This is a genomic window from Bartonella melophagi K-2C (genome assembly GCF_000278255.1).
Classification (GTDB): Bacteria; Pseudomonadota; Alphaproteobacteria; order Rhizobiales; family Rhizobiaceae; genus Bartonella; species Bartonella melophagi.
The window spans coordinates 96,155-153,825 of the sequence record NZ_JH725081.1; the positions used below are offsets into that span (position 1 = coordinate 96,155).

48 protein-coding genes, 1 tRNA gene and 2 pseudogenes (2 of these 51 running past the window's edge) are annotated in these 57,671 nt (G+C 37.7%); 30 read left to right on the plus strand and 21 right to left on the minus strand.

Going from position 1 to position 57,671, the window contains the following annotated elements; translation table 11 throughout:
• From ME3_RS00395 to truB, 7 genes are all read left to right on the plus strand, one after another.
• A protein-coding gene (locus tag ME3_RS00395; RefSeq protein WP_007476070.1) for a tRNA (guanine(46)-N(7))-methyltransferase TrmB crosses the window boundary here: on the plus strand, window positions 1-150 show its 3' end. The gene continues 552 nt to the left of window position 1, outside the view; only the last 150 of its 702 coding nucleotides appear in the window; its start codon lies off the left edge, out of view; its stop codon occupies window positions 148-150.
• A 143-nt stretch (window positions 151-293) separates the two neighbouring features.
• Window positions 294-920 carry a ribosome maturation factor RimP gene (gene rimP / locus ME3_RS00400; RefSeq protein ID WP_039952416.1) on the plus strand — a complete coding sequence of 209 codons (627 nt, stop codon included), beginning with the start codon at window positions 294-296 and terminating at the stop codon, window positions 918-920.
• Between the two features lie 48 nt (window positions 921-968).
• Window positions 969-2,582 carry a transcription termination factor NusA gene (gene nusA / locus ME3_RS00405; RefSeq protein WP_007476073.1) on the plus strand — a complete coding sequence of 538 codons (1,614 nt, stop codon included), beginning with the start codon at window positions 969-971 and terminating at the stop codon, window positions 2,580-2,582.
• A gap of 18 nt (window positions 2,583-2,600) precedes the next feature.
• Window positions 2,601-3,236, plus strand: a complete 636-nt coding sequence (locus tag ME3_RS00410; RefSeq protein ID WP_007476074.1) for an RNA-binding protein — start codon at window positions 2,601-2,603, stop codon at window positions 3,234-3,236.
• The gene (gene infB / locus ME3_RS00415; protein WP_007476075.1) at window positions 3,233-5,782 is read left to right on the plus strand and encodes a translation initiation factor IF-2; all 2,550 of its coding nucleotides are present in this window, start codon (window positions 3,233-3,235) and stop codon (window positions 5,780-5,782) included. Before ME3_RS00410 ends, infB begins: the two co-directional genes overlap by 4 nt.
• 127 nt (window positions 5,783-5,909) lie before the next feature.
• A complete protein-coding gene (gene rbfA, locus ME3_RS00420) occupies window positions 5,910-6,317 on the plus strand; it encodes a 30S ribosome-binding factor RbfA (protein WP_007476076.1) in 408 nt (135 codons plus the stop codon).
• Window positions 6,318-6,323: 6 nt separating this feature from the next.
• Window positions 6,324-7,286: a tRNA pseudouridine(55) synthase TruB gene (gene truB, locus ME3_RS00425; RefSeq protein ID WP_007476077.1), complete on the plus strand. Its 963-nt coding sequence runs from the start codon at window positions 6,324-6,326 to the stop codon at window positions 7,284-7,286.
• Between the two features lie 108 nt (window positions 7,287-7,394).
• Here the strand turns inward: truB and ME3_RS00430 are convergent, their stop codons facing one another.
• A complete protein-coding gene (locus ME3_RS00430) occupies window positions 7,395-9,023 on the minus strand; it encodes an MFS transporter (protein WP_007476078.1) in 1,629 nt (542 codons plus the stop codon).
• A 299-nt stretch (window positions 9,024-9,322) separates the two neighbouring features.
• On the opposite strand from ME3_RS00430, the gene rpsO reads away from it, so the two are divergent.
• Entirely contained in the window at window positions 9,323-9,592 is a 270-nt protein-coding gene (rpsO, locus tag ME3_RS00435; protein WP_007476079.1) for a 30S ribosomal protein S15, read from the plus strand.
• 231 nt (window positions 9,593-9,823) lie between these two features.
• Window positions 9,824-12,025 carry a polyribonucleotide nucleotidyltransferase gene (gene pnp, locus ME3_RS00440; RefSeq protein ID WP_007476081.1) on the plus strand — a complete coding sequence of 734 codons (2,202 nt, stop codon included), beginning with the start codon at window positions 9,824-9,826 and terminating at the stop codon, window positions 12,023-12,025.
• Between the two features lie 886 nt (window positions 12,026-12,911).
• Here the strand turns inward: pnp and hslU are convergent.
• Window positions 12,912-14,222 (minus strand): ATP-dependent protease ATPase subunit HslU, encoded by a 1,311-nt coding sequence (hslU, locus tag ME3_RS00445; protein ID WP_007476083.1) that lies wholly within the window; start codon window positions 14,220-14,222, stop codon window positions 12,912-12,914.
• Window positions 14,223-14,805: pseudogene (gene hslV / locus ME3_RS00450) on the minus strand (ATP-dependent protease subunit HslV). It lies immediately after the preceding gene.
• Window positions 14,806-15,005: 200 nt separating this feature from the next.
• On the opposite strand from hslV, the gene ME3_RS00455 reads away from it, so the two are divergent.
• From ME3_RS00455 to ME3_RS00475, 5 genes are all read left to right on the plus strand, one after another.
• Window positions 15,006-15,995, plus strand: coding sequence for an asparaginase (locus ME3_RS00455; protein ID WP_007476088.1), 990 nt, complete (start codon window positions 15,006-15,008; stop codon window positions 15,993-15,995).
• A 137-nt stretch (window positions 15,996-16,132) separates the two neighbouring features.
• On the plus strand, window positions 16,133-17,131 hold the full coding sequence (gene coaA / locus ME3_RS00460; RefSeq protein ID WP_007476090.1) for a type I pantothenate kinase: 999 nt from the start codon (window positions 16,133-16,135) through the stop codon (window positions 17,129-17,131).
• A gap of 13 nt (window positions 17,132-17,144) precedes the next feature.
• Window positions 17,145-18,518 carry a leucyl aminopeptidase family protein gene (locus tag ME3_RS00465; protein WP_007476092.1) on the plus strand — a complete coding sequence of 458 codons (1,374 nt, stop codon included), beginning with the start codon at window positions 17,145-17,147 and terminating at the stop codon, window positions 18,516-18,518.
• 5 nt (window positions 18,519-18,523) lie between these two features.
• Window positions 18,524-19,405, plus strand: a complete 882-nt coding sequence (locus ME3_RS00470) for a C40 family peptidase (protein ID WP_007476094.1) — start codon at window positions 18,524-18,526, stop codon at window positions 19,403-19,405.
• A gap of 538 nt (window positions 19,406-19,943) precedes the next feature.
• Complete coding sequence (locus ME3_RS00475) at window positions 19,944-20,501, plus strand: SH3 domain-containing protein (protein WP_007476095.1); 558 nt, start codon at window positions 19,944-19,946, stop codon at window positions 20,499-20,501.
• Window positions 20,502-20,561: 60 nt separating this feature from the next.
• Here ME3_RS00475 and irrA read toward each other — a convergent pair whose 3' ends face one another.
• Complete coding sequence (gene irrA, locus ME3_RS00480) at window positions 20,562-21,005, minus strand: iron response transcriptional regulator IrrA (protein ID WP_198002712.1); 444 nt, start codon at window positions 21,003-21,005, stop codon at window positions 20,562-20,564.
• Window positions 21,006-21,264: 259 nt separating this feature from the next.
• On the opposite strand from irrA, the gene fabA reads away from it, so the two are divergent.
• The 3 genes from fabA to fabI are packed head-to-tail and all read left to right on the plus strand — an operon-like array spanning window position 21,265 to window position 23,921.
• Window positions 21,265-21,774 (plus strand): 3-hydroxyacyl-[acyl-carrier-protein] dehydratase FabA, encoded by a 510-nt coding sequence (fabA, locus tag ME3_RS00485; RefSeq protein WP_007476100.1) that lies wholly within the window; start codon window positions 21,265-21,267, stop codon window positions 21,772-21,774.
• Between the two features lie 57 nt (window positions 21,775-21,831).
• Window positions 21,832-23,052: a beta-ketoacyl-ACP synthase I gene (gene fabB, locus ME3_RS00490; RefSeq protein ID WP_007476102.1), complete on the plus strand. Its 1,221-nt coding sequence runs from the start codon at window positions 21,832-21,834 to the stop codon at window positions 23,050-23,052.
• Window positions 23,053-23,102: 50 nt separating this feature from the next.
• A complete protein-coding gene (gene fabI / locus ME3_RS00495) occupies window positions 23,103-23,921 on the plus strand; it encodes an enoyl-ACP reductase FabI (RefSeq protein ID WP_007476105.1) in 819 nt (272 codons plus the stop codon).
• Window positions 23,922-24,061: 140 nt separating this feature from the next.
• On the opposite strand, the gene cyoD is transcribed toward fabI, so the two are convergent.
• From cyoD to acnA, 10 genes are all read right to left on the minus strand, one after another.
• Window positions 24,062-24,583 (minus strand): cytochrome o ubiquinol oxidase subunit IV, encoded by a 522-nt coding sequence (cyoD, locus tag ME3_RS00500; RefSeq protein WP_007476107.1) that lies wholly within the window; start codon window positions 24,581-24,583, stop codon window positions 24,062-24,064.
• Window positions 24,583-25,248: a cytochrome (ubi)quinol oxidase subunit III gene (locus ME3_RS00505; RefSeq protein WP_007476109.1), complete on the minus strand. Its 666-nt coding sequence runs from the start codon at window positions 25,246-25,248 to the stop codon at window positions 24,583-24,585. Before ME3_RS00505 ends, cyoD begins: the two co-directional genes overlap by 1 nt.
• Window positions 25,245-27,263, minus strand: a complete 2,019-nt coding sequence (gene cyoB / locus ME3_RS00510) for a cytochrome o ubiquinol oxidase subunit I (RefSeq protein WP_007476111.1) — start codon at window positions 27,261-27,263, stop codon at window positions 25,245-25,247. Before cyoB ends, ME3_RS00505 begins: the two co-directional genes overlap by 4 nt.
• Window positions 27,264-27,339: 76 nt before the next feature.
• Window positions 27,340-28,311, minus strand: a complete 972-nt coding sequence (gene cyoA, locus ME3_RS00515) for a ubiquinol oxidase subunit II (protein WP_007476113.1) — start codon at window positions 28,309-28,311, stop codon at window positions 27,340-27,342.
• A 129-nt stretch (window positions 28,312-28,440) separates the two neighbouring features.
• Window positions 28,441-28,896: a type II 3-dehydroquinate dehydratase gene (gene aroQ, locus ME3_RS00520; protein WP_007476115.1), complete on the minus strand. Its 456-nt coding sequence runs from the start codon at window positions 28,894-28,896 to the stop codon at window positions 28,441-28,443.
• A 23-nt stretch (window positions 28,897-28,919) separates the two neighbouring features.
• Window positions 28,920-30,092, minus strand: a complete 1,173-nt coding sequence (gene recF, locus ME3_RS00525; RefSeq protein WP_007476117.1) for a DNA replication/repair protein RecF — start codon at window positions 30,090-30,092, stop codon at window positions 28,920-28,922.
• A gap of 12 nt (window positions 30,093-30,104) precedes the next feature.
• Entirely contained in the window at window positions 30,105-31,226 is a 1,122-nt protein-coding gene (gene dnaN / locus ME3_RS00530) for a DNA polymerase III subunit beta (protein ID WP_007476119.1), read from the minus strand.
• A 194-nt stretch (window positions 31,227-31,420) separates the two neighbouring features.
• Window positions 31,421-32,995, minus strand: coding sequence for a chromosomal replication initiator protein DnaA (gene dnaA / locus ME3_RS00535; RefSeq protein ID WP_007476120.1), 1,575 nt, complete (start codon window positions 32,993-32,995; stop codon window positions 31,421-31,423).
• Window positions 32,996-33,682: 687 nt separating this feature from the next.
• Window positions 33,683-33,949, minus strand: a complete 267-nt coding sequence (gene rpsT / locus ME3_RS00540) for a 30S ribosomal protein S20 (RefSeq protein WP_007476123.1) — start codon at window positions 33,947-33,949, stop codon at window positions 33,683-33,685.
• Window positions 33,950-34,164: 215 nt separating this feature from the next.
• Window positions 34,165-36,852, minus strand: coding sequence for an aconitate hydratase AcnA (acnA, locus tag ME3_RS00545; RefSeq protein WP_007476126.1), 2,688 nt, complete (start codon window positions 36,850-36,852; stop codon window positions 34,165-34,167).
• 292 nt (window positions 36,853-37,144) lie between these two features.
• Between acnA and ccmA the strand changes: the two genes are divergently transcribed.
• Genes ccmA through ME3_RS00570 form a run of 5 tightly spaced genes read left to right on the plus strand, consistent with a single transcriptional unit; the run spans window position 37,145 to window position 40,098 of the window.
• Complete coding sequence (gene ccmA, locus ME3_RS00550) at window positions 37,145-37,756, plus strand: heme ABC exporter ATP-binding protein CcmA (RefSeq protein WP_007476128.1); 612 nt, start codon at window positions 37,145-37,147, stop codon at window positions 37,754-37,756.
• Between the two features lie 13 nt (window positions 37,757-37,769).
• Entirely contained in the window at window positions 37,770-38,432 is a 663-nt protein-coding gene (ccmB, locus tag ME3_RS00555; protein WP_007476130.1) for a heme exporter protein CcmB, read from the plus strand.
• 45 nt (window positions 38,433-38,477) lie between these two features.
• Window positions 38,478-39,227 (plus strand): heme ABC transporter permease, encoded by a 750-nt coding sequence (locus ME3_RS00560; protein WP_007476132.1) that lies wholly within the window; start codon window positions 38,478-38,480, stop codon window positions 39,225-39,227.
• An 18-nt stretch (window positions 39,228-39,245) separates the two neighbouring features.
• Complete coding sequence (gene ccmD / locus ME3_RS00565; RefSeq protein ID WP_007476134.1) at window positions 39,246-39,497, plus strand: heme exporter protein CcmD; 252 nt, start codon at window positions 39,246-39,248, stop codon at window positions 39,495-39,497.
• Entirely contained in the window at window positions 39,472-40,098 is a 627-nt protein-coding gene (locus ME3_RS00570) for a DsbE family thiol:disulfide interchange protein (protein WP_007476136.1), read from the plus strand. Before ccmD ends, ME3_RS00570 begins: the two co-directional genes overlap by 26 nt.
• 232 nt (window positions 40,099-40,330) lie before the next feature.
• On the opposite strand, the gene ME3_RS00575 is transcribed toward ME3_RS00570, so the two are convergent.
• The gene (locus ME3_RS00575; RefSeq protein WP_007476138.1) at window positions 40,331-40,864 is read right to left on the minus strand and encodes a GcrA family cell cycle regulator; all 534 of its coding nucleotides are present in this window, start codon (window positions 40,862-40,864) and stop codon (window positions 40,331-40,333) included.
• Between the two features lie 438 nt (window positions 40,865-41,302).
• On the opposite strand from ME3_RS00575, the gene ME3_RS00580 reads away from it, so the two are divergent.
• From ME3_RS00580 to ME3_RS00590, 3 genes and pseudogenes are all read left to right on the plus strand, one after another.
• A complete protein-coding gene (locus tag ME3_RS00580) occupies window positions 41,303-42,490 on the plus strand; it encodes an aspartate aminotransferase family protein (RefSeq protein ID WP_007476139.1) in 1,188 nt (395 codons plus the stop codon).
• Window positions 42,491-42,507: 17 nt separating this feature from the next.
• Window positions 42,508-43,156: pseudogene (locus tag ME3_RS00585) on the plus strand (Rossmann-fold NAD(P)-binding domain-containing protein).
• A gap of 62 nt (window positions 43,157-43,218) precedes the next feature.
• The gene (locus ME3_RS00590; protein ID WP_007476143.1) at window positions 43,219-44,232 is read left to right on the plus strand and encodes an Hsp33 family molecular chaperone; all 1,014 of its coding nucleotides are present in this window, start codon (window positions 43,219-43,221) and stop codon (window positions 44,230-44,232) included.
• A gap of 86 nt (window positions 44,233-44,318) precedes the next feature.
• Here ME3_RS00590 and ME3_RS00595 read toward each other — a convergent pair whose 3' ends face one another.
• Window positions 44,319-44,903 (minus strand): Smr/MutS family protein, encoded by a 585-nt coding sequence (locus tag ME3_RS00595; protein WP_007476144.1) that lies wholly within the window; start codon window positions 44,901-44,903, stop codon window positions 44,319-44,321.
• A 60-nt stretch (window positions 44,904-44,963) separates the two neighbouring features.
• Window positions 44,964-45,656 carry a Tim44/TimA family putative adaptor protein gene (locus ME3_RS00600; RefSeq protein ID WP_007476145.1) on the minus strand — a complete coding sequence of 231 codons (693 nt, stop codon included), beginning with the start codon at window positions 45,654-45,656 and terminating at the stop codon, window positions 44,964-44,966.
• Window positions 45,657-45,837: 181 nt separating this feature from the next.
• Between ME3_RS00600 and ME3_RS00605 the strand changes: the two genes are divergently transcribed.
• Together ME3_RS00605 and secB are read left to right on the plus strand one after the other, a co-directional pair.
• Window positions 45,838-46,335, plus strand: coding sequence for an FxsA family protein (locus ME3_RS00605; RefSeq protein WP_007476146.1), 498 nt, complete (start codon window positions 45,838-45,840; stop codon window positions 46,333-46,335).
• Between the two features lie 134 nt (window positions 46,336-46,469).
• Window positions 46,470-46,946, plus strand: coding sequence for a protein-export chaperone SecB (gene secB, locus ME3_RS00610; RefSeq protein ID WP_007476148.1), 477 nt, complete (start codon window positions 46,470-46,472; stop codon window positions 46,944-46,946).
• Window positions 46,947-47,023: 77 nt separating this feature from the next.
• On the opposite strand, the gene ME3_RS00615 is transcribed toward secB, so the two are convergent.
• Entirely contained in the window at window positions 47,024-49,324 is a 2,301-nt protein-coding gene (locus ME3_RS00615) for an NADP-dependent malic enzyme (protein ID WP_007476150.1), read from the minus strand.
• A 212-nt stretch (window positions 49,325-49,536) separates the two neighbouring features.
• Here ME3_RS00615 and mutS point away from each other — a divergent pair, with 212 nt between their 5' ends.
• Window positions 49,537-52,263 carry a DNA mismatch repair protein MutS gene (gene mutS / locus ME3_RS00620; RefSeq protein WP_007476152.1) on the plus strand — a complete coding sequence of 909 codons (2,727 nt, stop codon included), beginning with the start codon at window positions 49,537-49,539 and terminating at the stop codon, window positions 52,261-52,263.
• A 620-nt stretch (window positions 52,264-52,883) separates the two neighbouring features.
• On the opposite strand, the gene ilvD is transcribed toward mutS, so the two are convergent.
• The 3 genes from ilvD to ME3_RS00635 all read right to left on the minus strand — a co-directional run bounded on the left by ilvD (window position 52,884) and on the right by ME3_RS00635 (window position 56,057).
• Window positions 52,884-54,722, minus strand: a complete 1,839-nt coding sequence (gene ilvD / locus ME3_RS00625; RefSeq protein WP_007476154.1) for a dihydroxy-acid dehydratase — start codon at window positions 54,720-54,722, stop codon at window positions 52,884-52,886.
• A 753-nt stretch (window positions 54,723-55,475) separates the two neighbouring features.
• Window positions 55,476-55,551, minus strand: a tRNA-Ala gene (locus ME3_RS00630).
• A gap of 125 nt (window positions 55,552-55,676) precedes the next feature.
• Entirely contained in the window at window positions 55,677-56,057 is a 381-nt protein-coding gene (locus tag ME3_RS00635) for a TIGR02300 family protein (RefSeq protein ID WP_007476156.1), read from the minus strand.
• A gap of 187 nt (window positions 56,058-56,244) precedes the next feature.
• On the opposite strand from ME3_RS00635, the gene aroA reads away from it, so the two are divergent.
• Window positions 56,245-57,576, plus strand: coding sequence for a 3-phosphoshikimate 1-carboxyvinyltransferase (gene aroA / locus ME3_RS00640; protein ID WP_007476158.1), 1,332 nt, complete (start codon window positions 56,245-56,247; stop codon window positions 57,574-57,576).
• Window positions 57,573-57,671: the beginning of a (d)CMP kinase gene (gene cmk / locus ME3_RS00645; RefSeq protein ID WP_007476160.1), read on the plus strand. 549 nt of this gene lie beyond the right edge of the window; the window shows 99 of its 648 coding nt (coding positions 1-99); the start codon lies at window positions 57,573-57,575; the stop codon falls past the right edge of the window. Before aroA ends, cmk begins: the two co-directional genes overlap by 4 nt.

Below are 57,671 nucleotides of genomic sequence, written 5' to 3' on the forward strand. Positions count from 1 at the left end.
CACTGTACACAACACAACAGTTTTGAATGGCAAGCAGAAAATCCTCAAGACTGGAAAACCCCCTACCCGTCATGGCAGAGCACCCGTTATGAAGCAAAAGCTTTGCGCGAAAGCAGAACACCTGCTTATCTTACTTTTATTAGGAAATAGGTGATAAAACACTTTACCATGGACGACTTGAAAAACTTTAAATTTAAGAATATAATGAAACGAATTCTTAATCTTTTGATAAGGAGTGGGTTATTTGGACCCGCTCTTTTTTAATATCAGTGGGTCAAAACAACTTGAATGATATAAACGAAACTGAAACAATAAATAACATTGATGAGCCGCGTCTGTTTGAAGAAGATGGCATAGAAGGGCGTGTGGCTGCTCTTGTCTCACCATTGCTCAAACCTTTAAGTTATCGTTTAATTCGCGTAAAATTCTCTGGTTTAAATGGCTTAACTCTTCAGATTATGGCTGAACACACTGATGGCACCATGACAATAGAAGATTGCGAAATCATTAGCCGCACTGTTTCGCCTTTTCTTGATGTGCAAAATGTCATTGAACGAAAATATCATTTGGAAATCTCATCTCCTGGTATTGATCGTCCCTTGGTAAGAAAATCTGATTTTTTCAAGTGGCAAGGACATATTGCAAAAATTGAAACTGGTGTTGTTATTAATGGGCGCCAGAAATTTCGTGGCACACTAACAAATATTACACAAAATAGCTTTACCTTAAATACCGATAAAGCTTTTCATGGAGAAATAACGGATGTTTTGATTCCTTTCGCTGATGTTACGAATGCGCGTCTAGTGCTCACTGATGAACTTATTCGCGACGCACTGAAAAAAGGTAAAGAGTTACGTCAACAGCTAATCCCTGAAGATAATCTCAACACTTTAACCGAGAAAACAAACTGTCAAAATTAATATTAATTAGGATCATTCCGCTTGGATGGTATAAAAAGGAGAAAATCTATGGCTATAAGCGCTAACAGGCTTGAACTTCTGCAAATCGCAGATGCTGTTGCACGCGAAAAGTCAATTGACCGTGAAATTGTCATTTCTGCAATGGCCGATGCTATACAGAAAGCAGCACGTTCACGTTATGGTCAAGAAACCAATATCCGTGCTGAAATTAATTCTAAAACCGGTGAAATCAAATTGCAGCGTTTACTTCAAGTTGTTGATATCGTTGAAGATTATACAAATGAAATCGCTTTATCTGACGCCTTAAAACATCAAGTCGATATAAAAATTGGTGATTTTTTCTGTGACCCTTTACCTCCTATGGATTTTGGGCGCATTGCAGCACAATCTGCCAAACAGGTTATTGTCCAAAAAGTGCGTGATGCGGAACGTGACCAGCAATTTGAAGAATTTAAAAATAAAGTTGGTGAAATAATTTCTGGTACAGTCAAGCGTGTAGAATATGGTAATGTTATTGTCGATCTAGGGCGCGGAGAAGCTATAATACGACGTGATGAGCTAATTCCGCGTGAGTCCTTTCATTATGGAGATCGGATTCGTGCCTTTGTTAATGATGTACATCGTGAACAGCGGGGGCCGCAAATTTTCCTTTCGCGTACGCACCCTCAATTTATGGCAAAACTTTTTACCATGGAAGTGCCAGAAATTTATGATGGTATTATAGAAATTAAATCCGTTGCACGTGATCCAGGTTCGCGTGCTAAAATTGCTGTCGTTTCACGTGATGGCTCAATTGATCCTGTTGGAGCGTGCGTTGGAATGCGAGGAAGTCGAGTTCAAGCTGTTGTTGCGGAATTGCAAGGAGAAAAAATTGATATTATTCCTTGGTCACCTGATGCTGCAACATTTATTGTTAATGCACTACAACCTGCTGAAGTTTCAAAAGTCGTTCTTGATGAAGATGCGGAACGTATTGAGGTTGTTGTTCCTGATGACCAACTCAGTCTCGCTATTGGGCGACGTGGGCAAAATGTTCGTTTAGCCTCGCAATTAACAGGGTGGAGCATTGATATCTTAACAGAACAAGAAGAATCCGAAAATCGTCAAAAAGAATTTAATGAACGCAGTAAGCTTTTCATGGAATCCTTAGATGTTGACGAAATGGTCGGACAAGTTATGGCATCAGAAGGTTTTGCTTCAATTGAAGAAATTGCCTATGTTGATCTTGAAGAAATCGCTTCTATTGATGGTTTTGATAATGAAACTGCTTCAGAAATTCAAAGCCGTGCACACGAATATCTAGAACGCAAAGAAAAAGAATTAGATGAAAAACGTAAAAAACTCGGTGTTGCTGATGAATTGCGATCACTTCCTGGCATGACAAACGCGATGTTGGTTGCTATTGGCGAAGATGGTATTAAAACAATAGACGATTTTGCAGGTTATGCAGTGGACGACTTAATTGGCTGGCGAGAACGTAAAGGAGGTCAAGTTCAGAACTTCTCTGGTATCTTAACCCCATTTGATATTACACGTACTGATGCAGAAGCTATGATTTTAGCTGCACGAGTGCAAGCAGGTTGGATATGCCAAACTGATTGTGTCGCAGAAAATTCTACAGAAAATGAGAAAACAGATAACGTGGATGAAGATACACTTTAAATAGGAGACACACTTTAAATGAATGAGCGGACCTGTATTGTGACAAAGAAGAGCGCTTCAACAACAGCGTTGATCCGCTTTGTCGTTGGTCCAAACAATCAAATTATCCCCGATCTTAAAGCTAATTTGCCTGGGCGTGGTATTTGGGTCTCTGCTCATTATAATACCATTGAAGAAGCAATTAAACGTAAAGCTTTTAGCAAAAATCTTAAAACAGATGTGGAGGTTGCTTCAAATCTTGCTAATATTGTGGATAAACTCCTCCTAAAATCTGCCCTTGGGAGCCTTTCTATGGCGCGAAAAGCAGGTGCTGTTGTTACAGGTTTAACCAAAGTTGATTCTGCTATTCGCTCTGGTCAGGTTGCTCTCGTGCTTCATGCAAAAGAAGCTACGGAAGGTGGTAAACGGAAAATTCTACAAGCAATCTATGCAATACAACAGAAAACGAATCAGGATATAAACGTCTTATCTTTATTTACAAGCGATGAAATGAGTGTGGCTTTTGGAGCTAATCTTGTGATACATGCAGCCTTATTGAATACAAAATCTGCAGAGGGTTTTAGCAAAACGATAAACAAATTAATCGCCTATCGTAACGAGAAACACAATAAGCCTTGTGAGATGACGGCAAAAGCCGTGAAGGAAATACAATGAGTGAAAATAATAATGACAAGATAACAGCTAAAAAGACGCTGACCCTCAAACGAACAGGGCTGGAAACTAGTATGGTCAAACAAAATTTTAGTCATGGCCGTACAAAAGCTGTAGTTGTCGAAACTAAACGACGTAAAATTACACGTCCTGATGAAAAAGTTGAAACATCATTGTCAATTACTAAACCGCATGTGGCTCAACCGCGTTCCAAACCGCGGTTTGAAGAAAAAGCAACTCGTAAACCTATAGCCCAAAAAACTGTGGCTCAAAGTAATCTTTCATCAGCTGAAATAGAAGCAAGATTTCGTGCTTTAGAAGAAGCAAAAATCCAAGAACAGATAACGCGTCAACAAGCTGAAGAAAAAGAAAGACGTGTCAAAGAACGTGAAGAAAGCTTGCGTCTACAAGCTGCTCAAGAAAAAACAAAACAGCAAGACAATCAACACACTGTAGCACAAACTCAAATTTTCTCTCCTGCAGTCTCTCTAACAGAACCAATAGAATCAGTAAAGGTAGCTGCCCCGTTTAAAAATACAGCTTCAATCGAAAAACGTGCCATAGATGACAATGAAGACGAAGAAAAGCGTAATCGTCGCGCTAATCTTTCCAAATCAGAAATACGTGCACCTAAAGCTGTAAAAGGAGCTGATGAACGCCGCCGCGGAAAACTTACCCTTAATAGTGCCTTAGATGAAGAAGGCAGTGCACGTGGCCGTTCAATGGCTGCAATGCGCCGCAGACAAGAAAAATTTAAACGCGCTCAAAGCCAAGAACCACGGGAAAAAATTTCTCGTGAAGTTATTCTGCCTGAAACTATTACCATCCAAGAACTTGCACAACGTATGGCTGAACGCTCCGTTGACGTTATTAAATTTTTGATGAAACAAGGCCAAATGATGAAGCCTGGCGATGTTATTGATGTAGATACTGCTGAGCTTATTGCTATTGAATTCGGTCATACAGTTAAATGTGTCTCAGAATCGGATGTAGAAGAAGGTATCTTTAATATAGCTGATGACCCTCAAAAAATGCGGCAACGTCCACCAGTGGTAACAATTATGGGCCATGTCGATCACGGAAAAACGTCTTTGCTCGATGCTATTCGCAAAGCCAATGTTGCATCTAATGAAGCAGGTAGTATTACGCAACATATTGGTGCTTATCAAATTGAACAAAATGGTCAGAAGATTACCTTTATCGATACACCCGGACACTCTGCCTTTACAGCCATGCGTGCTCGAGGTGCTCAAATCACTGACATTGCTATTCTAGTAATCGCTGCAGATGATAGTGTTATGCCGCAAACAATTGAATCAATCAATCATGCAAAAGCTGCTGGTGTACCTATTATTGTTGCCATTAACAAAACTGATAAACCAACTGCTGATGCACAAAAAGTGCGCACAGAACTTATGCAACACGAAGTTTTCGTAGAATCCATGGGTGGGGAAACTTTAGAGGTTGAGATTTCTGCTAAAACTGGTCAAAATCTTGATAAACTTCTAGAAGCTATTCTTCTTCAAGCTGAAATTCTTGACCTGAAAGCAGATCCAGAACGAACTGCAGAAGGTATTGTTATTGAAGCAAAACTTGATCGAGGACGTGGGTCTATTGCAACTGTTCTTGTCCAAAAAGGTGCATTGCATCTTTCCAATATTATCGTAGCAGGTAATGAATGGGGCCGTGTTCGTGCCTTGATTGATGATCATGGTAACCATATTAAAGAAGCAGGTCCTTCTACACCGGTTGAAATTTTAGGTATGCAAGGTACACCGCAAGCTGGTGACCGTTTTGCTGTTGTAGTGAATGAAGAAAAAGCGCGTGAAATTTCTGAATATCGTCAACGATTAGCACGTGACAAAGCTGTAGCACGAAAAGCTGGTTCTCGTGGTTCTCTTGAACAAATGATGACAAAACTGCAAACCACTGGTATAAAAGAATTTCCGCTTATTATTAAAGGAGATGTTCGGGGATCTATTGAAGCGATTGCATCAGTATTAGAAAAGCTAGGAAATGAGGAAGTATGTGCACGTATTGTTCACTCTGGTACTGGAGGAATCACTGAAAGTGATATTTCTCTTGCTGCAGCATCTAATTCTGCTGTTATTGGTTTTAATGTCCGAGCTAATAAACAAGTGCGTGATCTAGCGGCGGTTCAAGGAATTGAAATTCGCTATTATAACATCATTTACGATCTCGTTGATGATGTTAAAGCAGCTATGTCAGGATTACTTTCACCAGAAAAACGTGAAACATTTCTTGGTAATGCTGAAATTTTGGAAGTCTTTAACATTACAAAAATTGGAAAAGTTGCTGGCTGTCGAGTTACAGAAGGTAAAATAGAACGAGGAGCAAGTGTTCGCCTCATTCGAGATAATATTGTTATTCATGAAGGAAAACTTAAAACACTTAAACGTTTCAAAGATGAAGTCAATGAAGTGCAAGTTAGCCAAGAATGTGGGATAGCATTTGAAAATTATGAAGATACACGTATAGGCGATATTATTGAAATTTTCCGAGTCGAGCACATTAATCGCACATTATAAAATCACATGATAACTTTCCTCTTTATTAAATAAGAAAAATTATTGGGTTAATGGATAGTGCCTCTTTCCTTTTTAATTTTTTAAAAAAGTAAAGAGAAGAGAAATTGTAATAAAGGTTATGAGTTCAATGAAAAACACAAGCTCATCACAACGGCAATTAAGAGTGGGAGAACAAGTTCGCCACGTGTTAGCTCATATACTGCAACGAGATATTTTACTTGATAATGTCTTAAAAGATGTTGTTATTTCTATCTCTGAAGTACGTATGTCAGCAGATCTGAAAATTGCCACTTGCTTTGTTTCTCCGCTCAGTACTGTTCACGATATTTCTCATACTGCTATTATAGAAGTCTTGAATAAACATAGTCGTTTTATCCGTAAAGAAATTAGCCATCAATTGCGACAAATGAAATACATGCCTGAATTGCGTTTTCGGTTTGATAGTAGTTTTGATAATTTTTCAAAAATTGATGCTCTACTCCATTCACCTGCAGTAGCACGCGATCTTCTGCGTAATAACGAGCCTGAAAATTAAAAGAGCATGGCACAACAACGCAAAAAAAAAGGTCGTTCTATCTCTGGTTGGATAATTCTTGATAAACCAAAAGGAATGAGATCAACAGAAGCTGTCTCACAAATCAAATGGCTCTTTAATGCACAAAAAGCAGGGCATGCAGGCACACTTGATCCACTTGCTTCTGGTATGTTACCTATTGCATTAGGTGAAGCAACCAAAGCTATTCCCTATGTTATGGAAGGTATAAAAAACTATCACTTTCACGTAGCTTGGGGAGAAGAGCGCTCAACAGATGATCTCGAAGGTGAAGTAATTAAAACAGCGACTCAACGTCCAACACAAGAAGATATCCTTACCCTTTTACCCAAATATACAGGTGTTATTTTACAAACACCTCCAAAATTTTCTGCAATCAAAATTGCCGGCAATCGTGCTTATGATCTAGCCCGTGCAGGTGAAATTGTTGAAATTCCACCCCGCGAAGTGAAAATTGAATCTCTCAAACTTACTGGAACCACCACACAAGGACATTCCATTTTTGAAATAACATGCGGAAAAGGAACATATGTACGCTCCTTAGCACGCGATATGGGACGTGATCTTGGTTGTTATGGATATATTGCTGATTTACGCCGTGTCGCAGTAGCTCCTTTTAATGAAAATGATCTCATTCCATGGAATAAATTAGAGGCAGCCGTAACACATAAAGATGAAAAAGGAAAAAATTATGCATTTCCCAAACGGGATTTCTCTATACTTGATAAACTCCTAACTGAGACAAAGGCTGCATTAGTTCATCTACCTCATTACACTATAAGCGAAAATCAAATGCAGCATTTAAAAACGGGCAATCCAGTACTCTTACGTAATCAAAATACATCCGTTGATGAAAATGATGTTTGTATAATCTACAAAGACCAACTTCTCGCTGTAGGTACTATTGAAAAAAACCAATTCAAACCAAAACGTATTTTCACAAATAGATGAACTTCTTTCTGCCTGCGATAACTTCTTTATGGAACAAAGTATTTTCCTACACTTATTAAGAATAATTGATCCATTTTACCACTTTATATCCAAGCTGTTCTATTAAGATCATTGCTCTGTAGAAGGCTTCAAATATACCTCATCAGCCTGTGGTACTGTTTGCCACTCAATCATACGATGTACTCTTATACCATCAGGTGCACAATTTAATCGACTAAGATGTTTATTTACTTCTGCATCTGCTTTTATAGCCCGATAATTATGACGTAAATAATCCACCCATGTTGGCATATGATAAACTTCTGTCCAATAGCCAGGTTTTTCAAGGTTACGTACAAGGGCCCATTGGCGAGCACCATCACGTCGACGAATATGACGACGACGTACCATAACTTCAAGAAATTCTTTAAGATCATTTTCATTGATTTGATAATCAATCATAATCATGATAGGGCCACTGCGTGCTTCTAAGTCAAGCAAAAGTTGTGGTTCTTTAAATTGATCAAGTGGATCAAAATTTATCTGAGGAATTTCTTGAATTTTAAACTTTATACCCGCAAGAGCCCCTAAAATTAAGAAGAGAGCAGAAACACTCAAAGCCACTGTTGGAGAATAAGCATCAGCAAATACACCCCAGATCACACTACCAACTGCCATACCACCATAAGATGCAGTTTGATAAAGTGCTAAAGCACGTGCAACAACCCAGCGTGGTGTGGAAAGTTGTACAGATGTATTAAACAGCGACAACGCTAAAACCCAGAATAAACCAGCAGGAAATAAAACAAGATGGCTTACAATAATTGAACGACTCACTGCTAAAACAAAGCAAACAAAAGAAAAGCCAATAAATGAAGTTGCAACAATCGTTTCTGAACTAAAACAATGTCGTATATACGAATTAACAAAGCCAGCTGTAATCGCACCTATACCAAAACAACCAAGTAACGTACCGTAGAGAAGGGCTCCTCCCCCAAGAATGTCACATGCAACAATTGGTAACAGAGCAGAAACCGAAATCGTCCCGATACCAAAAAGAAATGCTCTGGCCATAACGTTTAAAAGATTAGGCGACATCACAACATAACGCAAACCATCTGCTATAGCCCCTAAAAATTTCTCTCGCGGCAATGGTAATGTAGTGGTCTTATAGTTTGGTTTCCATAAAAATAAAGCACTCGTTAAAGGAATATAACTCATAGCATTCAATAAAAAAGCAACCGTCCCACCTAGAGTAGCAATGACGACTCCTCCGATAGCAGGACCTATACTGCGCATTAAATTAAAGCCAATACTATTTAGAGTAACAGCAGTAGGGATATTTTCTCTACTTACAATATCCCCCATTGTTGCTTGCCAAGCAGGATTATGAAAAGCAAGCCCACACCCAATCAAAAATGTAAAGCACAGTAAAAGCCAAGGCGTTATCAATCCTAAATAGGATAAAACAGTCAAATTAATTGATACAATTATCATAACTATTTGTGCAAATAACATAATCTGACGCCGATTAAAATTATCGGCTAATGCTCCCGCCATCAGAGAAAAAACAACAAGCGGTAATACTGTAGCACCTTGAACAAGCCCAACCATGAAATGTGACGAACTAATCAAAGTCATCAACCAGCTTGCCCCTACAACTTGTATAACAACTCCTAAATTAAAAATGAGAGTCGCTGACCATAAATTTCGAAACATTGAATTTCGAAAAAGCTCTAACGTTGAAACTTTCTGCATCTTTTGTCTCCAAATCGGCAGTCTAATCTTCTTTTTACCATAAACACATTGCGCAAAGCTGCAATCTTTCTCTTAAATAGATATGCCATATTTCATAAAATAGCCTTAAACTAAACAACTTTATTTCTACAGAAGATCTTCAATATACTTTCAAGGGCTAGTATTTTGTTCTTCTTTCTTATATAAATGCCAAAGTAAGTAAGAATTTTTGTTCTTCTTGTTTTTTTCACAGACCCTCGCTGGACGACATCTCGGCTATGGGTGACTGTTGTTTCCTCATTTTTTGAAAGGATGATATGATGTCGATTACAGCTGAACGTAAACACGCTCTCATCACAGAATATGCAACTAAAACCGGTGATACAGGCTCGCCAGAAGTGCAAGTTGCTGTTCTTTCTGAACGTATTTCCAATTTAACTAATCATTTTAAATCTCACAAAAAGGATAATCATTCTCGTCGTGGCCTTTTAAAGATGGTTTCTAAACGCCGTCGTCTTCTTGATTACCTTAAAGAAATTGACCAAGATCGCTATCAGGTATTGATCGGAAAACTAGGTTTGCGTCGCTAAAACAAAGTAAATGGACGTTTTTTAAAAAAACATCCATTTATGTTAGCTTACTGCTTTCATCTTCAAAATTGATAAAAAATTTTCATAAGGCAGGATTGCCAGTTGCTTCATATCTCAATTGTGATTTATTCTTATCTTTGCGAAAAAAACAGAAGCATCTTGTTGTCTTGCCCGTATTTAAAAGTAAACATACAAAACTAGAACGTGAACACTGGCCATTAAGGATAAAAAATGTTTAAAACCTATAAGGTAGAAATTGAATGGGCCGGTCGGCCACTCATCCTCGAAACAGGAAAAATTGCACGTCAAGCTGATGGTGCAGTTATTGCAACCTACGGTGAAACCATCGTCTTGGCAACCGTCGTTTCAGCAAAAAATCCAAAACCAGATCAAGATTTTTTTCCATTAACCGTCAATTATCAAGAAAAAACCTATGCTGTCGGTAAAATACCAGGCGGTTATTTCAAACGCGAAAGTCGGCCGAGTGAAAATGAAATATTGATTTCACGTTTGATTGATCGCCCGATTCGTCCTCTTTTTGTCGACGGTTATAAGAATGACACTCAAGTCATTGTCTCTGTTATACAGCATGATTTAGAAAACAATCCTGATATTCTTGCTATGATTGCATCCTCTGCTGCATTAACTTTATCAGGCATTCCTTTTGTAGGTCCTATTGCTGGTGCTCGCGTTGGTTATTGTAATGGGCAATATGTTCTTAATCCTCATATTGATGAAATGCCCGAATCAAAACTTGATCTTGTCGTCGCTGGAACAGAAAATGCCGTGTTAATGGTTGAATCAGAAGCACAAGAATTACCTGAAGATGTTATGCTTGGTGCTGTTATATTTGGCCAAAAAGGTTTTCAACCAGTTATTGACGCCATCATTAAACTTGCCGAAGTTGCTGCAAAAGAACCGCGCGATTTTATTCCAGAAGATTTATCTGACCTTGAAACAACTATGCTTGAAATGGTCGAAAAAGACCTCCAAAAAGCTTATACAATCACCGATAAACAAGAACGTCACGCTGCAATTGACGCTATTAAAGCAGAAGTTGTCGACAAATTTATGTCGGAAACAGAGGGAAATTGTGAATTTAATGCTGATAAAATTGCCACTGTTTTCAAGCATTTACGGGCTAAAATTGTTCGCCAAAATATTCTTGATACTGGAAAACGCATTGATGGACGCACTCTTTCAACTGTACGTTCAATCCAATCAGAAGTTGGTATTTTACCTCGTGCACACGGATCAGCGCTGTTTACCCGTGGCGAAACACAAGCACTTGTTATCGCAACCTTGGGAACGAGTGAAGACGAACAATATATTGACTCATTAACAGGAACGTATAAAGAAACATTCTTACTCCATTACAATTTTCCACCTTTTTCAGTAGGTGAAACAGGACGTATTAGTTCTCCTGGTCGTCGAGAAATTGGTCATGGTAAATTGGCATGGCGTGCTATTCACCCAATATTGCCGACAAAAGACTCTTTCCCTTATACTATTCGTGCTGTATCGGAAATTACTGAATCTAATGGATCGTCTTCAATGGCAACTGTTTGTGGAACTTCACTTGCGCTTATGGATGCAGGTGTTCCTTTGGCTCGCCCTGTTGCGGGTATTGCGATGGGGCTGATTAAAGAAGGTGAACGTTTTGCTATTTTATCTGACATTTTAGGCGATGAAGATCATCTTGGTGATATGGACTTCAAAGTAGCAGGTACAAAAAATGGTATCACATCTTTGCAAATGGACATTAAAATTGATGGTATTACCGAAGAAATTATGAAAATAGCACTTGAGCAAGCCAAAGACGGTCGAATCCATATTCTCAATGAAATGTCAAAAGCCTTAACCAGTGCACGTGATGAACTAAGCGTGTTTTCTCCACGTATAGAAATGATAAATATTCCTGTAGATAAAATTCGTGATGTTATTGGTTCTGGTGGAAAAGTAATTCGGGAAATCGTTGAACAAACTGGAGCGAAAATTAATATTGAAGATAATGGGGCAATTAAGATTGCTTCTACCGATGCTAAAGCCATTGAGGCAGCAAAACGTTGGATTCATTCGATTGTTGATGAGCCCGAAACTGGTGCCATTTATCAAGGAACAGTTGTAAAAACTGCAGAATTTGGTGCATTTGTGAACTTTTTTGGCTCACGCGATGGACTCGTCCATATTTCCCAACTGGCATCAGAACGCGTACAAAAAACAACTGATATCGTTAAAGAGGGTGATAAAGTTTGGGTTAAATTAATGGGCTTTGATGAACGCGGTAAAATCCGATTGTCGATGAAAGTTGTTGATCAACAAACCGGGAAAGAAACTGTTTTCGATGATTCAATAAAGACAGAAAAAGAAAATAGTTCTGATAAAAAAAGTAACACTGAACGAAAACGCCGCAGTAAGAAAAAAGAAAATTAAGCTTTTCTTATTATCATGAAAAAAATGCTATCCTCATGTTAGGATAGCATTTTTTTTTAAAGAACCCAATGTGTCACTGTCGTTATCTTGAAAAATATGATTTTCTTCAACTTAACCCAAATTAATATTGATTGTTTTTTGATTTAATTAAGATACTCAATGAATAATAAATACAAACTTTTAAATTATAATCGTCTTAGTAACTAAATTTCTTAAAATCTACCAATGAAATAGATAAATTATATTTGTGATAAATAATCCAAAATCACAGCTTTGTACTCTGGTTTTAAGTATCACAATCTAGAATAGGTAGGTACAATATTTTATTGTTTTGTTCACCACCATTCAATTTTGAAAATAAATTTCATAACATTTCTGGCATGTTTTCATACTCACTACTGTTCTAGAATCTGTTATATTTTTTTATATTTCTTGAAAAATTTTTATTGAATAGCTAGTTAAGTTTTTTTTATGCAAACATCTAAAAAATAAATAAAACTAGCTGTACTCAATCTTTATGAAATCAATCATAGTGCTCTGAAAGTAACCAAAAACATGTGTAATAATTAATAAGCCATTATTTTCATGGTTTTTTATTAGAACGATCTTGTTTACGAGCTTATCACAGATTTTTACGATACAATCATTTCAAACCTATGCTCTCACACAACAAAACATAAATATCTTCATCTTAAGAAAGAAAGTATTGCGATTATCAATACCTATAAAACCCTTCAAATAAGGAAGAAACTTATTTTACTGTTGCTAACCACTATCTACTCTTGTGAAAGAGCGTAAAAAACTCTTTCACAAAATTCTGATATATAAAAAGCACACAGTTTTAAAGTTATCGAATCATACCAAAAGATGATAACAAACGATAGTCCTAAAGAATAAAACGTGAAAGATCGACATCAGCCGCCAAATCGCCTATAGATTGTTTGACATAAGCAGCATCAACTTTAAATGAAGTACCCGCTTTATCAGGTGCTGTAAAAGAAATTTCATCTAGAACACGTTCCATTACTGTTTGCAAGCGACGTGCCCCAATATTTTCAATCCTTGCGTTTAAATCGACAGCAATATCAGCTAAAGCATCAATTGCATCATCTGTAATTTCTAAATGAACCTCTTCTGTTGCCATTAAAGCAATATATTGCTTAATCAAACTTGCTTCAGGTTCAGTAAGAATACGTCGTAAATCTTCCCTCGTTAAAGCATTTAACTCTACGCGTATAGGCAAACGACCTTGAAGCTCTGGCAACAAATCAGATGGCTTGGATACGTGAAACGCACCAGAAGCAATAAAAAGGATATGATCCGTTTTTATTTGCCCATATTTAGTAGCAACTGTTGTACCTTCAACTAAAGGCAAAAGATCCCGCTGAACCCCTTCACGTGAAACAGTAGTGCCTGCTCCACCATCTCTGGTCGCAATCTTATCAATCTCATCAATGAAAACAATTCCATCATTTTCAGCCACACGCAATGCTTCTTGAATAATTTGATCCTGATCAAGAAGTTTTTCAGATTCATCATCGATTAATGGTTTAAAAGCGTCCTTCACAGTTGTTTTGCGGATTTTTGTACGAGTCCCCATTTTGCCAAAAATATCTGATAAATTCATAATGCCCATTTGTGTACCAGGTATACCAGGAATATCAAAGGTGGGAGTACCACTACTACTATTATCGGTTACCTCAATCTCAATTTCTTTTTCATCTAATTCACCTTCACGTAATTTTTTACGAAAATTATCACGTGTAGCAGGACTTGCCGTTTTACCAACAAGAGCATCCAAAACCCGCTCTTCAGCATTCATATGAGCTTTAGCTTTTACTTCATCTCGCTTTTTTTCGCGTACAAGAGAAATTGCTATTTCAACAAGATCACGAATAATTTGTTCAACATCACGCCCAACATAACCAACTTCGGTAAATTTAGTAGCTTCTACTTTAACAAAAGGCGCACCAGCAAGTTTTGCCAATCGGCGTGCTATTCCTGTTTTACCGACGCCTGTCGGCCCTATCATTAAAATATTTTTCGGCATAACTTCTTCACGCATTTGTCCTTCAAGTTGTTGCCGACGCCACCGATTACGCAAGGCAATAGCAACAGAACGTTTAGCGTCTTTTTGACCAATAATAAAACGATCAAGTTCAGAAACAGTTTCGCGAGGAGAAAATACAACACACATTCAAATAGCTTTCTCTAAAGAATTATAATTCTGTATCCAATGTTTCAATCGTGAAATTGCCATTGGTATAAACACAAATTTCAGCAGCAATGCTCATCGCCTTACACGCAATAGCTTTTGCATCCAAATCCGTATCTATGAGTGCCCGCGCAGCCGATAAAGCAAAATTGCCCCCAGAACCAATTGCCATGATTCCATCTTCTGGTTCTAATACATCTCCAAGACCTGTTAAAGCCAAAGTTACTTTTTTATCAGCTACCAGCATCATTGCTTCAAGACGACGCAAATAACGGTCAGTTCGCCAGTCTTTTGCGAGCTCTACACACGCACGCATAAGCTGATCAGGATACTGTTCAAGCTTAATTTCCAATCTTTCTAACAATGTGAAAGCATCCGCTGTAGCACCTGCAAAACCAGCAATAACCGTTCCACCCTTCCCAAGACGACGCACTTTACGTGCATTACCTTTCATAATGGTTTGCCCAAGTGAAACCTGACCATCACCAGCCATAACTACTTTATCACCCTTTCGTACAGTAACAATAGTTGTACCATACATTCTATCAGACTTATGTTCTGTCATTAAGAAAACTCCTTAATATTGCTTCCCTTTATCAGACATAAAATTCAACTATCTATCTCTTTATTTAAGAACATATATTGCAAAACACAACGACTGAGCTTAACTCAATTATTTAAATAAGAAAATGATACCGTTGCTGCCAACTTAAATTGTTGTTAAATAACTTTCACATGTAATCTGCATTTTCTAAAGGGCAGACTATGAAAAAAATAGCCATAGGAACATTGGGTGGCACTATCGCAATGGCGCCCGATAGTTTTGGAAAAATGCAACCAACTTTAACTTCAGATATCCTCATAAAAAGTGTTCCTGATTTAAAAAATATTGCCGATATTTATGTTCAAACATTAACACAATTACCAAGCGGATCTTTATCTTTTAAAATTCTTTTTGAAACAATAAAATGGGCAACACAACAAATCGCAGCCGGTGCCGATGGTATTGTTTTAACACAAGGTACTGATACACTAGAAGAAACAGCTTTTTTTCTTTCCCTTTACTGGAATAAAGTTGAACCACTTGTTATAACTGGCGCTATGCGTCTGCCCTGTAATGCAGGTGCTGATGGGCCGGCTAATCTTTTAGCTGCAACCAGTGTTGCTGCTGATCAACAAAGTCGTAACAGAGGTGTCTTGGTTGTGATTAACGACACTATTCATTCACCCTACTGGGTGCAGAAAAGTCATACTGTCAAGCTTGAAACATTTCAGTCAGATTTAGCAGGCGCTTTAGGGACCATTTTGGAAGGAAAACTTATTTATTTCAATGATCGAAATTTTTTCCCTACAACTTTTATGTTCCCCCAACATGATAATCACCAAGTTGCACTCTTGTACTCCTCTCTTTCATCTGATACAAACTTAATGAAATTCTGTCTTGAAAGTGGACATTATGCAGGACTTGTTATAGCTGGTTTTGGTGCGGGGCATTGCTCTTTTCAAGAAGCAGACATTGTACGACAATACGCCAAGAAAATTCCAATCATTATCGCAAGCCGTTCTTATAATGGCTCAACAACTAAAACAACCTATGGTTATAAAGGTTCAGAAATCGATATGATCGCTTCTGGCGCCTTGATGTCAGGTTATTTATCCGCAGTGAAAGCACGTTTACTTTTATGGGCTTTTTTGGCACAAGGTCTATCACGAGAACAAATTAATATGTATTGGAATGATTGGACTATAAGTTGAGCAAACCCGTTGATTATCTTAAATAAAGAGAATATGCACAATAAAATCTTTCTGACAATAAAGAGCCCTATCTTTTCATACTCAAGTATTGCTATTGCAAAAAAAGCAATCCAGCAAAAATCCTTGGCTGGTAAAAAATGATTGATATCAATCTGTCAAAAACCAATCAAGGAGATGATCTGATCGATTACATTTCTGGCCCCTATTCTCCTTATAGTGTCTTTACTGCACAAGAATGGTCACAGTTTCGTGCAGATACACCACTTACTTTAACCTTTGATGAAATTAAGCGTCTACGATCAATTGGCGATCCTATTGATCTTGAAGAAGTACAACGCATTTATCTCTCGTTGTCGCGTTTGTTATCATGCCACGTTGAAGCAGTGCAAAAACTCTTCCAAAAACGACAACAATTTTTGTACCAAGAAGACACAATAAAAACTCCTTTTATTATTGGAATTTCCGGTTCTGTTGCAGTAGGAAAATCAACCATTGCACGCATCCTTCAAGAACTTTTGAAGCGCTGGACATCTAGCTTTAAAGTCGACCTAGTAACAACTGATGGCTTTCTCTATCCTAATGCCGTGTTACAGAAGAAAAATCGTATGAATCGTAAAGGTTTTCCTGATTCTTATGATATTAAAAAATTGCTGAGCTTTCTTTCTGCTATAAAAGCTGGTATTGGTAATGTTAGCGTGCCGCTTTATTCACATATGACCTACGATGTTTTAGAAAATAAAGAAGCTATCATTGACCGCCCTGATATTTTAATCGTTGAAGGTATTAATGTGCTTCAGGTCAGTAATTTTCTCAATGATAAAAAAATTATGCCTTTTGTTTCAGATTTTTTCGATTTTTCAATCTATGTAGACGCTGAAACAAAAATGATTCGCCATTGGTATCTAGATCGTTTCAAGCGTTTACGTAAAACAGCGTTTCAGAATCCTGAATCTTATTTTCATCGTTATGCGCTCTTAAGTGAAAAAGAAGCCTTTAAAATTGCTGAAAATCTTTGGCGTACGATTAACTTAAAAAATTTACAGGAAAATATATTGCCAACACGGCCACGGGCTAACCTTATTCTACGGAAAGGAAGAAACCATTTAGTCGAATATGTCGCACTTCGAAAACTATAAGGATCAAATAGATATGCTTCAACACCAAATTAATTTCACTTCAACACGTGCCGACAATAGCTGTCCTATTATTTTAGTGTGCCAAAAAAATTGTGCTGACTTACCTTTTGATGCATCAACAACCAAATGGATGAAAGTCAATAATTTTACTGGAAAAGCAGGGCAAATATTATTTGTTCCTCATGAAACAGGACAATTAAAAAAGGTTTTATTTGGAATTGGCAATGGTGAAGAACCTTTTATCACAGGGCTTCTTGCCAAACATCTGCCCACCGGCCATTGGCATCTACAAGGATCAGCCGTAAGCGAAATAAATACTTATTTAGGATTAGCATTAGGAAGCTATCAATTTAACCGCTATCTCCAAAATCCTTCTTCCAAATCATTATCGATTCATGTTCATAACACAATTGATTTTAATGAACTTAAAAGAATTTATAAGACAGTCTTTTTTGTTCGTGATCTTATCAATACTCCAGCCAATGACATGACCCCTGATACTTTGGAGACTACAACCCACCAACTAGGACAAATTTATAATGCTCACGTCAAAAGCATTTGCGGAAATGAACTCCTTACACAAAACTTTCCAATGATTCACGCCGTAGGACGGGCAAGCAATATTGCACCACGACTTATTGAACTACAATGGGGGCAGGAAAATCACCCTAAAATAACATTAGTTGGCAAAGGCGTGACCTTTGATACTGGGGGATTAGACATTAAATCAGCCAACAACATGCTGTTAATGAAAAAAGATATGAGTGGTAGTGCACATGTCTTAGGCTTAGCTAAGCTTATTATGGATGCACAATTACCCTTCCGTTTACAGGTTCTGATTCCAGCCGTTGAAAACGCAGTTTCGGGTAACGCCTTTCGGCCAGGTGACATTTTAAAAAGTCGAAAAGGACTAAGTGTTGAAATTGGCAATACAGACGCTGAAGGCCGACTTATTCTTGCCGATGCATTAACTTATGGTGATGAAAACAAACCTCAATTCATGCTTTGTATGGCTAGTTTAACAGGAGCTGCTCGCATAGCATTAGGTCCAGATCTTCCTGCATTTTATTGTAATGACTCATCATGGGCACAAAAAATTTCTCAAGCTGCCAACTGTGTTAGTGATCCTCTTTGGCAAATGCCACTCTGGCAACCTTATAAGAAAAAATTATCATCACCGATTGCTGATCTCAATAATGCAACTCGGGATAACTTCGCTGGCTCTATAACTGCTGCCTTGTTTCTCAACTCTTTTGTTGAAAAAACCCAACACTTTGCTCATTTTGATCTGTATGGGTGGATACCAAAAGAAAAACCAGGTTATCCTACTGGTGGTAGTGCACAAGTTATTCGCGCCCTTTATCATCTTTTTAAAGACCAAAGTTAACATAGATGATACATAAAGATCCACGATTATATCCATTCAGAAATGATCTTGCAGATCAGCACATTATAAAAGAAATAACAGCTCAACGCCCTATTCAAGGAGAAAAAAAACGCGTTAATACAGCAGTTGCTGGTTTGTTTAAAGATAAAAGTCAAAAAAGTGAAAGGCAAACTGAATGCCTTTTTGGAGAAGAACTTTTAATCTTTGAACGAGGAGAAACCATGTCATGGGGGCAATCACTCAAAGACAACTATGTGGGTTATATTGATACAAAAATTCTTTGTACACCAACTATAAAACAAACTCATATCGTTTCAGTGCCGCGTACCTTTCAATATTTACAAGCTGACTTACGTGGACCAATAGAAAGTGCCTTATCCATGGGAAGCAAAGTAAGTGTCGTTGATGAAATTGAGACACGAAATACAATGTATTCTATCCTTGAAAATGGAAAAGCTATTGTTTCTTGTCACCTTAAGCCCATTGAATATATCTATGAAGATTATGTTACAGTTGCGCAAACTTTTGTTGGCACACCTTACCTTTGGGGTGGTGTCAGTGGTTTTGGTATTGATTGCTCGGGACTGCTCCAGCTTTCCATGATGATGGCCGGTCAAATGGTTTTACGAGATACCGATATGCAACAGAAAACCATAGGAAAACAATTGACAGACGATGAAAATCTTCAACGGGGTGATTTAATTTTTTGGAAAGGCCATGTTGCTATTATGGTCGATCACAAAAATATCATTCACGCAAATGGCAAATCTATGGATGTTATGATCGAACCATTAGAAGAAGCTATCGCATATTTTGCTAAGAAAAATCAGTATCTCATAGCAAAACGTCGACCAATCCAGAAATATAATATACGTTCTCTCATATAAGGAAGAGTTTAAAAATACAACAACGCAATTATTATTATCATATGTAAAAATAATAATTTGATTTTATATACTCATTAATGCAAAGCTGAATTCCACACTTACTTTTTTAAACATATAAAGTTTACCCCCTGCTATAAGGCTTTTCATTTACGTACTTCAACTAAAATATTTCGTTTATAATTTTGCACGTATTCCCCTCATAAGATAGCTTACACATAAGCACTAAAGCGTTATAAAATAACTTTTATTATTGTGTATTATAAATTGTATCATTTAATCAAATGAATGCCAAAAAGTTCGTCTATATATTGTTCTATTAAAAGAAGAAAATTCACTTTAACATTATGATGAATCTGTGCTTACAGTACATCTATATTTTCAAATGTTTTTAGTACTTTTCATAAATTTTATCACAATTGCTTAATTAATTTAAACCTCTTTAACTAAACATATGCTATATTAAATGGGTGTCGGGCCTATTTTTCAAATGTTAGATTACAAACATACAAAAAGCGTAGAATAAGAAAAAGGTTGAAAAGTGAAAAATTCCATCTGGTTTCGATTTTCAATATTCCTATCATGTGTATTAATAACAGGAGAATTTTTATTTGGTTCTCTTGTTCTTTCGCATGCACAAGCACCCAATCAAAATTTGGGTCCAAGTGGTTTACCACTTCCACGATTTGCTTCGATTAAGCCTGCACGTGTTAATGTACGCGTGGGACCGGGAAGTAATTATCCTATTATCTACACCTATCAAAAGCAGGGCTTACCTATTGAAATTATTCAAGAATATGACCAATGGCGCAAAATTCGTGATGCTGAAGGAGACGAAGGATGGGTCTATCAATCGCTTTTATCGGGAAAACGAACTGCTATAACTATTCCGTGGCAAAAAGATAAAACAAAAAGACTTATGGTACGCCAAACCCCAACAGATAATGCAAAACTTTTAGCAGAAGTAGAACCCAATATTATCGGGAATATCCGTCAATGTGACGGGCATTGGTGTGAACTAGATATTCGTAACACTCGTGGATGGCTTCATCAAACCCAACTATGGGGAATTTATCCTGGTGAAAAAATCAAAAATTAATGATTTTCCAGCTTCTGTACTTAATTTTCATGTATCAAACTGTTTAATTCCTAATATCAACTAAGTTTTAGGTCTTAATCGAATGATTAAATCAACATGCGAAATTTCCATCCCTTCCGGTGGTTGAGGCAAATTTTCAATGATAGGAGACCCTTTTAAACTACAAGGAATATCAAGAATACGATTCTCACCCTCAATATAGAAATGATAATGATCAGATGTATTCGTATCAAACCAAGTTTTTGAACCTTCTACAGCAATAATTCGTAATAAACCAGCTTCCGTAAATTGATGAAGTGTATTATAAACTGTCGCTAAAGATACAAGAACATTTGATTTAACCGCTTCTTCATAAAGCTCTTCAGCCGCAATATGGCGATTGCCTTGAGAAAAAATCATTTTGGCGAGCTCTAATCGTTGGCGTGTTGGCCGCAAACCATTTTGACGTAAATGTTTTTCTAATTCAGGTAAGGAATAATAATTCACAACTCTCTCACGAACTATTTTTCTTCATAAATCCTAAATCGTTTATACTTATTGACGCAATATAAACTGCATTACATTTATATTCAAGTAAGGTTGACATTCAGAAAAATGAGGAAGATAAAATATAAATTCTTGATTTTATCAAAAATAGCCTTTCATAATAAAAATATATAAAAAAGGTCTCTAATCATATAAAATTATTTCCTTCTCCCTCAAATTTGCTTTAAAAATAAGTTGAAAAAGCACAATGAAACACACGGAGATAAATGGAGTAACAATGGCTGAACAAAAGTCTCGCTACACTTATGAAGAGCTCCTAAGCTGTGCTCGCGGTGAAATGTTTGGTAAAGGTAATGCGCAATTACCTGCCCCACCAATGTTAATGATTCATCGAATCACCCAAATTAGTGAAACTGGTGGTGAATACAATAAAGGGATAGTCCGTGCGGAGTTTGACATCACTCCAGATCTATGGTTTTTCGATTGTCATTTTATTGGTGACCCTGTCATGCCAGGGTGTCTCGGTTTAGATGGACTATGGCAATTAACAGGTTTTTTTCTTGGTTGGTTAGGTGAACCAGGAAAAGGGCGTGCTATATCGACAGGAGAAACAAAATTATCAGGCATGGTTACGCCGCAAACTCAACTGCTTGAATATGAAATCAATTTTAAACGTATTCGACGTGGGAATTTGGTTTTAGGAATAGCAGATGGATGGGTGAAGGCAGATGGGAAAGCCATTTACAAAGCCAATGATTTACGCGTTGCTTTATTTAAAGAAGACTAACATTATTCCATCAGAAAAAACATTTTGTTGTGCTCTATATGAACTAAGGAGGTGTGAATGCGTCGAGTTGTTGTAACCGGAATGGGAATTATCTCCTCAATTGGAAACGGACTTCAAACTGTTTTAACGAGTTTGCTTGAAGCAAAATCAGGAATTTCTTATGCACCCGAATATGCTGAATTAGGCTTTCGTAGCAGAGTTTATGCCAAACCAAATGTAAATATAGAAGAATTGGTTGATCGACGAGCCATGCGTTTTCATGGTCATGGAACAGCGTGGAATCATATTGCTATGGATCAAGCAATAGCCGATGCAGGTTTAGAACCTAGTGAAGTATCAAATGAGCACACTGGTATTATTATGGGTTCTGGAGGACCTTCCACTCGTTCAATCGTTGAAGCTGCCGATATTACACGTCAGAAAGGTCCGAAACGCGTTGGACCTTTTGTGGTACCTAAAGCGATGAGTTCCACGGCAGCGGCAACTCTTGCAACTTTCTTTAAAATTAAAGGAGTAAACTACTCAATCTCTTCAGCTTGTGCTACATCCAATCATTGCATTGGCAATGCTTATGAGATGATACAATACGGCAAACAGAATCGTGTCTTTGCAGGAGGTTGTGAAGATTTAGATTGGACGTTATCTGTTTTATTTGATGCCATGGGTGCTATGTCTAGTAAATATAATGACACACCAGAAAAAGCTTCACGTGCATACGATATCAATCGAGATGGATTTGTTATTGCCGGTGGCGCTGGTGTTTTGGTTCTTGAAGAGTTAGAAATAGCCAAAGCACGTGGCGCAAAAATCTATGGTGAAATTGTTGGTTATGGTGCTACATCTGATGGGCATGATATGGTTTCTCCATCCGGTGAAGGAGCAGAAAGATGCATGCGCATGGCACTCGCAACCGTAAAAAATAAAATTGATTACATCAATCCCCATGCAACAGCAACGCCCATTGGTGACCCCCCTGAAATAGAAGCAATCCGCCAGATCTTTGGGACAGGTGATCAATGCCCACCAATTTCTGCTACAAAATCTTTAACAGGTCATTCTTTAGGTGCAGCAGGTGTTCAAGAAGCGATCTATACATTGTTAATGATGAATCATAATTTTATTTGTGAGAGTGCTCATATTGAAGAACTTGATCCCGCTTTTGCCGATATGCCAATTGTCCGTAAACGCCGTGATCATCAAGAATTAAATACTGTATTATCAAATACATTTGGTTTTGGAGGCACCAATGCAACGCTTGTTTTCCAACGTTATATGTAAATGATAATTCTTAACTGATTGACAATGGCACAATCTTACGGAGAAATAATATGAAAGGTTTGATGGAGGGTAAGCGTGGCCTCATTATGGGGATTGCGAATGATCATTCAATTGCTTGGGGCATTGCATGTCAATTAGCAGAAGAAGGAGCTGAACTAGCGTTGACTTATCAAGGAGATGCTTTTGGAAAACGCGTTCAACCGCTCGCAAAAAAACTTGGCTGCAAATTATTACTTGAGTGTGACGTTGAAAAAATTGAAAATGTCGACCAAGTTTTTGAATATTTAAAAAAAGAGTGGGGATCGATTGATTTTGTTGTCCATGCCATTGGTTATTCAGATAAAACACAATTAAAAGGGCGTTATGTCGATGTTACAACCCGCGAGAATTTTACTCGCACAATGGTAATTTCAGCTTATTCTTTTACAGAAATTGCTCAACGCGCGGGTAAGTTCATGCCCAATGGTGGAACACTTTTAACACTCACTTATGGAGCTTCACAGCAAGTTGTTCCTAACTACAATATCATGGGCGTTGCTAAAGCAGCCTTAGAAGCTATGGTGCGTTATTTAGCTGCAGATTTTGGTCCTCAAAATATCCGTGTCAATGCAATTTCAGCTGGCCCTGTTAGAACCTTAGCTGGCAATGGTATTGCAGCTGCAAGAGCAATCTTTTCATATCAACGCCGCAATGCACCACTCCGCCGCACTGTAAACATTAATGAGATTGGGAAATCTGCTCTTTATTTGCTTTCTGATTTATCGTCAGGCGTTACTGGAGAAATTCACTATGTTGATTCAGGATACAACATTATGTCCATGCCAACACTTGAAGAATTAAAACAAAGTGAAGAAACTCAAGGAGAATAATGGTTTAGACATTAGAAAAGAAACACTTATTCAATAATTCCTACAAATTCCCGCAAAAATATTTAAGCCTATAAATTATTTAAGAGAATGATTCCTTTTACTATAGAATCATTCTCTTTCTCTTTTAAAATGAAAGCATTCTAGTCATTAAAAGACGATGAATCTCTCAACGCTGGTTCTTCCGGCTTTTGTGCATTTGATGCCGGTTCTTGTACATCTGGTACTAATTCCTCCCGCTCTTGTGCACTTGACGCCGGTTCCTGCATACCTGATACTGGCTCTTCCGGTTCAGTTACATTCATTTCTAATACTTCTGGCACAATAATGCGTCCTGAACCACCCATCATATTATAATTCAAATGAGAAATAGCCCACCATGTTCCCCCAATAATAATGAAAACGCACATAGCTGCAAACCATAAGGTTATCCAATTCCACTTAGCATCTGGACCAGAATTCAAGTGCAAAAAGAAAATAATCTGTACGACAATCTGGATCAGCGCCATACCAATGAGATAAATAACTTTCGTACTAACTGTCCAACTGTCCAACATCCCATACATTATAGGAATAAAAGAACCTAAAGTAAAAAAAACAGCCAGAATAAAACCAACCAAATAAGAGATAGTACTTGGATTATGTGCTTTGTCATGCATGCTCATTACAGTGCTCCTAACAAGTAAACCATAGTAAAAACACCAACCCAAACAATATCAAGCAAATGCCAGAAAATTGAAAGGCATGTTAAACGTGTTTTGTTGTTCTGATCCAAACCACTACGACATAGGTGAAAAAACATCACAATCATCCAAAGCAGACCAACACTTACATGGAGACCGTGAGTACCAACCAAAGCAAAAAATGCTGACCAATAAGCAGATAGAACTTCTCGCCCAAAAAGCTGCGTACCTGTTGTCAAATCAATACCAGCATAAGCGCCAGCATCATAATAATATACCTCACTCAAAAGTTCATGAAATTCATAAATTTCCATCCCAATAAAGCAAGATCCAAGTATAAAGGTTATAGCCATCCATAAACGTACGCCAGCCAAATTACCCTTGTGAGTTTGTACCATTACAAAGCCGTAGGTAATTGATGACAACAACAAAATAGCAGTTTCAACCAACACAAAGTTTAAATTAATAAATTCACTGCCTGCTTTACCTCCACCATAAGAAGCAGAAAATACAGCAAAACTTGAAAAAAGCGTCGCAAACACGATCAAGTCCGAAAGGATATAAATCCAAAATCCAAATATCATTACCGAACTATTGTCATGGTGATGTTCATCCGTGCAAACATTATTCATTGTTACCGCACTCATGCTTTTACTCCTTGTTCTTTAAGAACAGCTGTGAAGGTATCTTCTGTTTTCTGCACTTCTTCAGCTGGAATATAATAACCATGATGATCGCCCATTAATGAATGGCAAACAATCGTTGCAATAAAGCCAATCACCCCAATCGCAACAAGCCACCAAATATGCCAGACAAGCGCAAAACCTATAATTAATGAGAATAAACCTGCAATAACTCCAGCTGATGTATTTGATGGCATATGGATTTTTGTAAATCCACTCGTTGAACGCTGATAACCATTTTTCTTCATATCCCAATAAGCATCTTCAGCCTGCACCTCTGGAATAATTGCAAAATTATAAGCAGGAGGAGGAGAAGAAGCCAACCATTCAAGCGTACGTGCATCACCCCAAGGATCATTTGATGTTACTGGCAAGCGCCCCTTATGCTTGATACCATACCAAATCGCCAAAACAACTTGAAGCACAAAACAAAGGATACCAAGAAGAATAATAAAAGCTCCCACCGCAGCAATAATAAACATTGGCTGCCAACTAGGTTCAATATAGTGTTGGAGACGACGCGTAGCACCCATCAAACCAAGTATATAAACCGGGAAGAAAGCAATGTAAAAACCAACAAACCAACACCAGAAAGATGCAATACCTAGTATGCGGTTTGGTTTAACACCAAAAACTTTTGGAAACCAAAAAGCCAAACCACCCAAATAAGCAAAGACAACACCCCCAATAATCGTATGGTGAAAATGCCCCACCAAAAATAGAGAATTATGAAATTGCCAATCAGCAGGCACAATCGCCATCAAAACACCTGTTAATCCACCACCAACAAATGTAAACATCATCCCTATACACCAAAGCATAGGAGGCTCAAAGCGAATCCGACCCTTATACATAGTGAGCAACCAATTAAAGACCTTAACACCCGTTGGAATCGCAATAATCATCGTTGCAACGCCAAAGAAAGTATTAACAGCTTCACCACCACCCATTGTAAAGAAATGGTGTCCCCAAACAATAAGTGAAAGAATCAAAATAACCAAAATCGCCCAAACCATTGAGCTATACCCAAAAAGACGTTTTGAAGAAAAAGTGGGTACGATTTCAGAAATAATCCCAAAAGCGGGGATAACTAAAACATAAACTTCAGGGTGACCAAAAATCCAAACATAATTAATCCAAACCATTGGATTGCCACCAGCTGCATTAGTGAAAAAATTCATACCCAAATAACGGTCACCTGCTAACAATGCAAACGCTACAGCTAGAACAGGATAAATAACTATAATAAGAATATTGCTAACAAAAGCCCCCCAACAAAAAACGGGCATTTTCATCAATGTCATCCCAGGAGCGCGCATTTTAATAATAGTTGCAACAAAATTGATTGCTCCCATCGTTGTCGCGATACCAGAAAGCTGAAGTGACCACAAATAATAATCAACACCTGTATCTGGACTACTTTGTAACTCTGAGAAAGGTGGATACATCAACCAACCACCACGACCAAAATTGCCAACTCCAAGAGATATATTGAGCAGTATTGCTGCCGCAACCGTAATCCAAAATCCTAGATTATTTGCAAACGGAAACGCAACATCACGCGCACCGATTTGAAGAGGTATAAGGTAATTAAAAATACCAAACAAAATTGGTGTCGCCATGAAGAAAATCATAATAACACCATGAGCCGAGAAAATCTGATCAAAATGCTCAGGAGGCAAATAACCTGCTGTCTCATTACCAAGCGCCATAGCCTGATGTGTTCGCATCATAATCGCGTCAGCAAAACCACGCACAAGCATGATAATCCCGAGAACGATATACATAATACCAATGCGCTTATGATCAACTGTTGTAATCCAATTGCGCCAAAGAATTCCCCACCAGCCAAGCGCCGTTAAAGCAACAACTGCGACCAAGCCAATCACAACAATCGCAATACATGTATGAAGAACAATTGGCTCATGTGTAAGTGCATGAAAAGCACCAGCCGTAGGATCCGTAAGTCTTCCAAACATTTCTCACCCCATATCCAATGAATTTTAGTTTTAAAAAACCTTTTTAAAAAAGAGTTTTTTCTCGATTGATGCCTTCTTAAAGAACACCCGGATCAAAAACAGAACAAAGTGTACCCCAAAGTGTTTGAGCGGCAGCACGCTTCATTAAGTTTTCATTACATATCGTATTTTCATCAACACACCGGTTAACAATTCGATAATAAAGCCGTTCTTCAACAGGTGCAAAATAACGCACTTCAGCATCTTTTTCTTTCGCGATAACATCACCCATACGAGGTACACTTGAAAGTTGACGATAAGATGAACGACCAAGTTTTTGTCCACTCGCCCGAGCTCTAGCAATCCAATTATCGAAATCCTCTAAAGACACAGAATGCCATTGAAAACGCATACCTGAAAAACCATCACCACTATAGTTTGCCGAGCTTCCGTTGAATATTCCTTGCTTATCAGCCACTAAATGTAATTTAGAATTCATCTGTGGCATAGCATAAAGAACTGTACCAAGTTTTGGCACCCAGAATGCATTAACAGAGTTTTCTGATGTTAATTGCAACAATACTTGACGACCTTCTGGTGCATAAATTTCATTGATCGATGCAACACCATATTCAGGATAAATAAATAACCATTTCCAATCCAGAGCCACAACATCGACCTGCAATGGCTTTTCCTCACCAGCAACATCTACTGGAAGTGGATTTGAAGGTTCAAGCCTATAAGTGTAATAGGCCGTCAATAAACCTAAAATCGTAACAATAACAATGGGAATACCCCACATAAAAGCTTCAATTTTATTTGAGTGTCCCCAATCAGGCAAATAATCTGCCGCTGTGTTCGATGCGCGATATTTAATAGCCAAAAGAACTACTGCAATCATCACTGGAATCACGACACAAAGCATAACAAGAACACATATAACAATTAAAGTAAGCTGTTGACGTGCAATATACCCCCCAGGTTGAAGAATATCCATTTCACAACCAGATAAAAGTAACGCTCCCCCTAAAATAGCAAGCATCTTAATTTGTTCAAAACAGTTTCTCATTCTGACCTGCCTGTTATATGTATTAATAAATTATCATAAAAACAGTAATAGTATTTTTATAGGTTATCTTACTCATTTGAAACAAATTATTAAGAAAATGTCAAACACACCTTATCAATATTGTCCAATTTATGCCTTTTTTATACCATATTTTAGCCGCTTGGCAATATAATTAAGTGCAAATAAATATCCCTCACCCCCACACCCGGCAATAACTGCATCTACCCCCATAGAAATATAAGAATGGTGACGAAAGGATTCACGCTGATAAATATTTGACAAATGAACCTCTACTATTAACCCTGAAAACATTTTTAATGCATCAAGAATTGCAAGAGATGTATGACTATAAGCAGCTGGATTAATAATCAATCCAGCACTCGTTCCAGTTGCTGCTTGTATCCACTCAATCAATTGTCCTTCATAATTACTCTGATGAAATTGCACCGTTATTCCAAGGTTTACTGCATAATCCCTGCAAGATTTTTCAATATCTTCTAAGGTTTCACTGCCATAAATTTCTGGCTCACGTCTTACAAGGAAATTCAAATTAGGACCATTTAAAACCGTTATAATTGCAGACACAATAAGCCTCTTTTTCTCAATTATTACCCCATCACAAACTTTGAATAGGTTTCTTGCTGCAATAAAACTCCATCTTCAATCTCAAAGAACTCTGCTCGTCCTTCTAAGGAATCAAACAAAACACGATCTGTTCCCGTCATAAATGTCTGACTACCTAAATCATCAAGAATATCAAACAAAGCAGCACGCCGACGAGAATCAAGATGAGCAGCCATTTCATCAAGAAGAAGAATAGGTGTCATATTTGACATCATACCTGTTAAACGCGCATGACACAAAACTAAACCTGTCAACAAAGCTTTCTGTTCACCTGTTGAACAAGATGTTGCGGCTATATTTTTATCCGCATAAAAAACCTGTAAATCTGTGCGATGCGGCCCCTCTAATGTTCGCCTAGCAGCGCAATCTATCGGGCGATTGCGACGCAATCGTTCTAAAAACTGCTCTTCAACCTCAATTGCTGATATCGTTCCAAGAGCTTTTTCCAAAAAACCATCAATTTGCAGAAAAGCCCGTGGAAAAGGTGTATAAGATGACGTTTGCTCAGACATATCATTCAAAAGCTGAATAACATCAACCCGTGCAGCTGCAATAGCTGTCGCAAGCTCAGCCATCTGCGCCTCTAAAGCATCAAACCAAGCACAATCTTCATTTCCATCTAAAAACAAACGATTACGCGCGCGCATAGCCTTATCATAATCTGCGATACGCCGGCCATGTAAAGAATCAATAGCCAAAACCATACGATCTAAAAAACGACGTCGATCAAGTGAAGGCCCCATAAAAAGTCCATCCATAGAAGGAGTCAACACACTCACATGACAATAATCTGTCAAACAATCACACGACTCATGCACACCATTGATATGTACTTTTCGGCCACTATCACTAGTCTCTAAAGTCGTACCAATGTTCACTTCACCATAAAGAGCACATTGAAGACGAGCAAATACAACAAATGTAGCCCCTCTACCCTTAGAAAAACTGATATCAGAATAAGCCGCACGCCGTAACCCACGACCAGGAGAAAGAAAAGATAATGCTTCTAAAAGATTAGTTTTACCAGCACCGTTATGACCAGTAAAAACTACATGCTGACCTGATAAATGAATATTGAAAGAGCAATAATTGCGATAATGCGTTAATTTCAGCTGCCTCACTGTTACCTTATGTACACGGCTAGCACTGCACTGCAAGACACACTATCCTTAAACACGAATAGGCATCAGCACATAAAGTGCAGCTGCATCATCACTTTCACGAATCAGTGCCGGTGCCCCAGCATCAGCCAGCATAAAAACCATTTCATCACTTGTAAGTTGCGCAGCAATATCTAAAAGATAACGTGAATTAAAGCCTATCTCAAGCGGATCAGATGTGTAATCTGCAACCAATTGATCTTCTGCACTTCCAGAATCAGGGTTATTAACTACAAGCTTTAGCTGCCCATTTTCGATTGTTAATTTTACCGCACGACCACGATCACTTGAAATTGTTGAAACACGATCAACTGCAGCAGAAAAATCCTGCCGGTTGACAGCCAGCTTTTTATCATTGTTCAGAGGAATGACGCGTTGATATTCTGGAAATGTTCCATCAATTAATTTCGATGTCAAAACCACAGATCCAATAGAGAAACGAATTTTTGTTTCTGAGAGTTCTATAGAAACATCACCCTCAGTTTCTTCGGAAAGCAGTTTTTGTAATTCTCCCACAGCTTTACGAGGAATAATAACACCCGGCATATCCTTAATTTCTGAAGGCACCTCCATATCAACCTGTGCTAAACGATGGCCATCAGTTGCAACCAAACGCAACTTCAAAACACCATCATCAACGACATGAAAATAAATACCATTAAGATAATAACGTGTTTCTTCAGTCGAAATAGCAAATTGCGTACAATCAAATAAGCGCTTTAAATCTGATGCCGATAAAGAAAAATGACAACTAAACTGACCTGGAAGTGACTCCGGAAAATCTACCTTAGGAAGGCATTGAAGTTGGAAATTAGCACAACCAGAAACAACAGACATTGTATTTGCTTGATTGTTATCAACCTTTAGCACAATCTCACTTCCACTGGAAAACTTACGAACAATGTCATAAAGCAAATGAGCTGGAACAGTTATTGCTCCTTCTTGCTCAACTTTAGCTAAAGAAGACTCTATAACTTCAAGATCAAGATCTGTTGCTTTTAATTGTACACCATCACCACTTGCGTTAATCAATACATTTGACAAAATAGGAATCGTATTACGACGCTCAACCACACGATGGACACGATTAAGAGACTTTAAAAATTGATTGCGGTCAATTGTAATGTGCATAAAAATCCCCGTTGATAATTTATTTCATAACTATAGGAATTCGCTCAGCCAAAGCACTCGATTCATTTAAAGAATCATAGTCGAAGTTTATTCAACCTCTACTAAAATGGCAATAGGACATCACACAAGCAAAAACGACTATTCTCACTGGATCTTTCCAACATATTAACAAATAGAATAAAAAATTATCAATATTATATAGCTTGTTCTCCAATTAGTCGTTTAAGCAACTCAAGTTCTTTAGCTAAAGTCTGATCATCATAAATCAAATCTTCAATTTTGCGTACAGCATGTAAAACTGTTGTATGATCGCGCCCTCCAAAACGACGCCCAATTTCAGGCAATGAACGAGGCGTCAATACTTTTGCCAAATACATTGCAACTTGCCGTGGCTTAACAACCGTACGCGTTCGGCGATTGGATAATAAATCCTGCTTAGAAACGTTATAATGGCGTGCAACCGTACGCTGAATTTCTTCAATTCGAATACGCTTCGGCTCACCCGAACGTGTCAAATGACCTAACAATTCATCAACACGCTCTAAAGACAAATCAGATTCAAAAGACTGACGAAATAAAAGCTGATTAAATGCTCCTTCAATATCGCGCCCTGATCCTAAAATTGTTTTAGCAATATACTCTAAAATATCATTAGAAATTTCAATTGCACTATCGTCTTGTCGCGCTACCTTTAATCGTTGCTGCAACATTTTTAGGCGCATTTCATAATCTGGCGTTTCAATTTCAAGAGCAACTCCCCCTTGAAGACGAGACCGAACCCGAAGATCAAGCGATTCCAATTCCGCTGGAGGACGATCTGCAGCCACGATAACCTGCTTTGCACTATCAAGTAACATGTTGAGCAAATGGCAAAATTCGTGCTGAATCGATTTACCTTGTAAAAATTGCATATCATCAATAATTAAAAGATCAATATCGCGAAGCTGTTCTTTAAAAGAAAGAGCATTATTATCACGAATAGCTGTCGCAAAACGCCACATAAAATATTCAGCAGTCAAATAAATAACCCGTGCTGGCGTTAAACGCTTCAAAGCGGCCGCTGCGATAGCTTGAAGCAAATGCGTTTTTCCCAAACCAACTGATGCATGAATAAAAAGAGGGTTAAATCGCAACGCACTTTTATGCCCCTCTGCAATTGAACGCGCTGCAGCTAAAGCAACACGATTTGAAGCCCCCTCAACAAAATTCTCAAAAGTATAGCGCGAATCAAGTGGCGAACCAAAGATTCCTGCCTGAGAATTCTTGACTGAATGCTCCACATAGCTCTCAGCTAAAGATGAAGTATTCTGCTCCTCAGGAACTGTAACAACAGAGCTTCCATTTGTTTTGCATACTCCATTTTTTGAAACACGTTTTAAATCACGAACAATAACTTCAACCCGAAGAATCGCTGAATTTTCCTGTTGCCATAAACTCGTTAAAAGAGAACCGTAATGATTATTAATCCACGAACGCAAAAATGCTGTAGGAACAGAAAGTTTCACAAGATTGCGATTATATTCGGAAAGCTTCAAACGACCAAACCAACTGGTATAAGCCTCAACACCAACCCGTACTTTTAATTGCGCCATCACACGTGCAAAAGCAGCTGCACCTTCTTCTTCTAAAATAACTGGACGCTCTCCAAGAGTACTTGTACCACCCATTTCATTTATATTCGTCATTTGATTTATTGCTCTTTCTGTCGACAGAACATCCACCGAAACCTTTTTCAAGGAATTAGCTCTAGAACTCAATTTATCCACCATTTCTTATTCCGATAAAAACTACAATTTTGTCCTGCCAGACAGCCAAATTTTTACTTAGCCAAGGCAAGTGGTTCTTTCCCCAAATGAGATGATTCATCCTCCCCTAAGATAGCCTCATTACAACCTGACTAATAAAGATGACCAATAAGATTTATCTTTTACTGATTGTACGATATGCTCTTCAAGGTGACAAAACATATCAATAAAGAAACCAAAAAGCTCACCCGAAAACTCGCTTAAGCTAAAGCATTCTTCATCTAACACGCTATAGCATCTAGCTGATGTAAACCTTGTGCATTTTCAATTTCTATTAAAGACCATACAAAACAGAAGAGGTAAAATGCAAGAGGCCAAAATAAAATCAAAAGACCATTAAAATCCGCAATAATTTTGCAATCGTAAAAAACAAATAAGAAAGTTCATTGATTCAACTCACTTTTTCTTTACGAAAAATTTACTACTAATGAAAAAATTTATTTATTAAAAAAAAATAAAAAAAGCTTGACAAGAAAAGACTCTATCATAATCCACAAGGCTTGTGGATAACTATCTTAACATTATAAATTTATTCTATTTTTTAACAGTAATAACCGTCGTATAGCTTTTATAAAAAAGCATCATGTTTAAAATAAATAAAAAAGCCAGCACCTGTTCGGTACTGACTTAATTTGATAAATTTGAAAAAATTTAGGCGCTAAAGGCTTTTAAGCGTTTCGCTAAACACGACACTTTTCGTGCTGCAGTATTCTTATGAAAAACCCCTTTGGAAACAGCACGCATAATTTCAGGTTCAAAATTTTTAAATGCTACTTCTGCAGAAGCTTTATCACCACTAGCTAAAGCATCATTAAATTTACGAATAAAAGTGCGAACGCGTGAACGACGGGCCTTATTGACCTGCGTGCGTGCTGCGATCTTGCGCACTGCTTTTTTGGCTGAAAGTGTATTCGCCATCGTATCTTTCTCTTTCAACTAATCAGTAAAAATTAACTCAACAAAATATTTTACTGAAATAAACAAGTCTAAGCTTTAAAGCTATTCATTATTGGTGCTCTTATAACGTAATCTGAAAACAAACGTCAATTAGATTCTTAAAGATGAACCTAAAAATCAGCAAAACACCTCTTTGAGACCCTACTTAAACACACTGTTAAACAGATAAATTTTATTTAACCTGCCAAATTACGCAAAACATAGTGCAAAATGCCACCATGATGCAAATAATCTAACTCATCCTCAGTATCAACACGACATAATAATGGCACAGTTTTGACCACTCCATCAGAAAAAGTGATTGTAGCTGTAGTCTTCTGACGAGGTTTCAAATTATCGATTTCTTCAATCGTTATTTGTTCATCTCCTTTTAAACCAAGCGATTGCCAACTTGCACCCACTTCAAATACAAAGGGAACAATACCCATGCCAACAAGATTAGACCGATGAATACGCTCAAAAGATTGAGCAATCACTGCTTTTACACCAAGAAGATTAGTACCTTTAGCCGCCCAATCACGAGATGACCCGTTGCCATATTCAATACCAGCAAAAATAACGAGCGGGACTCCTTCTTGCTTATATGTCATTGCTGCATCGTAAATTGTTGTTTCTTCTTTGGATGGATAATGAACTGTATAACCTCCTTCACGACCACTTTTTCCCAACATAAAATTACGAATGCGAATGTTAGCAAAGGTCCCGCGCATCATAACTTCATGATTTCCACGACGGGTTCCATACTGATTAAAATCAGCCACTTTAACACCATGATCAGTCAAATATTGCCCCGCAGGCGAATCAACCTTAATAGAACCAGCAGGAGAAATATGATCAGTCGTAATTTTATCACCAAACAAACCTAAAATTCGTGCATTTTTAATATCTTCTAATGCACCAGGAACTTTCAGCATACCGTCGAAATAAGGCGGATTACGTACATAAGTTGATTGATCATCCCAAGAATAGGTAACACCAGAAGACACTTGAACTTTTTGCCAGTTTTCATCTCCCTTAAAAACATCTGCATATTTCTCAACAAAAATCTTACGAGTAACATTTTCTTCGATAAATTCTTGTATTTCTTTAGAAGTAGGCCAAATATCTTTTAAGTAAACTAGCTGACCATCCGAACCTCTACCAAGAGGTTCTTTGGTTAAATCTTTGCGTACCGTTCCCATAAGAGCATGCGCTACAACTAACGGTGGTGAAGCCAAATAATTTGCTTGCACATCAGGTGATACACGCCCTTCAAAGTTACGATTACCTGAAAGGACTGCTGAAGTAATTAAACCATTATCGTTTATCGTTTTGGAAATAGCTGGCAGCAAAGGACCAGAATTCCCAATACATGTCGTACATCCAAACCCAACTAAGTTAAACCCTAAAGCATCCAGATCTTTCTGAAGACCTGAACTAAGAAGATAAGCCTCAACTACCTGTGAGCCAGGCGCAAGAGAAGTCTTAACCCATGGCTTGGTTTTGAGACCTTTTGCCACAGCATTACGTGCCAAAAGGCCAGCAGCAATAAGAACACTTGGATTTGATGTATTCGTACAAGAAGTAATCGCAGCAATCACCACATCCCCATGACCGAGCTCATACTCTTCACCCTCAACCTTATAACGGTCATTTTGCCCAGTAGTTTTCTTATAATCATGGAGCAATGCCATCTCAAAACCTTGGCCCACATCTTCCAATGGAACCCGTCCTTCAGGACGTTTGGGGCCAGCCATAGAAGGCACAATGCTTCCCATATCTAATTCAATTATATCACTAAAAATAGGATCAGATCCTGTTTCATCACGCCACATCCCTTGTGCTTTAGAATAAGCCTGCACTAAAGCAATCCGACTTTCATCGCGCCCTGTCATATTGAGATAGCGTATTGTTTCTTTATCAATTGGGAAAAAACCACAGGTTGCTCCATATTCAGGTGCCATATTCGCAATTGTCGCCCGATCAGCAAGCGTCATATACTCTAAACCAGGACCAAAAAATTCAACAAATTTACCAACAACACCTTTTTGGCGTAAAATTTGCGTCACCCTTAGAACTAAGTCAGTAGCAGTTACACCTTCTTTCAGCTTTCCAGTTAAATGAAAACCAATAACTTCAGGTAATAACATTGAAACTGGCTGTCCCAACATGGCAGCTTCTGCTTCAATACCGCCAACACCCCAACCTAAAACACCCAAACCATTCACCATGGTTGTATGCGAATCAGTTCCCACACACGTGTCAGGATAAACCGTCTGACAACCATCTTCATCATTCATCCACACACATTGCGCTAAATATTCTAGATTAACCTGATGGCAAATTCCTGTTCTTGGAGGAACAACACGAAAATTTTGAAAAGCTTTTTGCCCCCATTTAAGAAAGCGATAGCGTTCACCATTGCGTTCATACTCGCGTTCAACATTTTTCTGAAATGCCATCGAATTGCCAAAATTATCAACGATAATTGAGTGATCAATGACAAGGTCAACAGAGATGAGAGGGTTGATCTTTTCACCATTACCTCCAAGTTTGACCATAGCGTCGCGCATTGCAGCAAGATCAACAATTGCAGGAACGCCAGTAAAATCTTGCATGAGAATGCGTGCGGGGCGATAAGAGATTTCTGCACCAGCACTGCCTTTATCATTCAACCAATGAGCAATGTTTAAAATATTTTCTTTTTTAACTGTACGGCCATTTTCAAATCGTAGCAGATTTTCGAGAAGAACCTTCATGGAAAATGGCAAACGAGAAACATCTTTAAGACCGTTTTTCTCTGCTTCAATCAAACTATAATAAATGTATTCTTTGCCACCAACATTTAAAGTTTTACGACAATTAAAACTATCAATTTGAGACATGATTGTTCATCCTTATATTATGCATTCACCCATTTTCCGGAATGAACAACACAAACTGCAGATATAAAATGCAGCTTGAATACGAATATAGTCACTTCCGCTATCCATTCCCCGCTTTCTTCGGTCAATTTGCAGCTCGACCCTAAAATCCATTCCACATCGACAACTGATAGAACATACACCTTATAAAACTATTCCTAGAACTATTCTAGATACAATTACATAAAAAACGTGTTTTTTATTTTACAATGTAATAAAAACTATAGAAATAATAAGAATAACAGGTAATCACATGGTGTTATTAGGTAAAAATCTAGCAGCACGTAGAAATGAAGAAATTTTATTTCAAGGCCTTTCTTTTTGTCTACTTCCACAACAACTCATGACAATTACAGGCCCAAATGGCATTGGAAAATCGACATTATTGCGAATCATTGTCGGCCTTCTTGAAGCTGCTGAAGGCCATGTCATTTTTAAAGAACATACACAAACATATCCCTTAGCTAGTGTATGTCATTATCTCAGTATTCAAAATGCTATGAAATCCTCCTTATCAGTCATTGATAATCTGCAATTTTGGGCAGCATTTTACGGTCAATATCTGCGTACTCCCCATGAAGCTCTTGCAGATGTTGGTCTTTCTGATCTTGGGCACCTATCTTTTCGCGTTTTATCAACTGGGCAAAAAAGACGCGTAGCTATTGCTCGTCTTTTGCTATCCTATCGTCCTGTTTGGATTCTAGATGAACCAACATCTGGCGTTGATAGCCATACCCAAATCATTTTCGCAAATCTTTTTCAGAATCATCTCAACCAAGGCGGCATGATTATTGCTGCAACCCATATACCCCTTGGTCTTCCAGAAAAATACACAATTGCCCTAGAGCACTTTCTACCCTTATAAAGAGAAAATATAAATGAAAGCATTATTCTGGCGAGATCTTAAATTAACCTTAGAACCACAAGTTTCTTCACTAACAGAGCTCTTATTTTTTATTGCTGTTATTATGATCATTCCTTTTGCCATCGGGCCAGATCCAGATATTCTCGCACGAATAGGTCCAGGTATATTATGGCTTGGTGCTCTTCTAGCTAGCCTACTTAACCTTAATAAACTGTTTCAAATTGATTATGATGACGGCAACCTTGATCAACTTATCCTTGCCGCTTACAGACAAAGCTTAACACTTATTGTTTTCACCAAATGCCTTGCCCATTGGGCAGGCACTATGCTTCCTCTTATTCTTGCTACCCCTATTTTAGCATTTATGCTCCATTTAGATGCTAAAACAACTTTCGCAACGATGCTCACCCTTTTATGTGGAACACCTGCTATCATTTTTATTGGTGCCGTTGGTGCAGCATTGGCAATATCATTGCCGCACAGTATTATCCTTACTTTTATTATTATTCTGCCATGGACAATTCCAATCATGATTTTTGGTGTTGCAGCTGCTACAGCCCCAATAATACCAAACATCTTTTTTACTGCCTTGGCTTTTCTTATTGCTTTCTCACTTTTTTTGAGTATCTTTAGCTCTTTTGTCGCGGCTATAACACTGAAATATTTATTAGAATAATAAAAGATAATTGCTGCAAAACTAAAGTTTGCTTATTATAAACTTATGAATGAATTATTACGTCAAAAAAATACGAAGCTTTTCCTCATAAATTCAACTCGTTTTATGGAAATCAGCAGTGCTGTTTTACCTTGGTTAACCAGCGCAACAGTGCTTTTTCTTATCTTAGGATTAGCTCTTGTTATACATTCTCCCGATGACTATCAACAAGGTATTACTGTTAGGATTATGTATATTCATGTACCTTTTGCGTGGCTATCTACAATTTGCTACATTATAATGAGTGCCGCTGCACTAAGCAGCCTGATTTGGAATAATTGTCTTGCTGATATAGCACTCAAATGTAGTGCTCCCATTGGAGCAGTCTTTACAGCTTTAGCCTTAATGACAGGAGCCCTTTGGGGACGCCCCACGTGGGGAACCTGGTGGGTATGGGATGCTAGATTAACATCAGTTTTAATCTTATTCTTTATTTATCTTGCTATTATCACGCTCGCTCGTGCTTTTGATAACCAAGTAAAAGCTGCACGTGCTACAGCGATTTTAACACTGGTTGGATTAGTTAATATCCCCATTATTAAATTTTCCGTCAATTGGTGGAATACGCTTCATCAATCAGCATCACTTTTACGTTCAGGTGGCACAACAATTGACGGCTCCATGCTATGGCCACTTATAACTATGATGTTTTGTTTTACTCTTCTATTTATCTTATTAAACTTAATGGCCATGCAAAATGAAATTACTCGTCGCCATATTCAAGCACTCCAAACTAAAATAACCCGTCGCATTTAACATTAAAACTGCTTTACCATGCCTAACTCAAATAATATGCAAAATAAACTTTTAGAAAATTTTTCTCAGCGCATTGATTTTCTCCTTGGCACTCTTCATCATGAACAAACTGTCATTTTAAGTTACATGCTTTCTGCAATTACTCTCCTTTGTTTTATTGGGCATATTCTCCGTAAAGGAGCACATCAAAGAAAAATCTTGCAACAACTACAAGCAAAAGAGCTTATTTTGGAAGAAAAATGCGATGAAAACAACTCCATCCAAATGTAAAAAAAGTATATCTTTACCTATTTTATTTGGCCTGCTTGCACCATTTTTGCTCTTTCTTCTCCTGATCTTACTGCTCTTTAGCTCTATAAAAAACAAACACTCCAACAATCCCTCCCTCACCTCAAAAAATATATTAATTGGAAAACCAGCTCCCAAAATTAATCTTCCCTTGTTAAACAAAGACGATTATTTAAATTCAGAACAGTTTAAAGGACGCATAACATTAATTAACTTTTGGGGATCTTGGTGCCCACCCTGCCGTGAAGAACATCCCGTCCTTATGAAAATCGCAAAAGATTATCATTTTAATCTTATCGGAATTAATTTTAAAGATAACAAAGAAAATGCCAAACGTTTTTTAACTCATTTTGGCAATCCTTTTAAACTTATCGGTTTTGATGTGTCAAACCATACAGCCATTAACTGGGGCGTATATGGACCACCGGAAACCTTTGTTCTGGATAAAGAAAGCATCATCATTGCCAGGCATATTGGCCCTTTAACATGGCAAATTTATCAAAAAGAAATTCTGCCAAAAATAGAAAAAGCTATAACTGTCAAAGAATCTTCTAACGATAAATTATTTATTTCACCCAAATAAACAATTTTACTCTTTTGGTGCTTTATACACGCACCAATGTGTATTATTATTTGAATAATCACGAAAAGTGAAATTTGAACCCTAAAGATTCAAATAAAAATGTCACATCTATTTAAATATATATCTTCACAAAAAATCTCTTTTATAAGATCCAGATTTAAAAAATAATTTTTCACTTTTTTAACTAAAATTCACTATAAAATACAAACTCTGATATAGGATAACACCTTAATTATATTCTTACTCGCCGTTTTTCTGATATTGGTTGAAACGCTATTTTGGCATGAAAAGCGCAATAAGGGTTGCCTTCACCAGAATCAGCACCACAAAAATGAAAATCTGATGACAAAGGATCTCCGACTGGCCATCTACATGTATTTTCACTTAGTTGCAAAAGATTAAGATGACGTGAAATAGGAACAACCACTTTTGATTGCTCTAGAACATCAACTGCTGCCATATCCTCAGTTATAAAATCCATTTTCAAAGCTGTAGCTCCAACACTGCAAGAAATAGCATTTTCTGGAACTACAGAGGATGCAGTGCGGCGCATTCGTGGTATCAATGAACCAACACCTGTTGATGTTTTTTGTACACGCGATATTACAGGTGTTGTTTTACCACGCCCTGGTAATTTTAGCCGATGTACTTTACCGATCACTGCATTTCTGCTAACCCCACCTAGTTGAGCTGCGATCTGACTTGCACTTAGACCCTCACTCCAAAACTTCTTAAGAAGTTCAACGCGTTCACATGTCCAGCCCATACAAGAACTCCTTTCTGATTATATCATTGAAATGCATCTTTATCGCATTTTCAAATGTCTTAACTTTATTTTACACAAATTTTTATATTTTAAAATCAAGCGCAAAAAGATCCCTTTTGATCCGTAAATTTACAAACGTAAATACAATTTCGTTTGCTTATTTAGACTATAATATGCACTGACTCTATGACAAGAGCCTTTGCCTTCTGAAATGTTTTTTTAAAAAGTTTTCCCCAACTTGCGAATCAATCATAGACAAAATTCTTTCTTTTGCTCTGACCTTTTCATGTAAACATACCTTTAGAAACCTTAATTGACTTTTTATGAATTGGCGCGATAGTTTATCAATAATTTTGAAGTACCGATTACATTGCATTGATAAGCGTAGTATTATTTTATTCATCAGATTGCGGTGCTTAAGAAATAAAGGAAATAATGATGGGAAGCACCTCTACACAATCACTTTATAATAGTTTTGCTCGACGTAATTTGTGTTTTAAACAAGGCAATGGTGTATGGCTTATTTCCGATAAAGGAGAGCGTTATCTTGATTTTACATCTGGCGTTGCTGTCAATGTTTTAGGATATGCTCATCCAAAACTAATCAACGCTCTTAAAATAGAGTCTGAAAAACTTTGGCATATTTCCAATCTTTTTCAATCACCTGAACAAGAAGCACTTGCTACACGTCTTTGTGCAGATAGCTTTGCTGACAAAGTTTTTTTCTGTAACTCTGGTGCAGAAGCATTAGAGTGTGCATTTAAAACTGCCCGACATTTTCACTATGCAAATGGTCAACCAGAACGTTTTGAAATTATTACTTTTGAAGATGCATTTCATGGCCGTACACTTGCAACACTTTCTGCTAGCGGACAAGAAAAATATCTTGAAGGTTTTGGTCCTAAAGTAAGTGGTTTTATTCAAATTCCCTTTGGGAATGAAAAAGCTTTACATAGTGCCATTAATAAAAATACTGCAGCCATCCTTATTGAACCCATTCAAGGAGAAGGGGGGCTTCGAGTAGTACCTCTTGAAACTCTAAAGCTTTTACGCAAACTATGTGATGAAAATGATCTGTTATTGATTTTAGACGAAGTTCAAACTGGTATTGGACGAACAGGTAAACTTTTCGCTTATGAATGGAGTGATATTGCACCTGATATTCTCACTCTAGCAAAAGGGCTGGGTGGTGGCTTTCCATTAGGGGCTTGCCTTGCAACAGATAAAGCCGCAAAAAGCATGACACCGGGAACCCATGGTTCAACTTTTGGAGGCAATCTTCTTGGTATGGCTGTTTGCAATAGTGTTCTTGATGTTGTGTCAGAGCCTGGTTTTCTTAACCATGTTCAACACGTAGCGCATCAACTAAAACAAGGGCTTTTAACTATTCTTGAAACTTATCCTGATGTTATTTGCTCAGTTCAAGGAAAAGGCCTTATGATAGGTATCCAGTGTATCGTCCCCCAAAATGATGTCATCACCGCATTAGAAAATGAACATATTTTAAGTGTTAGTGCCGGCAACAATTTTGTGCGTTTCTTACCTCCTCTCATCATAACTGAAGAAGAAATACGTGAAGGTCTGCATCGTATTGAAAAAGCAATTGCTCACCTTTCAAACTCATAAAAAATACATGTAATCTCATGACAAATGCTCTTCGCCATTTTACTGACTTATCCATTTTAACCCCGCAAATAGCACGCGCTATTATCGATTATGCTGCAATCCTTAAAACAACTTTTAAAGCAGAACAAAATTCAAAATCCTTTGTTGGTAAAACATTAGTAATGATTTTTAAAAACCGTCTACACGCACTCGCATTTCATTTGATATTGGAATGCAAGAGTTGGTGAAGAAACGCTTATGTTAACTAGTGCAGAGATGCAACTCAGTCACAGTGAAATCATTACTGATACAGCACGAGTATTATCGCATTTTGTAAACATCATTACACTAAGGACTACAACACACCATCGAATGTTCGAATTAGCACAACATGCCCAAATTCCTGTCATTAACGCCCTCACAGATGATACACATCCTTGCTAAATTCTAACAGATATTCTTACTTATGAAGAACATCGTGGATCAATTTCCGGCAAAATATTTGCTTGGATGGGGAGACAGTAATAATGTTCTTCATTCCTTAATTGAAGTGACAGCTCTTTTTATGCATTGTCTTCCTGCTCATCGTGACGAAGAAGTCGTAGATATTGAATTGATGGACCGCATTCTGTCGTTTTTGATGAAGCTGGAAATCGTCTTCATACCCAAAAAACGATTCTTGCTTAGTGTTTACATGACGCATTTTTCTCTGCACAATAATTTATTCAAAATCATAAAAAGTCAAAGACATGAACGCTGAAAGCAAAAAAAACAATAACGAAACTTATTCTAATGACGTCTTCTTGAATGGAGATGATACTGTCATTCCCTTTCAAGTTGAAGGACTTGACGTGCGTGGACGTATTGTACAACTTGGAGAAGCTGTAAATTCTATTCTTACAAGTCATCAATATCCTGAACCTGTCTCTTATCTTTTGGCAGAAGCTTTGGTTTTAACCGTTTTGCTCGGAACATCACTCAAAATTAAAGGGAAATTTATTTTACAAACTCACTCTAATGGACCAGTAAATATGCTGGTGTGTGACTTTACTACTCCCTCTCAGCTGCGTGGTTACGCTCGCTTTGATGAAAAAAATTTAAAACAAGCAATAACCAATGGTCAAACATCTTCAGAAATGCTGCTTGGCAAAGGAACCTTGGCATTTACCATCGATCAAGGCTCCCATACGAAACGCTATCAAGGAATTGTCGCGTTAGATGGATCAAATCTACAAGAGGTTGCCTGTACTTATTTTGATCAATCAGAACAAATCTCCACAGATATCCGTTTGGCAGTCGCCATGTTAATTAATCATGATCACCAAGGAAAATTAACAAAAACCTGGCGAGCAGGGGGTATTTTAACCCAACTTTTGCCTCAAGCATTACCCCATCATAAAACGCATATAGTACATAGACAAGTAAAAGAAACCAAAACTCATGCCCAACTTAAAGATCAATGGCAAGAAGTTAAAGTACTCACTAAAACCATTGAAAATGAAGAACTTACAGCCCCTCAAATTGGTCCTAAACGGTTATTGTTTCGCCTTTTTCATGAACAAGGCGTTACAGTTTTTAAAGCCTTTCCTATTGTGGCTCGATGTTCCTGCTCGCGTAAAAAAATTAAAACGATATTAGATAAATTTTCTACTGAAGAACGCGCTCAAATAGTCGAAAACCAACAAATTTCAGTCACATGTGAATTTTGTTCAACAGTCTATTATTTCAAACCACAAGAATTTTCTGAAACAGAACACGAATGACCTCTACTTATAACAAAGAAAAGCTGTTTCTTCTTAATTCAACAATAAACATGATTTGCACAATTTCGCTAAACACAGCATCATAATTATTTCCCCTTACGTAAACTACGTAACCGGATATAAAGTGCGCCATTTCCACCATGCTGATGGGAAGCTTTCTCAAAAGCATGAATATAATACCTAAAAATTGGTGTTGATAACCAATAAGGAACATACTGACATAGAACGCCATTACTTCCATGTGATTGGCCTTTTCCTGTAATCACTAAAACATAGCGCAATCCATGTTGTTGAGATGATTGTAGAAATTTTTTTAAGAAAAAATAGGCTTCATCCTGTATAAAACCATGAAGATCAATATATGCTTCAATAGGATAATGACCCTTTGCAATTTTACGATGTGTTGCATGATCGAAAAGATATATTTTTTCTGTTTGTTCTATCATCCCTCTACTATTTTTAACCATTGCTAATTGTTTTTGATGTTGTTGAGAAAATGAAAGAACATGTTCTGCTTGCAGTTTCTTACGTTTAGTATTTCCAACATCTTCTCTTATCAAAGGAAAGCTTCTATCATGAAGTGGTATCGTAGTACGACAAACCTTCTCCCACAAAAGGCTATCTTCTAACACCAATAACTTATGCCCCTCCTCCTCTTGACCTCTAGCCATTTTGACCCTGCAATTTTCCTTGAATTCAATTTAAAAAACTCAAATAAACGAACAATCGTTTTAATCTCCATCTTCTGTCGCGAAAAGTTTCCAATTTGGGTCTTGTGATAAACTGTTGCGAACAAAAGTCCAAACATCTTTAATTTCTACAATAGCTTCAGGATCACCATCTATACATTCGTCTTGCTTATTATAAGTTACAGAAATAATTTCACTAACAATACGCACAGTTAAAAACTCTTCACTTTTTTGCATTTCTGCTGCAACAAATTCAACTTTATTAATCCCAACAAAAGTAAACTCGACCTTCTCCTTCCTCTTTTCACGCTGCTCAATCGCTGCACAAAAACTCTCAAAAACATTCTGAGAAAGCAACTTTTTAAGCTGATCACGATCGCCTTGCGCAAAAGCTATCATAATCATCTCATAAGCAATTTGAACACCGTTGATAAAAAATTGAGGAGAAAAATTAGAATCAGCCTGACAGATAACCCGCAAACCATCATTCAATGCGCTCCCTTCTGGTGCAATTGCATCAATTTCGCTAAAATCTTTCTTTCGTGCGTTAGCCTGATGAGGAAACGAAAGACTATGATCGACTGTTTCTGTTTCAATCTGCTTTTTAGAACAACCAGAATAAGGATCAAAGGGAGGTCTTTCAAAACCAGTCCGCTTTCCTAATACATTACGCAGTTGCATAAAAACAACAACCATAATAACAAGAGCTATTACAAGTACAACGTCAAATTCCATGGGTGCTGTCAATCTCCAAACTTAAAGTGATCTGCAATAAACATTGCAGTTAATATTATTTATCAATAAATATATAAATTAAATAAATCTACCATTCAAATAGTGTTTATGGTCTCTAATTTAAGTTGAAACGACACTATATAAGTTTTCCTATAAAAAATCTTGAGAAGGGAAGTTTCGTGTGACAAAATTCTATCATATAAAGCCTCACTTTTTTGTGGTTATTGTCCTTAGCGTTCTTTTTATCGAAATTGCCAGTTTTATTGTTATTGGGAATGAAATAGGAATTTTAGCAACTTTAAGCTTAATCCTTTTAACAATGATAATTGGAAGTATTTTATTACGTATTCAGGGTATTAGCCTTTTAAAAAATATACAACGAGAACTTATCCAAGGGACTATGTCAGAATATTATACAGCTGATGATGTTCTCATTATTATTGGTGCGATTTTACTTATTTTTCCTGGTTTTGTAAGCGATATTTTTGGAATATCACTCCTTATAAAACCTATACGTACGTTTGTCCGTTTCCTTTTTTTATCATTAAAAAATAAAATTAATGCTAAAACCAGTGCCAATACCCAAAATAAATCTGAAAAAATAATTGAGCTTAACGCAGAAGATTATCAAAGCTATAATATCAAAGAATCTCCTTGGCGTATAAATGATGATCATTAAAATATAAAAAAGCGACAACAAACCAAAAAATAACAAAGACAAAAGAACGTTTCTTGTAACCTTGCACAAAGCATGGTAACCACTTTATTTTGAAACCTGAAAAATATATGCATTCCATATGAAAGGTATTTAATATGGCCGAAGGTGAAATAAAAAATAAAAACGCAGGGCCAGTTTTTGCTGTATTGACTCAGTATTTAAAAGATTTTTCATTCGAAAATCCAAACGCCCCTCAGTCATTGCGTCCGCGAGAAAAAGCACCGCAAATTGATATTAACATAAATGTTGATGCCAACCCAGCTGGTAATGATAATTATGATGTAACCTTATCACTTTCAGTCAAAGCCTTTGATGATGCTGAAATATTATTTCATGTAGAGTTGATTTATGGTGGCATTTTCCATATTAAAAATCTTCCACAAGAACACGTTATGCCATTGGTCTTTATTGAATGCCCCCGTCTTTTGTTTCCCTTTGCTCGGCAAATCATATCTGATGCCACTCACAATGGTGGTTTTCCGCCCTTGCGTATCGATCCTATCGATTTTACAGCTTTATTTCAAAAGCGCATTGCTGAAGAACAAAAAAACAACTCAACACAATCATCTTAAAAAGAGTTTCAAAACAGATGCGATCTATTTTTGGTTTTTCAATATCAAAAAGATCTTAAAATTTCAGTTTTTTTCTCTCAAATAATTTTTGCTGCATGATAAGCCGCCAGGGTTGCAATATTGACAATATTTGTGTCGTGTCCACTAAACGGCACAATTTGGACAGATTTTTTTAACCCAATTAAAATGGGACCAATAATAGTTGCTTGGCCAAGCTCTTGTAACATTTTACTTGCAATTGAAGATGAATGATATCCAGGCATAATCAAAATATTAGCAGGCTCTGTTAACTTCATAAAAGGATATTGCTGCATCAGTTTCGGATTGAGTGCTACATCGGCACTCATTTCTCCATCAAACTCAAAATCAACCTTACGTTCACACAAAAGATTAACAGCATCCTGGATATGCTGAGTAATCTGCCCTTTCATATACCCAAAGGTAGAGAATGCTAAAAATGCTACCCGTGGCTGATATCCCAATCCACGAACAAAAGAAGCAGTTTGTTCAGCTATGTCGGCAAGTTCTTCAGCGCTAGGATGTTCATAAATAGCTGTATCAGCAATAAACACAGTCCGCTCACGACAAATAGCCATTGAGATACCAAGCAACCGTTCTTTTGGTTTCTCATCAATTACCCGGCGTATATCCATTAAAGCTGTTTCATAATTTCGTGTTACCCCTGTAATCATCACATCAGCATGGCCCAATGCTACCATACAAGCGGCAAAATAATTGCGATCATTATTAATGCGGCGATGACAGTCCCTCAACAACCAACCTTGGCGCTGCATTTTTTTATAAAGATAATCAGCATAAGCATCCGTATAATCGGATAGTTTAGCATTAACAATAGAAATACCTTCACGTTCAAGATCAATTCCAGCAACAGCAGCAGTACCTTTAATCTGTTCTTCACGACCAATCAAAATTGCTTTACCCAATTTTTGATGAACATAAGAAACAGCTGCGCGCATCACTTGTTCTTCTTCGCCTTCTGCAAAAACAATTTGTTTTGGCGCTTGACGAACACGATTGTAAACACCACGCATCGTGGATGCAATAGGATCGCGCCTAGCATTTAAATCACGCTCATAAGCCTCTAAATCATCAATATGCTTCCTTGCAACACCACTCTCCATTGCTGCTTTTGCCACTGCAATTGAAACAACTGTAAGCAAACGTGGATCAAATGGAACGGGAATAATATAGTTTGGGCCAAATTTTAGCCGATTGCCATGGTAAGCTTCTGCAACGCTATCTGGCACATCCTCATGTGCTAAACCAGCAATAGCTCTCGCTGCAGCAATCTTCATACTTTCATTAATAACTGTCGCACGCACATCAAGCGCCCCGCGAAATATATACGGGAAACAAAGAACATTATTAATTTGATTGGGATAATCTGATCGACCTGTTGCTATAATAGCATCATCACGTACTTGCATAACCTCTTCAGGTGTAATTTCGGGATCGGGATTGGCCATAGCAAAAATGATCGGCCGTGGAGCCATTGACTTGACCATTCCACGGGTTAGTGCACCTTTAACTGAAACTCCGAAAAATATATCAGCCCCTTCCATTGCTTCGGCAAGAGTACGTTTATCTGTTTTTGTAGCATGAGCAGACTTCCACTGATTCATCCCCTCTTCACGACCTTCATAGACAACGCCTTTAGTGTCACATAATATAATATTTTCAGGCCGAAAACCCATTGCTTTGATGAGTTCAATACAAGCAATCCCCGCAGAACCAGCGCCATTGCAAATTAACCGCGTACTCTTCATATCACGCCCAGTTAAATGCAAAGCATTGAGAACACCAGCAGCTACGATAACTGCTGTTCCATGTTGATCATCATGAAAAACAGGAATGTTCATTATCTCGCGCAAACAGCTTTCGATAATAAAGCAATCAGGTGCCTTAATATCTTCAAGATTAATGCCGCCAAAAGATGGCTCCAAATGACGCACTAGATTGATAAAACTTTCTGTATCGTTTGTGTCAATTTCTAAATCAATCGCATCGATATCTGAAAAACGCTTAAAGAGTACCGCTTTTCCTTCCATCACCGGTTTAGATGCCAGTGCCCCCAAATTCCCTAAACCTAAGATTGCCGTCCCATTTGATATAACAGCAACAAGATTGCCTTTTGCTGTATAATTATAAGCCAGTGCTGAATCGTGAGCGATTTCTTTAACCGGAACCGCTACACCTGGCGAATAAGCAAGTGCTAAATCACGCTGAGTTGCCATAGACTTTGTTGCAACAATTTCAAGCTTTCCCGGCCGACCACGACTATGAAAATCAAGAGCTTCTTGCTCGCTTGCACTATAAGCTTTTTTATGCGTTTTTTGACCCTGTTCATTTTTTTTCATCTTACTTATTTTTCTCCAAAAACAGTATATATTCTGCTTACTAACGAGTGCAATTATTTGATTTTAAAGTTTGATTCATATGCTAAAAATCGCTATGTTTTGATTAAATAGACAATTTACTATACGTTTCAATTTAGAGATAATGAAGATCTGCATTGAAGTAAATAAAAAAGGGCGTAAAAACCTATATCAAAGGAAATGGGCACGTCAAAATGACAGAAAAGACTGAATATAAAAATAATTTAATCCCACAGTCTGCAACTGCACATCAAGAACGCCTTACACCCATGATGGAGCAATATATAGAAATCAAAGCAGTCAATAGCGATTCTCTCCTTTTTTATCGTATGGGTGATTTTTATGAATTATTCTTCAATGATGCAATTGAAGCTTCCCAAGCTTTAGGAATCACTCTCACAACACGTGGCAAACATTTAGGCGAAGACATTCCCATGTGTGGTGTTCCTATTCATTCTGCAGATGATTATTTGCAAAAGCTTATCGCTTGTGGTTATCGTGTTGCTGTATGTGAACAAACAGAAGATCCTGCAGAAGCAAAAAAGCGCGGCTCAAAATCCGTTGTTCAGCGTAATGTCGTACGCCTTGTTACACCTGGAACCATAACAGAAGAAAAGCTTCTTGATCCAACGCGCGCAAATTATTTGATGACACTTGCTCGCACTAGAACCAATGATAGAAAAGAATTTGCCCTTGCTTGGATTGATATTTCCACGGGCATATTTCGTGTTACACAAAGTCACCATGAAAAGCTTTTGACAGATATCATGTGCGTAGACCCACAAGAAGTGATCGTAGCCGACTCATTTTTCCATGATCCATCGCAAAAATCGCTCTTTAATGCTCTTGGTCGTATTGTCTCACCTCAACCACTTAGTCTTTTTGATACAATAACCGCCGAACATGATATTTGCAGTTATTTTAAACTATCAACTCTTGAAGGCATTGCAGACTATTCACCTGCAGAACTTTCAGCAATCGCAGCAGCCATCCGTTATATTGAAAAAACGCAAATCACTCATCGCCCCCCTCTTATGCGACCTGAGCGCCAAAATGAAAGTGCCACCCTTTTTATTGATGCAGCTACTAGACTTAACCTTGAACTTATTCGCACCACATCTGGACAACGCGATGGAAGCTTACTAAAAACTATCGACCGTACTGTCACAGGAGGTGGTTCACGTCTTCTTGCTGAGCGCTTAATTTCCCCGCTTACTACTCCTGCAATCATTGATAAACGTCTTGATTCAATTGCCTTTTTTCTGAGCAATACTTCCCTTGCAAAAGCTATTCGTCTTATTTTGAAAGGAGGGGCAGATATGCCGCGTGCAGTTTCACGTTTAGCTCTTGGCCGAGGAGGACCACGTGATATAGCCACAATTCAGCGCGGTTTTGAAATTATTAATGAACTTAATCAGCTTCTGAGCAATGAATTGCCTCCTCAAGAAATAAATGATGTACGAGAAGTATTCTCACATTTACCCATTGCTTTGCATGTTCAATTAGAAAAAGCATTAGCTGATGATCTGCCTCTTCTTAAACGTGATGGTGGTTTTATTCGTCCTAATTATCATCAAGAATTAGATGAAACGCGCAGTTTACGTGACGAGTCCCGTCGTATCATTGCTGAACTTCAAGCACAATATGCTCAAGAAACAGATATAAAAACACTCAAGATTAAGCATAATAACATTTTAGGGTATTTCATTGAAGTCACAAATTTACAAGCTTCAGCTCTCACAAATAACCCGCAATTAAAAGAACGTTTTATCCACCGGCAAACAATGGCAAGTGCTATGCGCTTTACCACAACAGAGCTTGTTGAACTTGAAAGCCGTATCGCTCATGCAGCAAACCACGCAATAACGCTTGAATTAGAAATCTTCGATACACTTGTTAATGAAATTACCGCACACGTTGATTTCATTCGTAAAGCTTCTGAAGCGCTTGCTGTCTTAGATGTATCTGTTGCTTTAGCTCACTTAGCTGAAGAACAAGGATATTGTCGTCCCAAAATTGACGATTCGCTTACCTTTCAGATCACTGGAGGACGTCACCCCGTTGTAGAGCAAGCATTACGAAAACAAGCAACAGAATCATTTGTTGCTAATGATTGCGATCTCTCTACACAACAAGACCATCAATATGCAGCAATTTGGTTATTAACAGGCCCAAACATGGGAGGAAAATCAACCTTTTTACGACAAAATGCTCTCATTGCTATTATGGCACAAATGGGCTCTTTTGTTCCAGCTGCTTCAGCTCATATTGGTGTTGTTGACCGCTTGTTTAGTCGTGTTGGTGCTTCTGATGATCTTGCACGGGGGCGTTCAACTTTTATGATGGAAATGGTTGAAACAGCAACCATTCTCAATCACGCAAGTAATCGTTCTCTCGTTATTCTTGATGAAATCGGGCGGGGAACATCAACCTTTGATGGCCTCTCAATTGCTTGGGCAGCGGTTGAATATCTTCATGAGGTAAACCACTGTCGTGCCATCCTTGCCACACATTTTCATGAAATGACAGCACTGACTAAAAAACTTAATCGTCTTCATAATGTAACAATGAAAGTCAAAAATTGGAATGGTGATGTGGTCTTTCTGCATGAAGTCACTAAAGGAGCTGCTGACCGATCCTATGGTGTACAGGTTGCAAAACTTGCAGGACTTCCCACAGCAGTTATCGCTCGTGCTACAGATGTTCTACAACAATTAGAAAAAGGTGAAATGAATGGAAAAGGAAACAAATTAATTGATGACTTACCACTATTTTCTCCTCAAATAACATCGCCCACAACTGAAGAAACAGACAAATATTATGCAATTAAAGAAGCTTTAAATAATATCCATCCCGATGAATTATCACCTAAGGCTGCGTTAGAAGAGCTCTATCGCCTTAAGCAGCTGAATGCACAATGAATTTTCTAATAAACTGTAGAAAGATTTCTTATCATTTACTTAGGCATATTTTTTAAAAAAGCTTTATTTGGATTTAAATCCTTTTGATTTTTCTCCTTTTAGGATTCATAATTTTTTATTTGGAACGTTAAAATCTAACAAGTAAATTTTATTTTTCTGATTTTTCCTTACCAACAACATTAAGTGATTTAGTTATCAGTATTATGGTGCATCAGTTTCTTTGGTAAACACTTTTACCTTGTCAAGATAACCTTCAAATATACCACTCTATTCATTCCCCATTTATGCTTATAACTCATTGTATTATTATTGCTTTTTGTTACAATCAGCAATAACTTATAGATTAAGTGTAAATTGATTTCATCCCTTAACTGCAGATCTTTTTTTTGGTATTTTAGTAGAGTTTATTTATAGTATTGTTTGGGATAACTCTTTGCTCTCTCTATGACTTAGAGAAACTACAGGAATCAAAAATTACATCATTTACATTTTTTGATCCCTCTACACTTTAATCAAAATAGTTCATAACGATCCTCTTACCAATGAGTGATCAATCCGAAAAATTATAAAAGTTTTGGTCAATTGCACTTATCTTCACTAAACTCAATTTTTTACTCAAATCAAATATTACGAACTGCGCCTTTAGCAGCAGACGTGGTCATAGCTGCATAAGCTTTTAGAGCCTTTGAAACTTTACGCTTACGTTCTTCAACCGGTTGCCAAGCAGTGTTTCCTTTTTCTTCCATCTTGGTACGACGGCGCATAATCTCAATATCATCAACCATCAAATGAATGATGCGGTTTGGAATATCAATCTCTATGATATCGCCCTCTTCCACTAAAGCAATTGTGCCTCCTTCCGCAGCTTCTGGTGAAACATGACCGATAGAAAGCCCTGACGACCCCCCCGAAAAGCGACCATCTGTTATAAGTGCACAGACCTTCCCTAATCCTTTAGATTTAAGATAACTCGTTGGATAGAGCATTTCTTGCATTCCAGGCCCACCGCGTGGACCTTCATAACGGATCAAAACAATGTCACCTGGTTTAATTTTATCGGACAAGATTGCTAAAACAGCTGAATCTTGACTTTCAAAAATCCGTCCAGGACCTTTAAAAGTTAAAATCGACTGATCAACACCTGCCGTTTTCACAATACAACCATCTTGTGCAAGGTTCCCATAAAGAACCGCCAACCCTCCATCTTGTGAATAAGCGTGTGCAATATCACGGATAACACCTTTTTCACGATCAAGATCAAGAGTATCATAACGAGATGCTTGGCTAAAAGCTATCTGTGTTGATACACCACCTGGTGCCGCACGATAGAATTCATGAATGCTTTTTTCATTGGTTTGTTTCACATTCCACCGACACAGCGCTTCTTTCATCGTTTGTGCATGAACCGTGTAAGTTGATGTATCGATAAGTCCGGCTGCATCTAATTCACCCAAAAGCCCCATAATACCACCAGCGCGATGAACATCTTCCATATGAATATTAGTAACAGCAGGTGCAACTTTGCACAAAACAGGAACACGACGTGAAAGACGGTCAATATCAGCCATGGTAAAATCCACCTTGCCTTCTTGCGCTGCCGCTAAAAGATGCAGCACAGTATTAGTTGATCCGCCCATAGAAATATCTACAATCATTGCATTTTCAAAAGCCTTGCGTGAAGCGATAGAACGCGGCAAAACTGTCTTATCATCTTGTTCATAATAACGTTTTGTTAATGTAACGATACGTCGGCCTGCCTCTTCAAAAAGCCGCTGACGATCTGCATGTGTAGCCAACATCGATCCATTTCCAGGAAGAGAAAGCCCTAATGCTTCTGTAAGACAATTCATAGAATTGGCAGTAAACATGCCTGAACAAGAGCCACATGTAGGACAAGCGGCACGTTCCATTTTAGAAACTTCTTCCTCTGAATTACGATCATCAGCCGCAACAATCATTGAATCAACTAAATCAACAGTAATATCCTGATCTTTCCATTTAATCTTGCCAGCTTCCATAGGGCCACCTGAAACAAAGATTGTTGGAATATTTAACCGTAAAGAAGCCATCAACATACCAGGCGTAATTTTGTCACAATTGGAAATGCAAACAAGAGCATCTGCACAATGGGCATCGACCATATATTCAACAGAATCAGCAATAATTTCACGGGAAGGTAAAGAATAAAGCATTCCATCATGCCCCATAGCAATCCCATCATCGATAGCAATGGTGTTAAATTCCTTCGCAACACCACCAGCGGTAGCTATTTCTTGCGCAACAAGTTGCCCAAGATCTTTTAAATGTACATGCCCTGGCACGAATTGTGTGAAAGAATTAGCAATTGCAATAATGGGCTTACCAAAATCCGTATCTTGCATTCCTGTTGCACGCCAAAGACCACGAGCCCCTGCCATATTGCGTCCATGAGTTGATGTTCTTGAACGATAAAAAGGCATTATTTCTTTCCTTGAATAATTTAAAATTCTTCTCTGTTGTGCTGCACTCTAATTATAAAGACAAGAATTTTAGCGCTAAAAACAAAATATTGTTCTACTGAAGCATTTGAATCTCTAAAAGACTAATATTCTTTACAAAATTCAATTCAACAGCTGTTATTTGTTCATAATCAATAAGATTATCCTATGTATCACTTTTTTAATTTTGATTAAATATAACAATAACTTACAAGAACTAAATAAAAGCACAACCAGACAATAATAATAACTAATATCAATTGAATTCATGATGAATAAACTTTAAATCATGAATTTATAATGCATTGATTTTATTATTTTTTTCTTGAAGACAAAATTCAAATCCCATTGCTATTTTGATATGAACTGCGCATTACGAATCATGAAGTTAGCACTATTTTCCAGTTTATGGATCTAATTTTCGCTACTCCTGAGATCTTTTATTACAGATTATAATCCAATCAATGGCTTTTTTGTAATGCCTTCGAGCAATAATAGAGTTTTTGTTTAATGAATAGTTTATTTTATTTTGCTTTTATTAAACTTTCATTTTTATGGCTGTTAAAAATTCAAAAAGACATAGAATGAATGAGTGCAAGATAAACATATTACGAACTTATTGAATAAACCTCTTAAAAAAGAGATTTATCACGAAAACCACGATACCTCTCAACCGATGTATAAATCTTCTTTCTAAATATTTGCATTATATTGAGAAAAACACCCCGACCTTTTTGGTGGAGCTAAGCGGGATCGAACCGCTGACCTCTTGCATGCCATGCAAGCGCTCTCCCAGCTGAGCTATAGCCCCATAAAAGATACCTTCTCTTCCCAAAAGGAAGATTAACAATCTAACAAAATTCCTAAAACGAGAAAAATCGAAGATCAAGAGGAATTTGTCTTCAACAAAACAAATGCTGAATCTTCTCGTTTTTTTTAAGTACCATCATCATCTGGAACACTACCACCAATAATGTCGGTTACATCGTCATCCTCATCGCTTTCAGTGTGTGATAAAAATGTATCATCGTCATCCCCGAGATCCATATCATCATCTTCCAAAATAGGGAGATCATCATCCTTAGAATCGTCAACATCTTCTTCCAGCAACATAAAAGCAGACTTTTCAAGTGCTGTATCCAGCTCTTCAGTGTCAACTTCTTCTTCGCTACTGGCTTCAGCTGCGGCAACCTCAAAATAAGAGCGCGGATAAGAAAGCCCTGTATAAGGTGATACAATAGGATCACGATTAAGATCATAAAATTTCTTTCCCGTTTCCGGGTCAACACGTTTGATTCCAAGTTCCTGTTTTGCCATGGACCGTGCCTCTTTGGTTAGCTACAATTTCATTTAAAAACGAATTTAAGGTGCTTAAGCGAAAAACAACGCATTTGTCAAAGATAAATGCATCGTTTCACACGGATTTTCTCATGACGTTTATTAAAGCGTGTGCTAAAGAACACTTAATTTTGTAAAATTTAGATTAAAATTAAATAAAGCTTCTATGCAAAACGCAATACCCGCAACAGCTCAAAAATCTACCAATCTTTCTGGTACAATCAAAATACCAGGCGATAAATCGATCTCTCATCGATCTCTCATATTAGGGGGGCTTGCAAATGGTGAAACACATATTCACGGGCTTCTTGAAAGCGATGACATTTTGCAAACAGCTGCTGCTATGCAAGCTATGGGTGCACATATTCGTAAGGAAAATAATCTCTGGGTCATTCGAGGAACTGGGAATGGCTGCCTTTTGCAAGCGCAAACACCTTTAAATTTTAAAAATTCTGGAACAAGCGCTCGCTTGATTATGGGAATGGTCAGTTCTTATCATATGAAAACAACTTTTACTGGCGATTCTTCTCTATCTAAACGTCCAATGAAGCGTATCCTTGACCCTTTGTGTTTAATGGGCGTTTCAGTTGAAACAACGTGTGATGATCATTTGCCTTTAACGCTTTATGGTCCTAAAATGGCTAGTCCGATTTATTATCGTGTACCAATGGCTTCTGCCCAAGTTAAATCAGCAATTCTTCTTGCAGGTCTTAATACTCCCGGTATTACCACTGTTATTGAACCAAGCCTCACCCGAGATCACACGGAAAAAATGTTAAAAGCATTTGGTGCTGAACTTGAGATAGAAACAGACAAAAAAGGTACACGTTTCATTCATCTGAATGGCCAACCACATCTTACTGGACAAACTATAATAAATGTTCCAGGTGACCCTTCCTCTGCTGCTTTTCCACTCATTGCAGCCCTTCTTGTAGAAGACTCCGATATCACTATTGAAAATGTTCTCATAAATAACTCTAGAATCGGTCTTATCCAAACATTGTGGGAAATGGGAGCTAAGATTGATCTTTTAAATCAACGCCAAACAGGCGGAGAGGATATTGCCGATCTACGGGTCAGGTCATCAATATTAAAAGGTGTAACTGTACCTAAAGAGCGAGCCCCATCAATGATTGATGAATATCCCGCTTTAGCAGTAGCAGCAACCTTTGCTGAAGGTAAAACAACTATGCTAGGAATTGAAGAATTGCGCGTTAAAGAATCAGACAGGCTTTCTGCCATTGCCCAAGGATTAAAAATCAACAATGTAGATTGTGAAGAAGGTGTAGACTTCCTTATTGTCCATGGGCAAAACTCAACAAAAGGCCTAGGAGGTGGATGCGTTACAACATATCTTGATCATCGAATCGCAATGTGCTTTCTTGTCTTTGGATTGGCATCAGAAAAACCTGTAACCATCGATGATACACGAATGATTGCCACAAGCTTTCCAGAGTTTATCCCCTTAATGTACCAACTTGGAGGTCAAATTCTTTGAAACCGTTTGTCATTGCAATTGATGGCCCAGCAGCTTCTGGTAAAGGAACATTAGCCCGTAAAATTGCAACCCATTATCATCTTCACCATTTAGAC

Bases quoted from the DNA above. Each gene is read 5' to 3' on its own strand.
- hslU (WP_007476083.1), bottom strand. From the start codon at position 14,222: ATGTGTGTTGTATTTTCTCCTCGCGAAACTGTTTCTGAACTTGATCGT.
- ME3_RS00575 (WP_007476138.1), bottom strand. From the start codon at position 40,864: ATGGGCTGGACATGTGAACGCGTTGAACTTCTTAAGAAGTTTTGGAGT.
- cyoB (WP_007476111.1), bottom strand. From the start codon at position 27,263: ATGTTTGGAAGACTTACGGATCCTACGGCTGGTGCTTTTCATGCACTT.
- truB (WP_007476077.1), top strand. From the start codon at position 6,324: ATGGCACAACAACGCAAAAAAAAAGGTCGTTCTATCTCTGGTTGGATA.
- aroA (WP_007476158.1), top strand. From the start codon at position 56,245: ATGCAAAACGCAATACCCGCAACAGCTCAAAAATCTACCAATCTTTCT.
- dnaA (WP_007476120.1), bottom strand. From the start codon at position 32,995: ATGGTGGATAAATTGAGTTCTAGAGCTAATTCCTTGAAAAAGGTTTCG.
- ME3_RS00595 (WP_007476144.1), bottom strand. From the start codon at position 44,903: ATGGCTAGAGGTCAAGAGGAGGAGGGGCATAAGTTATTGGTGTTAGAA.
- ccmB (WP_007476130.1), top strand. From the start codon at position 37,770: ATGAAAGCATTATTCTGGCGAGATCTTAAATTAACCTTAGAACCACAA.
- nusA (WP_007476073.1), top strand. From the start codon at position 969: ATGGCTATAAGCGCTAACAGGCTTGAACTTCTGCAAATCGCAGATGCT.
- coaA (WP_007476090.1), top strand. From the start codon at position 16,133: ATGATTGATATCAATCTGTCAAAAACCAATCAAGGAGATGATCTGATC.
- ME3_RS00570 (WP_007476136.1), top strand. From the start codon at position 39,472: ATGAAAACAACTCCATCCAAATGTAAAAAAAGTATATCTTTACCTATT.
- ME3_RS00580 (WP_007476139.1), top strand. From the start codon at position 41,303: ATGGGAAGCACCTCTACACAATCACTTTATAATAGTTTTGCTCGACGT.
- ME3_RS00410 (WP_007476074.1), top strand. From the start codon at position 2,601: ATGAATGAGCGGACCTGTATTGTGACAAAGAAGAGCGCTTCAACAACA.
- ME3_RS00465 (WP_007476092.1), top strand. From the start codon at position 17,145: ATGCTTCAACACCAAATTAATTTCACTTCAACACGTGCCGACAATAGC.
- secB (WP_007476148.1), top strand. From the start codon at position 46,470: ATGGCCGAAGGTGAAATAAAAAATAAAAACGCAGGGCCAGTTTTTGCT.
- pnp (WP_007476081.1), top strand. From the start codon at position 9,824: ATGTTTAAAACCTATAAGGTAGAAATTGAATGGGCCGGTCGGCCACTC.
- ME3_RS00600 (WP_007476145.1), bottom strand. From the start codon at position 45,656: ATGGAATTTGACGTTGTACTTGTAATAGCTCTTGTTATTATGGTTGTT.
- fabB (WP_007476102.1), top strand. From the start codon at position 21,832: ATGCGTCGAGTTGTTGTAACCGGAATGGGAATTATCTCCTCAATTGGA.
- fabI (WP_007476105.1), top strand. From the start codon at position 23,103: ATGAAAGGTTTGATGGAGGGTAAGCGTGGCCTCATTATGGGGATTGCG.
- acnA (WP_007476126.1), bottom strand. From the start codon at position 36,852: ATGTCTCAAATTGATAGTTTTAATTGTCGTAAAACTTTAAATGTTGGT.
- ME3_RS00560 (WP_007476132.1), top strand. From the start codon at position 38,478: ATGAATGAATTATTACGTCAAAAAAATACGAAGCTTTTCCTCATAAAT.
- rbfA (WP_007476076.1), top strand. From the start codon at position 5,910: ATGAAAAACACAAGCTCATCACAACGGCAATTAAGAGTGGGAGAACAA.
- mutS (WP_007476152.1), top strand. From the start codon at position 49,537: ATGACAGAAAAGACTGAATATAAAAATAATTTAATCCCACAGTCTGCA.
- infB (WP_007476075.1), top strand. From the start codon at position 3,233: ATGAGTGAAAATAATAATGACAAGATAACAGCTAAAAAGACGCTGACC.
- cyoA (WP_007476113.1), bottom strand. From the start codon at position 28,311: ATGAGAAACTGTTTTGAACAAATTAAGATGCTTGCTATTTTAGGGGGA.
- dnaN (WP_007476119.1), bottom strand. From the start codon at position 31,226: ATGCACATTACAATTGACCGCAATCAATTTTTAAAGTCTCTTAATCGT.
- ME3_RS00615 (WP_007476150.1), bottom strand. From the start codon at position 49,324: ATGAAAAAAAATGAACAGGGTCAAAAAACGCATAAAAAAGCTTATAGT.
- ccmA (WP_007476128.1), top strand. From the start codon at position 37,145: ATGGTGTTATTAGGTAAAAATCTAGCAGCACGTAGAAATGAAGAAATT.
- ilvD (WP_007476154.1), bottom strand. From the start codon at position 54,722: ATGCCTTTTTATCGTTCAAGAACATCAACTCATGGACGCAATATGGCA.
- ME3_RS00635 (WP_007476156.1), bottom strand. From the start codon at position 56,057: ATGGCAAAACAGGAACTTGGAATCAAACGTGTTGACCCGGAAACGGGA.
- ME3_RS00455 (WP_007476088.1), top strand. From the start codon at position 15,006: ATGAAAAAAATAGCCATAGGAACATTGGGTGGCACTATCGCAATGGCG.
- ME3_RS00470 (WP_007476094.1), top strand. From the start codon at position 18,524: ATGATACATAAAGATCCACGATTATATCCATTCAGAAATGATCTTGCA.
- ME3_RS00430 (WP_007476078.1), bottom strand. From the start codon at position 9,023: ATGCAGAAAGTTTCAACGTTAGAGCTTTTTCGAAATTCAATGTTTCGA.
- rpsO (WP_007476079.1), top strand. From the start codon at position 9,323: ATGTCGATTACAGCTGAACGTAAACACGCTCTCATCACAGAATATGCA.
- rpsT (WP_007476123.1), bottom strand. From the start codon at position 33,949: ATGGCGAATACACTTTCAGCCAAAAAAGCAGTGCGCAAGATCGCAGCA.
- ME3_RS00590 (WP_007476143.1), top strand. From the start codon at position 43,219: ATGAACGCTGAAAGCAAAAAAAACAATAACGAAACTTATTCTAATGAC.
- ccmD (WP_007476134.1), top strand. From the start codon at position 39,246: ATGCCTAACTCAAATAATATGCAAAATAAACTTTTAGAAAATTTTTCT.
- fabA (WP_007476100.1), top strand. From the start codon at position 21,265: ATGGCTGAACAAAAGTCTCGCTACACTTATGAAGAGCTCCTAAGCTGT.
- ME3_RS00505 (WP_007476109.1), bottom strand. From the start codon at position 25,248: ATGAGTGCGGTAACAATGAATAATGTTTGCACGGATGAACATCACCAT.
- cyoD (WP_007476107.1), bottom strand. From the start codon at position 24,583: ATGAGCATGCATGACAAAGCACATAATCCAAGTACTATCTCTTATTTG.